Source organism: Nonomuraea candida (assembly GCF_000725485.1).
Classification (GTDB): Bacteria; Actinomycetota; Actinomycetes; order Streptosporangiales; family Streptosporangiaceae; genus Nonomuraea; species Nonomuraea candida.
The window spans coordinates 111981-167706 of record NZ_KL647033.1 but is presented as its reverse complement, the minus strand read 5'-3'; the positions used below and the strand labels follow the sequence as shown (position 1 = coordinate 167706).

The window sequence follows — 55726 nt, the reverse complement described above, 5'->3', positions numbered from 1 at the left end:
CGCCCGGGAGGCCGCGTACGACGCCTTCCAGGACGTACGACGCCTTCCAGGAACGGAGAGACCACACCGCGCCCGCGCACGAGCCGGCCACCGTGGAAGGACCTCCCAGGAGGCGACCATGCCGCGCCCGCGAGGAGCCGGCCGCCGGGGCAGCCTTCAGAGGCGGAGAGGCGACGCCGCATCCTGCGGGCGGGGCGGCCTCCGGGATGGATCTTGCCTGGGTGAGCGGTCCGCTCCGCCTCGGCCGGCGCGGGTGGAGGATTAATGGGCGACCTGCGTGTTTCTGCAGTGATCGAACAGCCGTTCGGCTACCATGGACGAAGCCGCGCCACGTCTTCCCCGACTGCGGCAGAAATTGTCGGTGGCAGGCCGTAGCTTTCACTCGACTGATCGGACCACGACTCTCCAGGGGGAGTTCCCATGGCTATCAACGACCGCGAGAAGGCCCTCGAGACCGCACTCGCTCAGATCGAGCGACAGTTCGGCAAGGGCTCCGTCATGAGGCTGGGCGACGAGGCCCGCGCTCCCATCGAGGTGGTCCCCACGGGGTCGATCTCCCTTGACGTCGCCCTCGGCATCGGCGGCCTGCCGCGCGGGCGCATCGTGGAGATCTACGGCCCGGAGTCCTCGGGTAAGACCACGGTGGCCCTGCACGCGGTGGCCAACGCGCAGCGGGCCGGCGGCATCGCCGCGTTCGTCGACGCCGAGCACGCGCTCGACCCCGAATACGCCAAGAAGCTCGGGGTCGACACCGACGCCCTGCTGGTCTCCCAGCCCGACACGGGTGAGCAGGCGCTCGAGATCGCCGACATGCTGATCAGGTCGGGCGCCGTCGACATCATCGTCATCGACTCGGTCGCGGCCCTGGTGCCCAAGGCCGAGATCGAGGGCGAGATGGGCGACAGCCACGTCGGTCTCCAGGCCCGCCTCATGTCCCAGGCTCTGCGCAAGATCGCCGGCGCCCTCAACAGCACCGGCACCACCGCCATCTTCATCAACCAGCTCCGCGAGAAGATCGGCGTCATGTTCGGCAGCCCCGAGACCACGACCGGTGGTAAGGCGCTGAAGTTCTACGCCTCGGTCCGGATGGACATCCGCCGCATCGAGACCCTCAAGGACGGCACGGAGGCGGTCGGCAACCGCACCAGGGTCAAGGTCGTCAAGAACAAGATGGCCCCGCCCTTCCGCGTCGCCGACTTCGACATCCTCTACGGGGTGGGCATCTCCCGCGAGGGCGGCCTCATCGACATGGGCGTGGAGCACGGCTTCGTCCGCAAGTCCGGCGCCTGGTACACGTACGAAGGCGACCAGCTCGGCCAGGGCAAGGAGAACGCCCGCAACTTCCTGAAGAACCACCCCGACATGGCCAACGAGATCGAGAAGAAGATCAAGGACAAGCTGGGTGTGGGCCCGCGCCTCGACGCCCCCGCCGAGCCCGCCGCCGCCCCGGCCCCGGCCGCCGCAGCCGCTCCCTCGGGCCGTGGCTCGAAGTCGACCCCGAAGCCGGGTGACGTCTGATCGCTGACCGGATGAGCGACACCGACCGGCCGCAAGCGCCCCACCCCTCCGATCGGGGCGCCTGGCCCGACCCTCCTTCACGGCGCGGGCGCGACCTGGCCCGCTCGTCCACGGACGGCTGGCCGTCGGTGGACGAGTGGCGCGAGCAACGCACCCGCCTGCGCGCCACCGCCCCCTCCTCCGCCGAGTCCCCAGACCCTGCGGCGGACCGTACGGACAGCACGTTCTCGCCTCCATCCGAACAGCCCATCACCGCTCCACCCGGTCCCACCGGCCAGGACGCCACGGACGACGGGGCCACTCCCGACGACCGGACCACTCCGGCACGCCAGGACGGCACCGGCGACCCCCGCGACACCGCCGGCCCTGACGGCACCGGCGGCTCTCAAGACGCTGTCGGCTTTCAGGACGATGTCGGCTCTCACGGCGCGGTCAGCCGCGACGAGGTGGCCGGTCGTCGTGACGACGCAGAAGGCCCGTACGGCACAAGTGCTCGTGCGGAGTCCGCGTCCGAGGGGCGGCCTGGTGACGAGTGGCACTCTCAGCCGCTCGCGGGCAGCAGCTGGTTCGCGCCCGAGCCGAGCGACGGCGAGAAACGCCGCTCGGGCAAGGGACGCCGTTCCGGTGGGTTCGGCAAGCGGGCCGGCCGACCTGGTGGGAGGTCCGGCCGCTCCGGCAACGGGTCCGGCCGCTCCGGCAACGGGTCCGGGATCGCTGACAACGGCTTCGGCCGCGCTGGCAACGGGTTCGGACAACCCGGCGGCGAGTTCGACGAGTTCGGCGAGGGGCCTACCCCGTTCGGTGACGACGGGCCGCCTACTCCGTTCGGTGACCACGGGCCCGCCCCGTTCGGCGAACGTGACGAGGAGTCCCGGCCGTTCGGCGAGAAGACCGCTCCCGCCGGCGAGGCCGAGCAGTCCGGCGGAGAGGGCGAGCGGTTCGGCAGGAGAGCAGGGCGTTTCCCCGGAACACCCGAGCACGACGGCAACGGATTCGACCTGCCCAGCGACGAGCCCGAGCAGGGTGGCAGCCGGGCCGGCCGGTTCGGGCGAGGAGCCGGACAAGCTGACGACGGCGGGGCCGGGTTCTTCGGTGGTGAGGCTGGGCGACCTGGGGGAGGAGCCGGACAAGGGGCCGGTGGCGCCGGGCTTTTCGACGATGGGGCTGAGCGGCGTGAGGGCAGGGCCGGGAGGTCCGGGCGAGGAGGCCGGAAGAAGGGCAGAAAGCAGGGCTGGTTGCCTGACGGGCCGGATGCCGAGACGCCGGCCGGCTCAGGGCGCGAGGCCGATCCGGAGTCGGTGGCTCGGGCCATCTGCCTGCGCCTGCTCACGATGGCGCCCAAGACGCGCGCCCAGCTCGCCGAGGCCCTGCGCAAGCGGGATGTGCCGGAAGAGGCCGCCGAGGCGGTGCTCAGCCGGTTCTCCGAGCTCGGACTGATCAACGACGAGGCGTTCGCGGCGGCGTGGGTGGACTCCCGGCACCATGGGAGAGGGCTGTCCAAGCGTGCGCTGGCGGCCGAGTTGCGCCATCGGGGCGTGGACAGCGACACGGTCAACGAGGCCGTGGAACGGCTGGACCCCGACCAGGAGGCGGAGACGGCCCGGCGGCTGGTGGAACGCAAGCTCGCCACTACCCGCTCCCTCGACCCGCAGACCCGCACCCGTCGGCTGGCCGGCATGCTCGCCCGCAAGGGATACCCCTCCGGCCTGGCCTTCCGCGTCATCCGCGAGGCCCTCGAACAGGAGGGCATCGAGCTGGAGGAAGACTTCTCGTAACCCGGATCGGTGCCGGGCAGCTTCCCGGCGGTGCCTCAAGGGGTTTGTCTGAGGAGAATTGAGGCGGTCCTGCACGGAGCCGTCTGAGGGGATTCGTCCAGAGCCCTCTCGAAGACTCGACGAGCGCCTTCTGGTGTTCGTCCAGAGCCTTCTGGGTTGGTCCAGAGCCCGCTGAGGGCCTGTCCAGCGCGCCGAGAAGTTCGTCCAGTCCCTTGAGGGGGTCCGTCCGGCGCGACGAGGAGTCCGTCCGGCCCCTTGAGGAGTCCGTCCGGCCCCTTGAGGAGTCCGTCCGGCACCCCTGAGGGGGCCGTCCGGCCTCTTGAGGTCCTCTCTCAGGGGCGCGGAGACCTGTTGAGGCCTCCTTTTGCGGGTCCGGGAAGTTGAGCCTTCTCCTGCGGTTTCGGCAGCCGCCGAGCGGGCTTCCTCACACGTCGGGGAACGCCGTGCCGGCCTTGCTCGCGGGTCAGGGGGCTGTACGCCCCTTCGCGCGGATCCAGCACTCGCCGCAGGAGTCTGTACCGACCCCTGTGCCTGATCCAGGAACCCTTGAGCCCCTGGCTGGAGGCACGTGGGTCGCGCCAAGGGGTGGACGGGGCCGGGGAGGGCAATTCCGGCAGTAATGGGGGGTATCTAGCCGAAAGTGGAGAAGCGGGCCCGTAAGACACGCTTGATGACGCGTTTGCTTGCTCGTGACCTGTTCGACGCATAACCTCGACGGCAGTGAGGAGTTACTCCGCGCAGCGCGGATTGCCATACCGGTGAACGACGGACGAACGAGCTTGAGCGGTCGAGGCGGGCGAGGTGTCGGCTTTCACAGTCGACGCCCGGTCAGCCTTGGCTTGACATCGATCCTGCCGATGACGCCGATCGGGCGATTCGTGGCGCGTCTGTGACCCCTCCTGTTTTGTGGCCGCGTTATGAGTTCTTGACGACGCGAGGAGGGCGGGGCGCACATGGGGCCGCTGGTCGTGGTGCTGATGGTGGCGGTGCTCGTGCTCGCGTTCGGGATGATAGTCGCGCTCCTCGTCGTCATAAGGCGCACCTCCGGCGGCACGCCACGGGCGGGCAAGCCGAGCCCCGAGCAGGTGCAGGCCGTGCACGAGGAGCTGGAGCAGGCGCGCGAGGAGGCGCGGGAGATCCGCCACAAGGCGGAGAGTGACGCCGAGGAGATCCTGCGCAGGTCCGAGGCGGCGGCCGAGAGCGCCGCGCAGATGCGGCGGGAGGTCGAGGAGGAGAGCCGGATACTCAAGTCCGAGCTCAAGGAGCTGCGCTCCGACCTTGAACGCCGGGAGGCCAGGCTGGCCGAGCGGGAGCAGCGGCTGGACGAGGAGGCCAGGCGGCAGGCCGAGCGGGACAGGAAGCTGGCCGAGACCGAGGTCGAGCTGGCCGACCGCCGCGAGGAGCTGCTGCAGGTCGAGGAGGAGCGGCGGATCATCCTGGAGCGGGTCGCCGGGCTCACCGGCGAGCAGGCCAAGGCCGAGCTGGTCAAGGAGATCGAGAACCAGGCCAAGCGCGAGGCCGCGCTGATCGTCAGGGAGATCGAGGGGGAGGCCCGCAAGGAGGGCGAGAAGCGGGCCACGAAGATCGTGACGCTGGCCGTGCAGCGGCTGGCGGCCGAGCAGACGGCCGAGTCGGTGGTCAGCGTGCTGCACCTGCCCGGCGACGAGATGAAGGGCCGCATCATCGGGCGCGAGGGGCGCAACATCCGCGCGTTCGAGTCCACGACCGGCGTCAACCTCATCATCGACGACACGCCGGAGGCGGTGCTGTTGTCGTGTTTCGACCCGGTCAGGCGGGAGACGGCGCGGCTGACGCTGGAGAAGCTGGTGCTCGACGGCCGCATCCACCCGCAGCGCATCGAGGAGGCGCACGACCGCAGCCGCCAGGAGGTCCAGGACCTGTGCGCGCGGGCCGGCGAGGACGCCCTCGTCGAGCTGGGCATCACCGACATGCACCCCGAGCTGACACTGCTGCTGGGGCAGTTGCGCTACCGCACCTCCTACGGCCAGAACGTGCTCAAGCACCTCATCGAATCCGCCCACATCGCCGGCATCATGGCCGCCGAGCTGAAGATGAACCAGACGCTGATGAAGCGCTGCGCCCTGCTCCACGACATCGGCAAGGCCCTCACGCACGAGGTGGAGGGCAGCCACGCGCTGATCGGGGCGGAGATCGCCCGCCGCTACGGCGAGGAGGAGGACGTGGTGCACGCCATCGAGGCGCACCACAACGAGGTCGAGGTCCGCACCGTCGAGGCGGTGCTGACGCAGGCCGCCGACGCGATCAGCGGCAGCCGTCCCGGCGCCCGGCGCGAGTCGCTGGAGGCGTACGTCAAGCGGCTGGAGCGGCTGGAGGAGATCGCGCAGTCCTACGACGGCGTGGAGAAGGTGTTCGCCATGCAGGCCGGGCGCGAGATCCGGGTCATGGTCAAGCCGGACGCGATCGACGACATCCAGGCCCAGGTGATCGCCAGAGACGTGGCCAAGCAGGTCGAGGAGGAGCTCACCTACCCGGGGCAGATCCGCATCACGGTGGTCAGGGAGTCGCGGGCGACCGAGTTCGCCCGCTGACCCTCCCTCCCTCGCCGGCACTGGCTCCTTCGCCGGCACCGGCTCTCCCTGGCGCGCGCCCAGGCCCCAGCCGGGGGCCTGGTCTCGACGCCGGGGAGGCTAGCCGAAGATCTGCTGGTAGAAGGCCAGCTCCGCGGCCAGGGCGGCGGTGCGGGTCTCGGTGCGGCGGAAGCCGTGGGACTCGCCCTCGAAGGAGAGGTACGTGCACGGCACCCCGCGCTCCAGCAGCGCGTCGGCGAACGCCGAGGACTGCTCCGGCGGCACCACCGGATCGTCGAGCCCCTGGAGGAGCAGCATCGGGCAGGTCACCCCGTCCACGAGGGCGAGGGGCTCCCTGGCGGCGTACACCTGCGGATCCTCCGGCCCCACCAGCCACTCCACGTAGCGTGACTCGAAGTCGTGAGTGTGCGCGGCCAGCGGGCCGAGCGCGCTGACCCCGTAGTAGGACACCCCTCCGGCGAACACGTCGGAGCGGCAGCAGGCGGCCATCACCGTCCAGCCGCCCGCGCTGCCGCCGCGCACCGCGATCCTGGCCGGGTCGGCCAGGCCCTGGGCGGCCAGCCATTCGGCGGCGGCGACGGTGTCCTCGACGTCCACCACGCCCCACTGGCCCTTGAGCCGGTCGCGGTAGGCGCGGCCGTAACCGGTCGAGCCGCCGTAGTTGAGGTCGAGCACGCCGACGCCGCGCGAGGTCAGGAACGCCTTCTCCAGGTCGAGCGCGGTGTCGGCGTGGGCGGTCGGCCCCCCGTGCACGAAGATCACGTAAGGGGGAGTGCCCTCGGTGGCCGGGGCGTGGGGCGGGTAGAGGAAGGCGTGCACCTCTCCCATCCGCACGGGGCGGGGGACGGGCAGGTAGGCCGGGTCGGGCAGGCGGGTGAGGTCGCGCATGAGCGGGCGGTGCGCGCCGGTCGCGGTGTCCACGGTCAGCACCGAGCGGGGGGTCGTGGCGGCGTACCCGACGCCGATGACGGACGTGCCGTCGGCGGCCAGCGCCGCGTCCCAGCCGGTGCAGGGCGTGTCGAGGTCGGTCAGCCCGCCCGAGGCGGGGTCGAGCACGGCCAGCCGCAGGTCGCCGCGCCCGTGCAGGACCGCGAGGCGTCCGTCGGCGAGCACGGTGTACGGCATCCCGCCCAGCCGCCACGGCGGCGCCGCGAACTCCTCCTCGGCCGGGCACAGCGCCCGCGCCCCGTCGCCGCGCAGGCCGATCTCGTAGAGGTTCCACCAGCCGGAGGCGTCGGAGACCAGGTAGAGCCGGGCGTCGTCCTTCCAGGACGGGGCCAGCACGGACTCGGTGGGGCCGCCGCGCACGGTCCACGAGCCGGCGGCGGGATCGGCGAGGCTGGTGACGCGCAGCTCGGTGCCGTCCCAGGGCATGCGGGGGTGGTTCCAGCAGACGTAGGCCAGGTGCCGCCCGTCGGGGGAGATCGCGGGGGAGGCGTAGAAGTCGCAGCCGGTGACCCATACGCGGGGCTCGCCGCCGTCCAGCGGGATCGAGACGACGGCCCTGGTGACCTTGCCGTCGTCGGCGTGGTGCTCGCGTACGCACCACACCTGGCCGTCGTGGACCAGCAGATCCGCGTAGCGGCAGCCCTCGTCGGTGAGGGGTTTCGGTTCGCCGTTATCGGCCAGGAGGTAGAGCCGCTGGTCGCTCAGGTTGGCGAAGACGACCTCTCCCGAGGGGGTGACGGCGTAGGGTCTGCCGCCGTACTCGTGCACCCGGGTGCGCGCGGACCACGGGGCGGGCAGCAGGTCACGGCGGGTGCCGTCGGCGGCGCCGGACACGATGGTGGTGCGCCCGCCCTCGTCGGGGCGGTCCTCGGTCCACCACACCCGGCCGCCCGCGGCCGTGGGCCAGGCGGGGCGCACACCGGAGCCGGCGACGTCTCTGGTCGAAATGGGGGAGGGCCAGAAAGGCATACCCGCATCCTGCCGGAAGATTGGCCGCGGTGCGGTCCTGTCCCCGCAGTTGAGGCCGGTTCCGCGCGGCTCGGCGGCCGCCGGGCGGCGGGGCGGGGAGGCGCGGGCCCCGCCGGGGGAGGTCCGGGGAGGTGGGGGCTTCGCTGGGGAAGGGGCCGGGAGGTGCGGGTTTCACTGGAAGGGGGAGGTGCGGGTTCGCTGGGGAAGGGGCCGAGAGGTCTGGGTCTCACTGGGAAGGGGGAGGTGCGGGTTCGCCGGGGAAGGGCCGAGAGGCGTGGGTGGGCGGGATGTTCCGGTTCAGGAACAGCCCTCGGGCGGGGGGAGGGTGGCGGGGAGGTGGAGGTCGGTCCTGCCGAACCACTTGTGCAGCAGCCGCGTGGCCGTGCCGTCCCGCCACATCGCGGCGATCGCCCGGTTGACGGCCTCGCAGGTCTGGATGTCGCCCTTCTTGAGCCCGACGCCCCAGCTCTCGGCCGTGATCGGGTCATTGAGCAGCCGGTACGCCCCCGGATCCTGCTCGGCGAACCCGGCCAGCCCCAGGTTCTCGGTGCTGACCGCGTCGAGCAGGCCGTTCTTGAGCTTGCGCACGCAGTCGGAGTAGTTCGCGGCGGGCACCAGCCGGGCCGGCAGGTCCAGCCTGCCGTCGGGCGGCGGGTCCACGATGCGGCGGTAGGAGTTCGAGCCCTCGGCCAGGCAGATCCGCTTGCCCCGCAGGTCGTTCACCGTGCGGATGCTGTCGTCGCCGGCGCGGACCATGGTGTCCTGGCTGACGATCACGTACGGGCCGGCGAAGGTCACCTTGGGCTTGCGGGCCTCCGTGATGGAGTAGGAGGCGACGATCAGGTCCACGGTGCCGTTCTGGAGCAGCGCCTCGCGGGTGGACGACGGCGACTCCCGCCAGGTGATCTTGACCGGGGCGCCGCCGGAGAGGTGGCGGACGATGTAGCGGGCCACGTCGACGTCGAAGCCCTCGGGCTCGGCGCCCATCCTCAGGCCCAGGCCCGGCTGGTCCCACTTGGTGCCGACGACAACCGTGCCGGTGCCCTTGACCTTGTCCGCGACGGTGGCGTACGAGCCGCCGCCGGCGCACGCCGCCAGGCCGACCGCCACGGCCGCCCCCGCGAACCCCCAGCCACGCATGGTCACACGACCATGCGTAACCCGAGCGGGCGCGGTTCAGGGCCGCAACTGTGGAAACATGGCCCATTCTTGGGCAATCAGGGGGACATCGCGTTCTTGGCATCAGGGGGACATCGCGGGCGGCGGGCGTGACACCAGGGGCGCCCGCCGCCCGCGCCGTCACTCCAGCGGACGGTCGGGCGCCAGGCCACCGCCCTCGGTGCCCTGCCCCGCCGCGATGCCGACCTCGGCCGAGCCGGGCGCCACGACCGGGGCCGCCGCCGTCTTGCGGCTGCGCCTGCTGCGCTGCTCCAGCCGCGTGGCCAGGTAGCTCAGCGCCAGGTTGAGCGCCACGTAGATGATGCCGATGACGATGGCCGCCGGGATCAGCGAGCCGAAGAAGCGGGCCGGCAGGATCTTGAAACCGGTGTTCAGCAGGTCGACGTAGGCGATGATGTAGCCGAGCGCGGTGTCCTTGAGCAGCACCACGAGTTGGCTGACGATGGCGGGCATCATCGCGGTGACGCCCTGCGGCAGCAGCACCATCCGCATGACCTGGTTCTTGCGCATGCCCACCGCGTACGCGGCTTCGGACTGCCCCTTCGGCACCGCGTTGACGCCGGCCCTGACGACCTCGGCCAGCACCGACCCGTTGTAGAGGGTCAGGCCGAGCACGACCGCCATGAACGCGTAGTCGCCGCCGCCCAGCACCGTGGGCGCCAGGTAGAAGATGAAGAAGATCAGCAGCAGCAGCGGGATGGCCCGGAACACCTCGACCACCACGCCGGCCGGCACCCGGATCCAGGCGTGGTCGGAGAGCCGGGCCAGGCCGAAGATCGCGCCGAAGGCCAGGGCGAGCACCGCCGCCACGGCCGCGGCCCGCAGCGTGCCGATGAGGCCCGGGATGATGTAGAACTCCCAGGTCTCCCACATCAGGAACGGCTGCCAGATCCGGCCCTCGAACTGGCCCTTGGCGTCGAAGCCCCGGTAGACGCCGTACAGGACGGCGCCGACCGCCACGATGCTGATCACCGTGAGCAGGTGGTTGCGCACCCGCCCGCGCGGGCCGGGGGCGTCGAACAGGACGGAGGTGCTCATCGCGCCACCGCCAGCCGCCGCTGCAGCCAGCCGGCGAAGAAGCCGACGGGCATGGTCAGCACCATGAACGCGACGACCACGCCGAGGAAGATCGGGATCGACGCGCCCGTCGTGTCGAACGTGATCTTCATGACCGCCGCCGCGTCGGCCAGGAATCCGCCCGCCGTCGCGACCGTGGTGTTCTTGATCATCGCGATCATCACGCTGCCCAGCGGCGCGATGACCGCACGGAACGCCTGAGGCAGGATGATCATGGTCAGCGACTGCGTGAACGTCAGCCCGATCGCCCTGGCCGCCTCGGCCTGGCCCATCGGGACCGTGTTCACGCCGGCGCGCAGCGCCTCGCACACGAAGGCCGCGGTGTACGCCGACAGGCCCATCGCGACCACCCAGAACGAGTTGGTCAGCGGCGTCTCGGAGAACACCAGGCCGAGCTGGTCGCTCAGACCCAGCGCCGAGAACGCCAGCACCAGCGTGAGCGGGGTGTTGCGCACCACGTTGACGTAGAAGGTGCCGGCCGCGCGCAGGACCGGCGTGGGTGAGACGCGCATCGCCACCAGGATCGTGCCCAGGATCAGGGAGGCGACGGCCGCCACGACCGACAGCTTGACGTTCTCCAGGAAGCCCAGGCCGAGGTCGGGCGCGTACTTGATTAGTTCGTCCATCGTGCTCCACCGCAGGGGTGAGCGGCGGCCGGCGCACCGGCCGCCGTCACCGACGTGATCAGGCGCAGCCCTCGGCCGGCGGCGCCGTCGTGGACAGGTTGAGACCCTGGATGCCGCCGAACCACTTGTCCAGCAGCTGCTTCATGGTCCCGTTGTCCCACAGCTTCTTCACCGCGGTGTTGACGGCCTCGCAGGTCTTGGTGTCGCCCTTCTTCAGGCCGATGCCGTACTTCTCGTCCGTGAAGCCCTGGCCCAGCACCTTGAAGTTGCCGCCGGCCTGCTTGGCGAAGCCCGCCAGGATCAGGTCGTCGGTGGTGACGGCGTCGAGGTTGCTGCCCGTCAGCTTCTGCACGCACTCGGAGTAGTTGCCGGCGTCGACGGTGGTCGCGTCGATGTCGAGCTCACCGTCCGGCGGCGGGTCGGTGATGCGCTTGTAGGAGTTGGAGCCCGCGGCCTTGCAGATCTTCTTGCCCTTGAGGTCCTGCGGGGTGTTGATCGAGGTGTCGTCCTTGCGGACCATGACGTCCTGGTGCGCGATCACGTACGGGCCGCCGAAGGTGACCTTGCTCTTGCGCTCCTCGGTGATCGAGTAGGTCGCGAAGACGATGTCGACCGTGCCGTTCTGCAGGAACGGCTCGCGGTTGGACGAGGCCGACTCCTTCCATTCGATCTTCACGTCCTTGCCGCCGGCCACCTCCTTCAGCACGGCCTTGGCCACGTCGACGTCGAAGCCCTCGGGCTCGTTGCCCATCTTCAGGCCCAGGCTCGGCTGGTCCCACTTGGTGCCGACCACGATCGTGCCGCCGCCCGCGACCTTGTCCGCGACGGTGGCGTACGAGCCGCCGCCGCTCCCGCCGTTGCCGCTCTCACCGCCACAGGCGGCCAGGCCCGCGACCATGGCCGCTATCGAGAGCACCGCTCCCATTCGACGCATGTGCATGTTGTACCTGCCTCAATACTCTTAAGTGCGTGAGGATCTTCTCAGTGAGTGAGGATCTTCGAAAGGAAGTCGCGCGCACGATCCGTCTGCGCGTTGGTGAAGAACTCGTCGGGGGTGTTCTCCTCGACGATCTGCCCGTCCGCCATGAACACGACCCGGTTGGCGGCCCGGCGGGCGAACCCCATCTCATGCGTGACGACCACCATCGTCATGCCGTCACGTGCCAGCCCGATCATGACATCGAGCACCTCCTGCACCATCTCGGGGTCCAGTGCGGAGGTCGGCTCGTCGAACAGGATCAGCTTCGGGTCCATGGCCAGCGCCCTGGCGATCGCGACGCGCTGCTGCTGACCGCCGGAGAGCTGGGCCGGATACTTGTTCGCCTGCGCCGCGATGCCCACCCGTTCCAGCAACTCCATCGCCCGTTTGTCGGCCTGGGCGCGCGGGACCCCGCGCACCTTCATGGGGCCGAGGGTGACGTTCTCCCGGATGGTCTTGTGGGCGAACAAGTTGAACGACTGGAAGACCATGCCGACTTCGGACCGCAGCCTGGCCAGCGCCTTGCCCTCCTCGGGCAGCACCTGGCCGTCAAATATGATCTTCCCCTCGTTGATCGTCTCCAACCGGTTGATCGTGCGGCACAACGTCGACTTCCCGCCGCCCGAAGGGCCGATGACGACCAGAACCTCGCCACGAGAGACGGTCAAGTTGATGTTCTTCAGGACATGCAGCGCCCCGAAGTGCTTGTTGACGTTCTCCAACTGGACCAGTGGAGGGGCGTCGCCGTTCTCCGTCATGGAGTAAAACGTAGAGGGCGTTAGAGCGCTGTGCACTAACCGAGCGGTACCGATCCGATCACATCATGCCATCAAGCTGGCCTTTTAGATCTATCCGGGCCGTGGCAAGCCGCGCAACGACTACCCTTGAACGTGCCATGACTGTGACCCAGGAGGGCGCCCGCACATACGAAGTGCGCACATACGGGTGCCAGATGAACGTCCACGACTCCGAGCGGCTGTCAGGCCTGCTGGAGGACGCCGGTTACGTGCCCGCCCCCGACGGCGAGACGGCCGACGTGGTCGTGTTCAACACGTGCGCCGTGCGGGAGAACGCCGACAACCGCCTCTACGGCAACCTCGGCCACCTGCGGCCGGCCAAGACGCGCAACCCACGCATGCAGATCGCCGTCGGCGGCTGCCTGGCGCAGAAGGACCAGGGCGACATCGTCCGCAAGGCGCCGTGGGTCGACGTCGTGTTCGGCACGCACAACATCGGCTCGCTGCCGGTGCTGCTGGAGCGCGCCCGCGTCGAGGGCGAGGCGCAGGTCGAGCTGAAGGAGTCGCTGGAGGTCTTCCCCTCGACGCTGCCCACCAAGCGCGAGTCCCCCTACGCCGCCTGGGTGTCCATCTCGGTCGGCTGCAACAACACCTGCACGTTCTGCATCGTGCCGTCGCTGCGCGGCAAGGAGAAGGACCGCCGCCCCGGCGACATCCTCAACGAGGTGCGCACGCTGGTCGGCCAGGGCGTGCTGGAGGTCACGCTGCTGGGCCAGAACGTCAACACCTACGGCGTGGAGTTCGGCGACCGGCTGGCCTTCGGCAAGCTGCTGCGCGCCTGCGGCGAGGTCGAGGGCCTGGAGCGGGTCCGGTTCACCTCGCCCCACCCGGCCGCCTTCACCGACGACGTCATCGCGGCCATGGCCGAGACGCCCAACGTCATGCACCAGCTCCACATGCCGCTGCAGTCGGGCTCCGACCGGGTGCTGCGCGCGATGCGCCGCTCCTACCGGGCCGAGCGCTACCTCGGCATCATCGAACGGGTGCGCGCGGCCATGCCCGACGCCGCCATCTCGACCGACATCATCGTCGGCTTCCCCGGCGAGACGGAGGAGGACTTCCAGGCCACCCTCGACGTCGTCCGCCAGAGCCGCTTCGCCAACGCCTTCACCTTCCAGTACTCCATCCGCCCCGGCACCCCGGCGGCCACCATGGAGGACCAGGTGCCCAAGGAGGTCGTGCAGGAGCGCTACGAGCGGCTGGTGGCCCTTCAGGAGGAGATCTCCTGGGAGGAGAACAAGAAGCAGGTCGGGCGGACGCTCGAGGTGCTGGTGGCCGAGGGCGAGGGCCGCAAGGACGAGGCGACCCGGCGGCTGTCCGGGCGCGCTCCCGACAACCGCCTGGTGCACTTCGCGGTGGGCGACGCCGAGACGCCCCGGCCGGGCGACATGGTGACGGTCGAGGTGACCTACGCCGCGCCGCACCACCTCGTCGCCGACGGGGCCGTGCTGGGGCTGCGGCGCACCCGGGCGGGCGACGCCTGGGAGGCCCGCCAGGGCGGTTCCCGGAGCGCTCCCGGGGTGCTGCTGGGCATGCCCACGATCGGCCGCCCCGCCCCGCTGCCGGCGGCCACCGGAGGGTGCTCGGCGCACTGAGGCGCAGGTTGTGGTGAAAGGGCGGCCCCGGATGTTCCGGGGCCGCCCTTTTCGCGTGCTCAGCGGTGCGCGGGGCTCACTGGTGCGGCGGGGCTCACTGGTGCGGCGGGGGCTCAGCGGGTCAGGCGGTTGAGTACGGCGTCGCAGGGGCCGCGGCGGAAGTCGTGGAACGTGGCGCAGGGGTTGGCCGGGCCGCGGGGGACGGCGGGGACGGCGTTCCTGTCCCGGCCGGGGGCGGGAAGCTGCGGCACGGGGCGTTCCGGGACCGGGTGGCCCGGGACCGGGTCCGCGGGGATCGGGCGGTCCTGGAGCGGCGGCTGAGGGGGCGGCTGGGGCGCCGGTTGAGGGCCCGGGCGGGCCGGGCGGGCGTGCGGCGGGACCAGGGGGCGTTCCCGGCCCGAGTCCAGGCCCCCGTTCCGGCCCCCGTCACGGCTCCCCGCGCGGCTCGCGTCGCCGTTCCCTCCGCCGTTCCCGCTGCGGCCCCCGCCGTGGCCTCCGCCGCCGGTCCCGTCGCGGTCCTTGCCGTGGCCTCCGGGGAAGCGGCCGGGCGGGGACGCGGCCGGGCCCGGGAGGAACGGGCCCGCGGTGACGGCGGGGACGGCGGAGAGCGACGCCCAGGGCGGCACGGTCTCGACCCAGGGCGGCGAGATCTCGATCCAGGGCGGCGACAGAGGCCCGAGCGCGGCGTCCATGGGCTGGGACGCCGGAAATTGGAGCGATCCAGCCGAAGGCGCCGGCGCGGCCATCGCCGAATGCGGCACGTTCGACGCCGGAAGCGGTGTCTCCGAGAAATTCGATCTTGGGGTAAGCGGAGTTATCTGATCGAATTTCGGTTGACTTTGCGGTGACGGTTCCGGGCCGTTGGCGAATGCCAGGAATATTCCCGCGCCCGCCGTGACGAGCACCACGACCACGCCCGCGAGAGGCGCGAAGGGCAGCCCGTTACCTGGGAAAATGGATCTAAGGGGGGACAAGTCGTGATTCCTTTGTGATGGGTGTGCGAGCATTCCTCCTTTGCGGCTAGTGTGGTCCATCACCCGCGGAAGCCGGCGAGCTTTCCCCGATACGACCGCAGGGAGCTGCACCACCATGCAAGATCCGAACGAGCCGGATCGTCAGGAGATCCTGGACGGGCCGGGAGACGCCCGCCGGGCGGCGCGAAAGGGCGCCCCGAGAAACAGGCGCTCGAAGAAGAACCAGAAGACGCTCCTCATCGCCGGTTCGGCGCTCGTCGCCGTGCTCGCGGCCGGCGGCGCCGGTTACATGCTGGCGAGCGACTCCGGCGCGGCGGCCCCGCAGAGCGGCGGCGCGCCCGCCGCCACGCAGAGCGCCGGGGAGACCGAGGACCTCGGTGGCGACGACGCCACCATGGGCGACGTGACCACCGACGCGCCCGACGGCGACCTGTCCACCGACGCCCCCGACGACGGCAGCATGGGCGACGTCGCCGACCCCGGCATGGGCGGCGGCGACCCCGCCGACACCGGCTCGACGGGCTCCGACTCCTCCCGCCCCGCCACCCAGACCGGCAACGGGACGGGCAACGGGACGGGTGACGGGAACGACAAGAAGCCGGTCACGACCTCCCCCACCAGGGCTCCGCAGTCCTCGGGCGACGACACCCCCGCCGACGACCCGGCGGACGGCCCGGCCGGCGCGGTCAGCGGCCAGTGCGCCACGTCCGGCTGCTGACCGGCACCCCGCGCCACCGGAAGGCGCGCCACCGGAAGGCGATCCGCCGATCACCGGCCCAGCGCCGGGCGACGGCGGGAAGTGGCTTGTGGATCGCAGGGCCGACTGGACCTATGGACGGGCCACTTCGCTCTCTAGAGTCGCGGCATGACGATCGATGACGCGGCCCGGCTGCGGGCGCTGCACGTTCCCGGAGCCCCGCTGGTCCTGCCCAACGCCTGGGACGCCGCCTCCGCCCGCGCCGTGCGGGCGGCCGGGTTCCCCGCCGTCGCCACCAGCAGCGCGGCCGTGGCCCGTGCGCTCGGCTACGACGACGGGCACCAGACCCCGGCCGGCGAGATGATGGCGGCCGTCGCCCGCATCGCCAGGGTCCTGGACGTGCCCCTCACCGCCGACGTCGAGCGCGGCTACGGCCTCAAGCCCGCCGAGCTGGCCGAGCGCCTCGCCGAGGCGGGGGCCGCGGGCTGCAACCTGGAGGACTCGGTGCCGGAGCGCGGCGAGCTGGTCGATCCGGGCGAGCAGGCCGAGTTCCTGGCCGAGGTGCGGGCCGCGGCGGGCGACGCCCTCGTGATCAACGCCAGGATCGACGTCTACCTGTTCGGGGGGTCCTCCGGGGAGGAGGCCGTGGCGCGCGGGCGGCGCTACCTGGAGGCGGGGGCCGACTGCGTCTACCCCATCGGGCTGGGCGACGAGGACGGCATCCGGGCGTTCGTCGCCGAGGTGGGCGGGCCGGTCAACATCTACTGCGGGCCGGGGGCGCCCGGTCCCGCGCGGCTGGCGGAGCTGGGCGTGGCCAGGATCAGCTTCGGCAGCAGCCTGCACGAGGCGTCCCAAACCCACACCCGCGGCCTGCTGGCGGCCGTCCGGGAGGGCCGCAACCCGTTCTGACCGCCCGCGGAGGCACGGCGCGAGCCGGCTCCGTGCGCAGGCGTCGTACGCTTGCGCTCGTGCTTGTCGCCGCGGCCGTCTGCCCGCCAACCCCGCTGGTCGTGCTCGGGATGCCCGACCTCCGCTCCGCCTGCCTCACCGCGATCGCCGCGTTGCGCGGGGCGCGTCCCGACGTGCTGATCACGGTGGGCGGCGCCGAGGTCACGCGTGCGTACGACGGCGCCGCGGCGGGCAGCCTGCGGCCCTGGGGCGTGGACCGCACGGCGGGAAGCGGCGAGCCGGTGCTTCCGCTCTCCCTGACCGTGGCCCGCCTGCTCCTCGGGGAGGAGCCTCCGGGAGGCGCGCAGGCCGTGGCGTTCGACGCGGCCGCGGAGGAGTGCCGGGCGCTGGGGGAGAAGCTGGCCACGAGCGCCGGACGGGTGGCGCTGCTGGTCATGGCCGACGGCTCGGCCTGTCTCAGCCCCGGGGCGCCGGGCAGGCACGACGCGGCGGCGGGGCCGTTCAACGAGCGGATCGGCCGGGCGCTGGCGGACGGCGACCCGTCCGCCCTCGCGGCGCTCGACCCCGCCGAGGCCGACCGGCTGTGGGTGAGCGGCCGCGCCGCCCTCCAGGTGCTCGCGGGCGCGGCAGCCACACCGAGCGCAACGGGCGCCAACGGCGCACCGAGCGAAGCGGGAGGGAGCACCGAGCGAAGCGGGAGCACCGAGCGAAGCGGGAGCACCGAGCGAAGCGGGAGCACCGAGCGAAGCGGGAGCACCGAGCGAAGCGGGCACACCGAGCGAAGCGGGCACACCGAGCGAAGCGGGCACACCGAGCGAAGCGGGCACACCGAGCGAAGCGGGCACACCGAGCGCGGCCGGGGCCGGGGCCGGGGCCGGGGCCGGGGTGTACGACGGGCGGTTGCTGGCGGCTGCCGCGCCCTACGGCGTGGGCTACTTCGCCGGGCTGTGGCTGGCTTGACGCTTCGGCACCGGGATCGTCATCAGGTCGCGGGCCGTCACCACCTCGCCGGAAAAGCTGCGTCGCACCTCCTCGACGAAGGCCGGCTCGTCGGCGAAGCCGTACCGTTCGGAGAAGTGCGTGAGCACCAGCCGGCGCACGCCCGCGTCGGCCGCGACCACCCCCGCCTCGTACGCCGTCAGATGCCCGTATTCCTTGGCCAGGGCGCTCTCCGGCGACAGGAAGGTGGACTCGATCACCAGCAGGTCGGCCCCGGAGGCCAGCTCGAAGACGGCGTCGCAGAGCCGGGTGTCCATGATGAAGGCCACGCTCTGCCCGGGCCGGGGGACGCTGCACTCGTCGAGCGTGACGCCGCGCACGGACCCGGTGCGCTGCAGCTCGCCGATCTCGGGGCCGCGGATGCCGTGGGCGGCCAGCTTCTCCGGCAGCATGCGCCGGCCGGCCGGCTCCTGGACGCGGTAGCCGTAGGACTCGACGGGGTGGGACAGGCGGCGCGCGGTGAGCGGGCCGACGCCGGCCAGCTCGCCGGAGACGGGCCGCTCGTCGATGACCGTGGTGTCGGCGAAGGCGGCGGCGTGGCGGAGCCTGCGCCAGTAGGTGAGGCCGGAGCCGGGGAAGACCGCGCGCACCGGGTGCCTGACCCGGTCGCGGGCGATGCGCTGCACGACCCCGGGCACGCCGAGGCAGTGGTCGCCGTGGAAGTGGGTCAGGCAGAGCCAGTGCACGTCGTTGGCGCTCAGCCCGGCGTACGCCATCTGCCGCTGCGTGCCCTCGCCCGGGTCGAACAGGAACCCCTGACCGTCCCAGCGCAGGAAGTAGCCGTTGTGGTTACGGTGTCGGGTGGGCACCGCGCTGGAGGTGCCCAGCACCACGAGCTCACGTGAGGACATGATGACCACGGTTTCCTTCGCCGAGGTGCCCACGCCGGTGGGCACGTTCGTGCTGGCCATGACCGAGGCCGGGCTCGTCGCGTCCGGCTGGGGGTCGCAGGCGGGGCTGGCCGGGCGTCTCGACCTGGCTGAGGTTCATGATGCGGATCGTACGGCCTTCGCCGTCGCCGAGCTGAACGCGTATTTCGCGGGGGAGCTGAAGACGTTCGAGACGCCGATCGACTGGCGGCTCATGTCCGGCTCGCGGCTGCGGGTGCTCCAGGCGCTGCACGGCGTCCCGTACGGCACCGCCGTCACCTACGGCGAGCTGGCCGAGCTGAGCGGCTCCGGCGTGCCCGCGCGCGGCATCGGCTCGATCATGGGCTCCAACCCGATCCCGATCATCGTGCCGTGCCACCGGGTCATCGCGGCGGGCAGGGGGCTGGGCGGGTTCAGCGGCGGCGAGGGCGTGGAGACCAAGCGGTGGTTGCTCACCCATGAGGGATATTTGCCGCCGACGCTCCTCGATCTCTAGCAGACTTGTGCCTGTGCGCAAGCAGCCAGACCAGCCAGTGATCGCCGTCGTGGGCCCCACGGCCGCCGGGAAGTCCGACCTCGCCGTGGACCTCGCCCTCCGTCTCGGGGGCGAGTGCGTCAACGCCGACTCCATGCAGCTCTACCGCGGCATGGACATCGGCACGGCCAAGCTCACGATGGAGGAGCGGCGCGGGGTGCCGCACCACCTGCTGGACATCTGGGACGTGACGGTGACGGCCAGCGTGGCCGAGTACCAGAAGCTGGCCAGGGAGGTCATCGACTCCGTCGCGGTGCCGGTGCTGGTCGGCGGCAGCGGCCTGTACGTCCGGGCGGCCATCGACGAGCTGGAGTTCCCCGGCACCGAGCCGCGGATCAGGGCCCGGCTGGAGGCCGAGCTGGCCGAGACCGGCCCGGCCCCCCTCTACGAGCGCCTGCGCGAGCGCGACCCGGCCGCCGCGGCGGCCATCCTGCCGAGCAACGGCCGCCGCATCGTGCGCGCCCTGGAGGTGATCGAGCTGTCGGGGCGGCCGTTCTCGGCCACGATGCCCTCCTACGACGCCGTCTACCCGAGCGTGCAGATCGGGCTGGAGGTGCCCAGGCCGGAGCTGGACGCCCGGATCGAGCTGCGGGTCGAGCGCATGTGGCGGGCGGGCCTGGTGGACGAGGTGCGCGCGCTGCTCGGCCAGGGCCTGGCCGAGGGGCGCACGGCGAGCCGGGCGCTCGGTTACGCGCAGGTGCTGCGCTTCCTGGAAGGGGAGTGGAGCGAGGAGCGGGCGATGGCCGAGACGGTCAGGCTGACCAGGCGTTTCGCCCGCAGGCAGGAGTCGTGGTTCCGCCGCGATCCGCGGGTGCGGTGGATTCCGTACGACGCTCCCGATCTGCTTGAGCGATCCCTCGCGCACGTCACCGGACACCCGTGCGAATAAACTCCGAGGATGCGCTTTCTCAAGGGGCACGGCACCGAGAACGATTTCGTCATCCTGCCTGATCCGGAGGGCGAGGTCGACGTGTCGGCCGCGCTCGTCGCCAAGATCTGTGACAGGAGGGCCGGCATCGGCGCCGACGGCGTGCTCCGGGTGGCGCGCACGAAGCAGAGCCACGAGGTGGCCGAGCTGGCCTCGGCGGCCGAATGGTTCATGGACTACCGCAACTCCGACGGCAGCGTGGCCGAGATGTGCGGCAACGGCGTGCGCGTGTTCGCCCGTTACCTGCTCGACGCGGGGCTGGAGCACTCCTCGGAGTTCAGCATCGCCACCAGGGGCGGCCTGCGCGCCGTCCGCGTCGAGCCCAACGGTGACATCACGGTCGACATGGGCAAGCCCGTGATCGGCGGCGAGAGCGTGGCGAGCCTGGGCGGGCAGGAATACACCGGCGTCCACGTCGACATGGGCAACCCCCACCTGGCCTGCCCGATCGGCGACCCCGTCGCCCAGCTCGACCTCGCGCACCAGCCGGGCTTCGACACCGGCGTCTTCCCCGCGGGCGTCAACATCGAGCTGTTCAACCCGGTCGGCACCAGCCGCGCCGTCATGCGCGTCTTCGAGCGCGGCTCGGGCGAGACCCGCTCCTGCGGCACCGGCGCGGTGGCCACGGCCGTCGCCGCCGCGAGCCTGTCGGGCGACGTCACCGGCACGTGGACGATCGAGGTGCTGGGCGGCACGCTGACGGTCATCCTCGACGAGGACACCAGCTACCTGTCCGGTCCGGCGGTCATCGTGGCCAGCGGCGAGCTGATGCTTGCAGAATGAAGTTCTGATGGGGGATGCTGGGTCTACTTCGCGAACTGAGAGGTGGACATGGCAGACCCGCGCACCACGGCAGTTCAGGTCAAGACCCCGATCGGGCAGCTCGGGGGCGGATTCATGGTCTCCAGGGAGGCCAAGGCCCTGTGCGAGGAGCACGGCCTCGGCCCCCGCGCCCTCTACTTCAGGGGCCGCTGCGGCGTGCTCGGCGAGTGCGACGCCGACGTGGTGACCGCCGCCGCCGTCTTCTTCCCGCAGGCACACGTCGAGGAGTCCTGGAACGCCGGCCGCAAGCTGCCGGTGGAGCGGGCCGTCGAGCTCTACACCGAGGCGTGCAGGGCGTGGGGCAGGCGCAAGCTCGGCGGCCACGACGGCTGCGCCAGGATCGCCGAGCTGCTGCTGCCGGTCGTCCGGCGCGCCTCGCCGGTGGGGGCACCGCTGTTCGCCGGCTGGCGGGCCGTGCCGCTGCCCGACGACGCGCCCGCCAGGGCCGTGCAGCTCATGCACGTCGTACGCGAGCTGCGCGGCGGCCTGCACGCCAACGCCGTGGTCGCGGCCGGCCTGCACCCGCTGGAGGCCACGCTGGCCGCGCAGCACTCCGGCACCCCGCTGGGGATCTCGCAGGGCGAGGCGGTCGCCCGGTTCTTCACCTGGCCGGAGCCGTACGAGCAGCCGGGCCCCGAGGTCGTGGCGCGCCGCGCGGCCGTCGAGGAGACCACCGACGACCTCATGGCGGAGGTGTTTTCGGTCCTGACGGACAGCGAATCGGACGAGCTGATCGAGCTTCTGCGTTTTGGGCACGCTCGTTGACCTGGCAGACTGGCTGCCCATGGACGTGGACATCTGGGCCTGGGTCGGCGAAACCCAGCAGCAGCTTTCCGAGGCGGGCAACGTTGGCCTCGCCATGGCGCTGGGAGACCTTCCCGCACAGGCCTATGAGGGCCGTTATCCCCAGCTCGACGTCATGGCTCCGGCCATCGCGCAGCAGGCCGAGTCCCTTGAGCTGCCCTGGCTCGAGTTCTACGCCCGCTACTGGCACCTGATCGGCCGCATCGGCGACCGGGCGCAGGGCGCGGTCGCCCTCGACGACGCGCACCAGCTGCTCGCGTTCGCTCAGCGCGAAGACGTGCGCGAGTGCCCCGCCACCCCGGCGGCCGTCGAGGCGCTGGCCATCGCCTGGGGCAACACCGACGGTCCCGGCCACGCCGCTGAGCGCCTGGAGACGCTCGGCGCCTACATCGAGGGTCTGAGCCCGGAGAAGCCCGCCTTCTCGGGGCTCGCGACCCAATACGTCGCCGCCCTCATCGACGCCGGCAAGGCGGGCGAGGCCGTGTCCTACGCCGAGTCCGCCGTCGAGCGGCTGAAGACGGCCGGGCGCGAGGCGAGCTGGGAGCTGGGCGCCGAGAGCGCCCGCGCGCTGCTGGCCGCCGGCCGCGCCGAAGACGCGCTCACCGCCCTCCAGGCCGCCTCCGGCTTCCAGGCCGACGACCCGGTGGCCAAGGAGCACCGCGACGGCGTGCGCCGCGCGCTGATCCTGGCCACGCTGGGCCGCATCGCCGAGTCCGTGGACGCGCTGCCCGACCTCGACGTGGTGGGCGAGCACCCGCGCGTGTGGGTCGAGTGGTCGCGCGCCGTCGCCAAGCTGGCCGGCTCCTCGCAGATCACCAACACCTGGCAGCTCGGCCGCGTCCTGCGCCAGTGGATCGACTACTTCGGCATGATGGGCGCCTACCGCGCCCGGGTCGAGCTCGCGCTGATCGCCGGCGACCTGGCGCTCGGGCGGCAGGGCGTGTGGCAGGCCAGGCTGCTGGCCGACCTGGCCGAGTCCGGCACCGCCGAGCTGCGCGAGACCGGCGACCTGGGCGAGCGCATCGCCGCCCTGCGCGCCGCCGCCGACGCCACCTCCGAGCCCGAGGCCCCCGGCTCCCTGGAGGAGCGCGTCGGCCAGTTCGACGCCGCCGACGGCTTCAACGCCGACCCCGAGAAGTGGGTCGGCTGGCTGGCCCCGCTGTCCGGCCAGGACGTCGAGGCCACCCGCCGCCACACCACCACGCTGGGCTTCCTCGGCTACCCCGCCACCGGCGCCGACATCTACTGGAAGCTGCTGGTCGACAGCGGCGACATCGCGAGCGCCGAGGCCGACGACGTGGCCTACCTGACCACGCTGCTCATCGAGGCCCGGCAGGACGAGCGGCTGGAGCAGATGGCCGCGATGCTGCCGCACGCCGCGCAATACCTCACGCTGGCCCGGCTCCACAGCGCCCGCGAGCGCTGGCAGGAGACCGTCGAGGCGGCCGAGCACGCCGTGCACGCCGGGGCCGGGATCGACGCCCGCCGCCTGCTGTCCGGCGCCGCCCAGCAGCTCGACCAGAACGCCAGGGCCGCCGAAGTGCTGCTGGAGGTGCTCGACGAGCTGGGCGACGAGGACGTCTGGCGCATGATCGTCATGGCGACCTCGGCCGAGGACTGGGAGACCGTGCGCAAGGGCGCGGCGAAGATCGGCATGCCGATCAAGTCCAAGGAGGGCCCGATCGAGGAGGAGATGGGCCTCATCAGGCTCATCCTGCCCGCCCCCGACGGCGGCCAGCGCCAGGTGCTGTCCATCCGCACCGGCCCCGCCACCGCCAGGCTGGCCCTGCCGCAGCCGCGCGGCATGGACTACAACGCCGGCGACCTGGTCGTGTTCGACCCGCAGCTGCTGGAGCCCGTCCCCGAGGACCCGCAGGAGCAGCAGAACTTCGTGCCCCCGTTCGCGGCGGTGCGCATCCTGCGGCCCGGCGGCTACACCAGCTACTTCTTCGACGGCGCCGCGCCGAGCGAGGAGGACTGGGCGGAGTTCACCGAGGTCATGGCCGAGCGCGGCTGGCCGATGTGGGTCTACAGCGACGAGAACTACACCGTCACCCACCCGACCAGCGGCGAGTCGCTGCCGGGCGTGTTCGGTTGGGTCGCGGTGCCGCCCAACGTGTCGCCCTCCGAGGTCGACGCCCTGCTCGACGACGCCACCGAGCGGTGGGTGCACCCGCTGGCCTGGCTCGACCTGGCCCGCGAGATCGACGTCGAGGTCGAGCGGCACGAGCGCATCGTCAAGGAATACGGCCTCTGAGCCGAGGCGAGGAACACGGTCTCTGAGCCGGGGCGAGGAGCACGGCCTCTCGCGCCGGGGCGAGGAGCACGGCCTCTGAGGTCGCCGGTCTTCCGGCAGAAGGGCGGGCAGGCGTGCTGGAGCGGTTCCGGCTGGACGGCAAGGTCGCGATCGTCACCGGCGCCTCGGCCGGGCTGGGCGTGGCCTTCGCCCGCGGCCTGGCCGAGGCGGGCGCCGACGTGGTGATCTGCGCCCGGCGCAAGGAGCGGCTGGAGGAGACGCGGCGGCTGGTCGAGGAGACCGGCCGCCGGTGCCTGGCCCTGCCCGCCGACGTGTCCCGCCCGGAAGACTGCGACGCGGTCGTGGCCGCCGCCGTCGAGACCATGGGCGGCGTCGACGTGCTGATCAACAACGCGGGCGTCGGCACCGCCGTGCCCGCGCTGCGCGAGACGCCCGAGGAGTTCCGCCAGGTCGTCGAGATCAACCTGCACGGCACCTACTGGATGGCGCAGGCGTGCGCGCGGGTGATGCGGCCCGGCTCCTCGATCGTCAACGTCGGCAGCGTGCTCGGCGAGACCACCGCCGGGCTGCCCCAGGCGGCCTACAGCGCCTCCAAGGCGGGCGTCGTCGGGCTGACCCGCGACCTGGCCCAGCAGTGGAGCGGCCGGCGCGGCATCCGGGTCAACTGCCTGGAGCCCGGCTTCTTCGCCTCCGAGATGACCGAGCAGTACAAACCGGGCTACCTGCAGCAGATGACCGAGCTGCGGGTGGTGATGAAGCGGGCGGGCGACCCGGCCGAGCTGGTGGCGGCGGCGGTGTTCCTGGCCAGTGACGCGGCCTCCTACGTCACCGGGGTCACCCTGCCGGTGGACGGCGGCCTCCTCATCACCTGAGCAGGTCGTCGTGCGCCGACAGATAGCCGGCGTGGAAGCGGGTCCTGGCGCCCAGGCGCTCGCAGAGCACCTGCACGCGGCGCTGCACGGTGCGGGGGCTCAGACCGAGCTGCCGGGCGATGGCGTCGTCCTTCATGCCGGCCGCCAGCAGCGCCAGCACCTCCTCGTCCGGGCCCTCCCGGTCCTGCTCCAGGCCCTCCGGCGTCAGGCGCAGCGGCACGGCCGCCCGCCACAGCGTCTCGAAGAGGCCGACCAGGGCGTCCAGCAGCGCCGACGGGTGCACGACCAGGGCGCTCTCCACGGCCCGGTCCTCGTCGGAGACCAGCGGCAGGATGGCGGTGCGGGCGTCGGCGACGGCGAGTTTCACCGGCACCTGGCCGAGCCTGGCTTGCTCGCCCTCGGCGATGGCGCGGCGGGTGTGGGCCAGCATGCCGGGCTGCTCGAAGGCCAGCGGGCTGTAGATGCCGCGGGTGACCGGCGCGCCCCGGCGGGCCGCGCGGCGGCGGTTCTCCTGGTCGTCGCTGATGTCCACCGCGTACGGCGGATGCACCAGCACCAGCATCTCCGTGGTGGCGTTGCGTTCGAGCTGGAGATAGCGCCTGGCCACGGCGTCGCGGCCGGTCACCACCTCCAGCACCTCCTCCGGATGCGGCCCGGTGCGCTCGGCCACCTCGGTGGCCAGGAGCGCGGCGGCGGCGCGGCTGTGGGTGAGCTCCTCCTGGCGGCGCGCGACGAGGATGTCGATGGCGATGTTCGGGGGCGTGGCGACCACGCGCAGCGGCCGGCCGGCCACCCGGGAGATCAGGCCGAGGTCCTCCAGCCTGGGCAGCATGCGCCGGATGGCAGCGGCGGACGAGCCGGTCTCGGCGGCGAGCTCGCTCAGCGTCGCGGGCCCGTGCCGCAGCAGGGCCCGGTAGGCGGTCTCCTCGGCGACGGTGACGCCGAGTCCTTCGAGTAAGCGCCGCTGCGCCATGTCGCCCTTTCCCGCCTCGCCCGTCGCCGCGCCGTCCGTCCCACGCGGTGATCCGAGGTCAGCGTACTGGTACGTTGTCGCGAATGATCTCCCCTTCTGTGCGTTCGTACCAGTCCCGGGATCTGGACGCCGTCTACGACATCTGTGTGCGCACCGCCGAGGGCGGAAGCGACGCCCGCGGCCTGTACGCCGACGACCGGCTCATGGGCGACCTGTTCGCCGCCCCGTACGTGATCATGGAGCCCGAGCACGCCCACGTGGTGGACGACGGCGAGGGCAACGCCGTCGGCTACATCGTGGGCACGGCCGACACCGAGCGGTTCGTGCGCCGCTACCGCGAGGAGTGGATCCCGCGGGCGGGGCTGCCCCTGCCGGCCGACCCGCCCGTCACCCGCGACGACGCGATGCTGGCCCTGCACTACCGGCCCGAGCGGATGATCCTGCCCGAGCTGGCGAAATACCCGGCCCACCTGCACATCGACCTGCTGCCGGAGTGGCAGGGCAAGGGGCGGGGGCGCAGGCTCATGGCCGCGTTCCTCGGCGGGCTGCGCGCGGCCGGGGTGCCGGCCGTGCATCTCAGCATGCTGACCAGCAACGTGGCGGCGCGGGCCTTCTACGACCGGCTCGGGTTCGAGGAGCTGGCCGTGCCGGACGCGGGTGTGGTCACCTATCTGGTGCGGGACACCTCGCCGCCGGCGTAGCTCTTGTTCCGGCGGGTCCTGGACTTTATGGTCGTTGCGTAGTCCGGTGTGCGTTGCGCATTAAGGAACAACCGGAGGCGCCATGAGCCGACCTCGTACGGTGATCGTGGGAGCGGGGATCGTGGGCTGTGCCCTCGCCGACGAGCTCACCGAGCGGGGGTGGACGGACGTCACGGTCGTCGACCAGGGCCCGCTCTTCGCCACCGGCGGGTCCAGCTCGCACGCCCCCGGCCTCGTCTTCCAGACCAACCCGTCCAAGACGATGACCGAGTTCGCCGCCTACACCGTGCGGAAGTACGCCGCGCTGGGCGGCGCGTGCTTCAGCCAGGTGGGCGGGCTGGAGGTGGCCACCACCGAGGAGCGCTGGGCCGACCTGCACCGCAAGCACGGCTGGGCCGAGTCGTGGGGCGTGGAGTCCCGCCTGCTCGACCCGGCGGGCTGCGCCGCGCTGTGGCCGCTGCTGGCCCGCGACAAGGTGCTCGGCGGCTTCCACGTGCCGGGCGACGGGCTGGCGGCGGCCGTGGCCTGCGGCCGGGCGCAGGCCGAGCGGGCCACCGGGCGCGGCGCCAGGTTCCTGGGCGGGCACACCGTGGTCGGCGTCGAGCAGCGGGGCGGGCGCGTCACCGGGGTGACGGTCGTGGCCTCGGGGGAGCACCGGACGATCCCCGCCGAGGTGGTGGTGTGCGCGGCGGGCTTCTGGGGGCCGTCGATCGGCGCGCTGGCCGGACTGACGGTGCCGCTGCTGCCGCTGGCCCACCAGTACGCCAGGTCCGGCCCGCTGGCCGGGCTCACGCCGGGCCCGATCCTGCGCCACCAGGACCGCGACCTGTACTTCCGGCAGCACGGCGACCGCATCGGCATCGGCTCCTACGCCCACCGCCCCATGCCGGTCGCCCAGGACGAGATCGGCCCCAGGGCCACCACGATGCCGTCGGTGCAGGCGTTCACCGAGGAGGACTTCGAGCCCGCCTGGCGTGACGCGGCCGAGCTGCTGCCCGCCCTGGCCGGCTCCAAGTACGAGGACGGCATCAACGGCGTCTTCTCCTTCACCCCCGACGGCTTCCCGCTGATCGGCGAGGCCCCGCACCTCGACGGGTTCTGGCTGGCCGAGGCCGTGTGGGTGACGCACTCGGCCGGGGTGGCGCGGGCGCTGGCGCAGGTGCTGGTGACCGGGCGCTCCGAGACCGACCTGCACGAGTGCGAGCTGAGCCGGTTCGAGCAGGCGCAGCTCTCGCCCGCGTTCGTCGAGGAGCGGGGCAGGCGCAACTTCGTGGAGGTCTACGACGTCATCCATCCGCTGCAGCCGATGGAGTCGCCGCGCCCGCTGCGCACCAGCCCGTTCTATCCGCGCCAGCGGGAGCTGGAGGCGTTCTTCCTGGAGGGGGCCGGGTGGGAGCGGCCGCACTGGTTCGAGTCGAACGCGCCGCTGCTGGAGGAGCTGCTGCGGGAGGAGCCGGACGGCGCCTTCCTGGGCACGCAGGGGCGGGACGCCTGGGCGAGCCGTTACTGGTCGCCGATCGCCGCCGCGGAGTCGTATGCCACCCGGCACCGCGCGGCGCTCTACGACATGACGCCGCTCAAGCGCATCGAGGTCAGCGGGCCGGGGGCGGCGGCGTTCCTGCAGCGGATGACCACGAACAACGTGGACAAGAAGCCGGGCTCGGTCACGTACACGCTGCTGCTGGACGCCAGGGGCGGCATCCGGTCCGACCTGACCGTGGCACGGCTGGGCGAGGACACCTTCCAGGTCGGCGCGAACGGCAATCTCGACCTCGCCTGGCTGGCCGGGCACGCGCCGGGCGGGGTGCGGGTGCGCGACCTGACGCCGGGCACCTGCTGCGTCGGCGTGTGGGGGCCGTGGGCCAGGGAGGTGGTGCAGGACCTCACGGACCTGGACCTGTCGCACCAGGGCTTTCCCTACTTCACCTGCAAGACCGGATATGTCGGCCACGTTCCGGTGCTCGCCCTGCGCGTCTCCTACGTGGGGGAGCTGGGCTGGGAGCTGTACACCAGCGCCGACCTGGGGCTGAAGCTCTGGGACACGCTCTGGTCCGGCGGGCGGGTGGTCGCCGGCGGCCGGGCCGCGTTCAACAGCCTGCGGCTGGAGAAGGGCTACCGGCTCTGGGGCGTCGACATGACGACCGAGCACAACCCGTACGAGGCGGGGCTCGGCTTCGCCGTCAGGGACGGCAAGGACTTCATCGGCCGCGACGCGCTGCGCGAGGACGTCACCCGCAAGCTCGTGCCGCTGATCGGCGCCGAGGTGGTCATGGGCAAGGAGCCGGTCAGGCACGACGGCCGCACCGTCGGTTACGTCACCAGCGCCGCCTACGGCCACACCGTCCGCCGCGCCATCGCCTACGCCTGGCTGCCGATCGAGCTGACCGAGCCCGGCACGCGGGTGGAGATCTCCTACTTCGGCCGCCGCGTCCCCGCGGAGGTCGCCGCCGAGCCGCTGTACGACCCCGGGATGGAGAAGATCAGGCGTTGACCCACCACCCCGACTTCCTCTGGCGCGACCCCGACCCGAGGCCCGCCTACGACGTGGTCATCGTCGGAGGCGGCGGGCACGGCCTGGCCACCGCCTACTACCTGGCCAGGAACCACGGCATCACGAACGTGGCCGTCCTGGAGCGGGGCTGGCTGGCCGGCGGCAACATGGCCCGCAACACCACGATCATCCGCTCCAACTACCTCTGGGACGAGAGCGCCGCGATCTACGAGCACTCGCTGAAACTGTGGGAGGGGCTGAGCGCGGAGCTGGACTACGACCTGAGCTTCAGCCGGCGCGGGGTGCTCAACCTGGCGCACCACCTGGGCGACGTGCGCGAGGGGCGGCGCCGGGTCAACGCCAACCTGCTCAACGGCGTGGACGCCGAATGGCTCGACGCCGACGAGGTCAGGAAGTTCTGCCCGATCGTCAACGTCTCCGAGCGGGCCCGCCACCCGGTTCTGGGGGCCACCTTGCAGCGGCGCGGGGGCATCGCCAAGCACGACCACGTGGCGTGGGCGCTGGCGCGTGGCGCGGACGCGTACGGGGTGGACCTGATCCAGGGGTGCGAGGTCACGGGCTTCGAGCTCCGGAAGAACCGGGTCGTGGCCGTGCGGACCTCGCGGGGCCGGATCGCCGCCGGGAAGGTCGCGCTGGCCGCGGCCGGGCACACCTCCGTGCTGGCCGCCCAGGCGGGCCTGCGGCTGCCGCTCCAGTCGCACCCGCTGCAGGCGCTGGTGTCGGAGCTGCTGGAGCCGGTGCTGAACTGCGTGGTCATGTCGAACGCCGTGCACGTCTACGTCAGCCAGGCCCACAAGGGGGAGCTGGTCATGGGGGCGAGCATCGACGCGTACAACTCCTACGGCCAGCGCGGCGGCGTGCACGTGATCGAGGCGCAGATGGCGGCGGCGCTGGAGCTGTTCCCGATCTTCAGCCGGGTCCGCGTGCTGCGCACCTGGGCGGGCGTCGTCGACGTCTCCCCGGACGCCTCGCCCATCATCGGCCGCACCCCGGTCGAGAACCTGTACCTCAACGCGGGCTGGGGCACCGGCGGCTTCAAGGCCACCCCCGGCGCCGGCTGGGTGTACGCCCACACCCTCGCCCACGAGCGCCCCCATCCGCTGGCGGAGCCGTTCGGGCTGGAGCGGTTCAGCACGGGCGCGCTCATCGACGAGCACGGCGCGGCGGCGGTGGCGCACTGATGATGTCCCTCGACTGCCCGCACTGCGGCCCGCGCGACGAGAACGAGTTCCACTACGGCGGCCAGGCCGGCGTCGCCTACCCGGCGCACGAGACCACCGACGAGGAGTGGGCCGCCTACGTCTTCCTCCGCGACAACCCCAAGGGCTGGTTCCGCGAGCGCTGGTTCCACGTCCACGGCTGCCGGACCTGGTTCACCGTCGAGCGGCACACCGTCACCCACGAGATCCGGAAGGCGCCATGAGGTTCACGTTCGACGGCCGCCCGATGCGGGGCGAGCCGGGTGACACGCTGGCCGCCGCGCTGCTGCGCAACGGCGTGCGGGTGGTGGGCCGCAGCGTGGCGCTGGGTCGGCCGCGCGGGATCTTCACGGCCGGCCCCGAGGAGCCGAACGCCCTGGTCAGGGTGGGCGCCGACCCGATGCTCGCGGCCACCACGGTGGAGCTGCACGACGGGCTGGAGGCGTGGAGCCTGCGCGGCAAGGGTCGCGTGAACCTCGACGCCGTGGCTCTCGGCGCCGTGGACCTCGACCCCGCGAACCTCGACCCCGCGAACCTCGACCCCGCGAACCTCGACCCCGTGGACGAGCGCCGGTGTGACAAGGGCTACCTGCACTGCGACGTGCTCGTGGTCGGCGGCGGGCCGGCCGGGCTGGCCGCCACCGTGGCCGCCGGGCGGTCGGGCGCGCGGGTGATCCTCGTGGACGAGCAGCCCCGCCTCGGCGGCGACCTGCTGAACTCGCGGGTGCGCCTGGACGGCGCGCCCGGGCCGGACTGGGCGGCCGGGCTCGACCTGCCCGCCCGGGTGCTCACCACGACCACCGCCGTCGGCTGCTACGACCACGGCTACGTGGTGGCGGTGGAGCGGCGGGCGCGCGGCGAGCGGTTGTGGCACATCAGGGCGCGCCGGGTGGTGCTGGCGACGGGGGCGCACGAACGCTCGCTCGCCTTCCCCGGCAACGACCGGCCCGGGGTGATGCTGGCCTCGGCGGCCCGCGCCTACGCCAACCGGTACGGCGTCGCGCCCTGGCGGCGGGCCGTGGTGTTCGCCTGCGCGGACTCCGGCTACGAGGCGGCGCGCGACCTGGAGGCGGCCGGCGTGGCGGTCGTCGCGATCGCCGACCCCCGGGACGGGCAGGTGGTGACCGGCACGACCGGCGACGCCGACGGCGTGCTCGACGGCGTCCTCATCGCGGAGCGTCCCGGGAAGGAGCGTCCCGGAGAGGCCCGCGCCGGGGTGCGGCGGGTCGAGGCCGAGCTGCTGGCGGTGGCGGGCGGCTGGAACCCGGCGGTGCACCTGTTCGGCCAGGCGCGGGGGCGGCTCAGGTTCGACGAGGAGCTGCAGGCGTTCGTGCCGGACGGCCCGGCCCCGGGGGTGCGCTGCGCCGGGGCGTGCAGGGGCGTGTACGGCACCCGGGAGGCCATCGCGGACGGCTACGCCGCCGGGACCGAGGCGGCCGGAGGCAGCGCGCACGGGCTGCGGGTGCCGTCCTGCGAAGACCGCCGGCAACGCCCCCATCGCCCGCCGGCCGCGTTGTGGCTGGTCGAGGGCGACTCGGACGAGCCCGCCTTCGCCGACCTGCACCGCGACGTGACCGTGGCCGACCTGGCCAGGGCCACCGGCACCGGGATGCGCTCGGTCGAGCACGTCAAGCGCTACACCACCGCCGGCACCGGCGCCGATCAGGGCAAGACCTCGAGCGCGGTGGTGGTCGGCGTCATGTCCGCCCTCCTCGGCACGGCTCCGGGCCAGGTGGGGACGACGACGTTCCGGCCCCCGTACGTGCCGGTCTCGTTCGCTGCCTTCGCCGGCCGCGACCGCGGCGAGCTGTCCGACCCCGTCAGGACCACCGCCATGCACGACGCCCACGTCGCCAGGGGAGCGGTGTTCGAGAACGTCGGCCAGTGGAAACGCCCCCGGTACTTCCCGCTGGACGGCGAGTCGATGGCGCAGGCAGTGTGGCGCGAGTGCGTGGCCGCCCGCACCGCCGTGGCCGCCATGGACGCCTCCACGCTGGGCAAGATCGACATCCGGGGCGCGGACGCCGGGGCGTTCCTCGACCGGATCTACACGAACGTGTACTCCACGCTGCCCGTCGGCGCCTGCCGTTACGGGGTGATGTGCGGGGCCGACGGGATGGTGTTCGACGACGGCACCACGACCAGGCTCGCCGCGGACCGCTTCCTCATGACGACGACCACGGGCAACGCCGCCGCCGTGCTCGACCGGCTGGAGGAGTGGCACCAGACGGAGTGGCCGGAGCTGGACGTGTCGTTCACCTCGGTCACCGACCACTGGGCGACCGTCGTGGTGGCCGGGCCGCACGCCCGGCGGGTGATCGCGGCCGTCGCGCCGGAGGCGCTCGGCCTGGCGTTCATGCGGTACACCGACGCCGCCGTGCTGGGCGTGCCCGGCAGGGTGTTCCGGATCAGCTTCTCCGGCGAGCTGGCCTACGAGGTGAACGTGCCGTGGCCGTACGGCAGGGCGTTGTGGGAGGCGGTGCTGGAGCTGGGCGCGGTGCCGTACGGGACCGAGACCATGCACGTGCTGCGGGCCGAGAAGGGGTTCGCGATCGTCGGCCAGGAGACCGACGGCACCGTCACCCCGCAGGACCTCGGCATGGCGTGGATCGTCTCCCGGCGCAAGCCGGACTTCGTCGGCAAGCGCTCGCACGCCCGCCCCGACACCGCCCGCGACGACCGCAAACGCCTGGTGGGCCTGCTGCCCGACGACCCGGAGACCCTGGTGGACGAGGGCGCCCAGCTCGTCGGCTCGCCGGGCGGGCCGATGCTCGGGCACGTGACCTCCAGCTACCGCAGCGCCGCGCTCGGCCGCACGTTCGCCCTGGCCCTGGCCGCCCGGGTGGTCCCCGGCGACCGGCTGACGGCCGTGTCGGGAGGGACGGCGAGCCCGGTCACCGTCGTGGCGCCCGTCTTCTACGACCCGGGCAACGAGCGGCGCGAGGGCGAGCCGCTGACGGACGCCCCGCCCCCTCCGCGCGTGGCCGTGCCGCGCCGGGAGAGCCCGGCCGCGCCGTTCGCCGCCCGCTTCGCGGCGGCGGGCACGGACGCCGTACGCCTGCGCGAGCTGCCCTTCGAGCCCATGTGGGAGGTGCGCGGCGCGGACCCGGGCGGGGAGGGCACGGTCCTGCGGCTGGGCCCGTCGTGGTGGCTCGTCTGCGGCAACGTCTCCCCGCGGGCGCACTGGGTGGACGTGTCGGGCCAGCGCACGATCCTCGAACTGTCCGGCCCCGCCGCCGAGGACGTCCTGGTCACCGGCTGCCCCGTCGATCTGCACCCCTCGGCCTTCCCCGGCCACGCGCAGACCCTGCTCGGGAGGACGTCGGTGGTCCTGGAGCGCCGCGCCCCCGGCGTCCACCGCATCTACGTCAGGTCGTCGTTCACCCGATATCTGGCGGAGTGGCTGCTGGACGCCATGGAGGCGTTATAAGCCCCTTTAAGGGCATTACCTAGACTTTAACGAAATATCGCGAAAAGTCTGGGGAGCGGGCGTGCGGGTGCGGGTGTTCATGGCCGGTCTGGCCACGGTGGCGGCGCTGGCCGGGTGCGGCGGGCTCGACACGGCACGATCGTCCGGCGACGGCGGCGGCAAGGCTCCGAAACCCGACGCCTCTTCGGTCTCCGAGGCCCGCGAGAAGCTGGACCGGCTCGCCGTCAAGGGCCGCGCCCCCAAGACCGGCTTCGACCGCGACAAGTTCGGCCCGGCCTGGTCCGACGTGGACCGCAACGGCTGCGACACCCGCAACGACATCCTCAAGCGCGACCTGGAGGACGAGACGTTCAAGGCCGGCACCCGCGACTGCATCGTCCTGACCGGCACCCTCCACGACCCGTACGGCGGCAAGACCATCAAGTTCCGGCGCGGCCAGGACACCAGCACCGCCGTGCAGATCGACCACCTGGTGCCGCTGTCGGACGCCTGGCAGAAGGGCGCCCAGCGGTGGTCGGCGGCCAAGCGCAAGGAGTTCGCCAACGACCCGCTGAACCTCCTGGCCGTGGACGGCCCGCTGAACGGCCAGAAGAGCGACTCCGACGCCGCCACCTGGCTCCCGCCCCGCACGTCCTACCGCTGCGCCTACATCGTCCGGCAGATCGACGTGAAGGCCAAGTACGACGTCTGGGTGACCTCGGCGGAGAAGGCCGCCATGGAGGGCATTCTGAAGAAGTGCTGACGCCCGGGCCGTCACGCTCGCGGCCGATGTGGCGTCGCGGGCGGGCTCCACGTCCGGCGCCGCGCCACGTAAGATCATGAAGCATGCGTGTGACGAGACGTGGCCACCTCATCATCGGGTTGATCCTGCTCGCCGCCGCGGCCCCGCCGCCCGCGCACGCCGCGCCGCGCGCCAAGGCCCCCGTCGTGGTGCTGAGCTGGAACATCAGGGGCGAGAACGCCGACATGAAGGCCATCGCCAAGGTCATCCGCGACAGCGGCGCCAACGTCGTCACCCTCCAGGAGATCCACCGCAGGCCGGGCGCCGACCAGGTGCGGCAGCTCGCCGACGAGCTGGGCTGGGACCTGACGGCCAACGCCCACTTCGGCGCGGGCGACGACGCCGGGCCCTGTGACGCGCCGCAACCGGGGAAGGCGGGCAACGCGATCCTGTCGTCGTACCGGATCGTCGAGCGGGTGACGATCCCGCTCTCCGGCTTCGCCACCTGCCCCGTCAACCGTTCCATGGCCGGGGTCAGGCTCGACCTCGGCGGGGGCTCGCAGGTGCGGGTGTTCACCACGCACCTGTCGCCGGGCCTGTCGCGCACGTCCGTCAAGCGGCGCGAGGCGCAGGCCGCCAGGGTGCGCGACTACTTCGGCTACCGCTCGCCGCTGATCCTCACCGGCGACTTCAACGCCCTGCCGTCGGACCCGCTGTCGAAGCGGTTCAGGAACGTGGGCTGGCTGGACACCGGCTCCAAGCACGCCAACAAGCCCACGCACGGCAACGCCCGCATCGACTACGTCTACACCCGGGGGATGACGACGACCAGCGGCTCCGTGCTGAACACCACGCTGTCCGACCACCGCCCGATCGTCATGCGCATGGTCCGCTGACGCCCGACGCCTGGACGGCCGTCCTCAGGGCGGCCCGCCGATCCGAGGGCGGCCCGGCGGCCTGCGGTGGCCCGCCGGCAGCTCCGGCGACATGCCGATGCCGGCCCGCGTGCGGCGCGGACCGGCATCATCTTCGGCATTACTTCGTAAAGGCGGGATCAGTCGTCGTCCCCGTCATCACCGTCGTCGTCCTGGTCGTCGTCGTCCTGGTCGGCCTGCTGCTTGGTGACCTTGCCGGAGGCGGCGTCCACGTCCACCTCGTGCCGCTCCGAGCCCTTGGTCAGCTCGATCTCCCAGGTGTCGGCCTGCTTGCCGCGGCTGTCGAAGTCGAGCTCGCTGACCCAGGAGCCGGGGACCTCCTTCAGCGCGATGCCGATGGCCTGCTCCGCGGTGACCTTGGGGGCGACGGCGGGGGCCGCGGTCTCGGCGGCCTCGGAGGCGTAGGCGGCGGTGGCGTAGACCGCGCCGCCGGTGGCGGCGAGGGAGACGATTCCTGCGACGAGGAGCTTCTTTGTGATCTGCATGTCTCCAGGTAACCGCGATCCCCGGTAACCGGGCGCTAAAGGACGGTTAAGCCCACGAGAAGGCCGGTCAGGGGGCGCTGGGTCCCCACGAGAAGGCCGGTCAGGGGCGCCGAGGTCCCGCGAGAAGGGCGTCAGGGGGCGCCGAACCGCAGTTCGACCCGGGCGCCGCCGGCCGCGGAGCGGGAGACGGCCAGGCCGCCGCCGGAGGACTCGGCGGTGCGCCGGGCGATGTCCAGCCCGAGCCCCGTCGATCCGCCGCCGCTGGTGCCCCGTTCCAGCAGCTCGGGCTCGAACCCGGGCCCGGCGTCCTCCACGGCCAGCAGGGCGCCCTCGGGAGCGGGGTGGAGCCGTACCGCCATGGCGGCCCCCTCGGGGGTGTGCGCGAAGACGTTGCCGAGCAGCGCGTCCACGCAGGCCGCCAGCTCCCCGGCGCCCACCGCGACCGTCAGGGGCCCGTCCGGCAGGGAGACGGTCACCTCGCGGCCCTGGTCCTCGGCCAGCACCGACCAGAACCGCACCCGTTCGCGCACCACGGCCGCCGCGTCGCAGGAGTCGCGCTCGGCGGTGCGCCGCCGCGCCTCGGTGATGACCGCGCTCACCGCGCGCTCCAGGGCGTCCACCCGGGCCTGGACGCGGGCGGCCTCCTCCGGGTCCCGCAGCGACTCGGCGTCCAGCCGCAGGCCCGTCAGGGGGGTGCGCAGGCGGTGCGACAGGTCGGCGACCGACTCCCGTTCGGCCGCCAGCAGCTCGTCGATCCGGCCCGCCAGGTGGTTGAGCGCCAGCGCCACGGAGCGCACCTCGGGCGGCCCGCCGGGCTCGGCCCTCGCGGTCAGATCGCCGCCGGCGAGCCGGTGCGAGACCCGGGCGAGCCCGTCCACCGGCCGGGTGACGGCCTGCGCCAGCCGGTCGGCCAGCACGATGCCCAGGGCGACCAGCGCGATGCCGAGCAGCGCCAGCGCCGCCCAGGTGGCCGGCACGCCGCGCATCAGCTCGGAGTCGGGCACGAACACCCTGATGACGGCCGTGCCCTCGGGCGACTGGGCCGAGACGAGCACCTCCCTGCCGCCGTGGGCCTCGGCGGTGACGCTGCGCCCGGTCGCGGCCAGCCGTACGGCGTCGGAGCGGGGGGCCTGGGCGCCGGCCGTGCGGCCGCCGGGCAGGAACACCGTCACGGGCCGCGACACCTGCGCCAGGGTCAGCTCCAGGTCGGGGGTGCCCACCGCGACCGCGACGAACTCGGCGGTGGACGTGGCACGGCTCATGGCGCCGTTCTCGGCCACGGCCCGGATCAGCAGCGCCATCGGCACCAGCAGCGCGATCAGCACCAGCGAGGTCGTGGCCGCGACCAGCAGCGCCAGCCAGCGCCTCATGACACCCCGTCCGCCGGCCGGGCCTGCGACCCTGACGGCGCCTCTGCCGGCGCCCCTGACGGCAGGCCTGGCGGGGACTCCGGCGGCGGTTCGACGAGCTTGACGCCGACGCCGCGCACGGTGTGCAGGTAGCGCGGCTCGGCGGCCGTCTCGCCCAGCTTCCTGCGCAGCCACGACAGGTGCACGTCCACGGTCTTGTCGGCGCCGCCGTACGGGAGCTGCCACACCTCGGTCAGTAGCTCCCGCTTGGTGACGACCTCGCCCGGCCGCGCCGCGAGATAGTGCAGCACGTCGAACTCGCGCGGCGTCAGGTCCAGCGGCTCGCCGCCGAGCGTGGCGGTGCGCGCCCGCGGGTCCACCTTGAGCGTCCCGACCTTCAGCGCCTCCTCGGGCGCCGCCCCGCCGGCCCGCCGCAGCACGGCCCGTACGCGCGCGTCGAGCTGCGCCGCGCTGTACGGCTTGACCACGTAGTCGTCGGCCCCCGCGTCCAGCACCGGCACCATCTCGGCGTCGCCGTCGCGGGCGGTGGCCACGATGACCGGCACCTGGCTGACCGCCCGCAGCATGCGCAGCAGCTCCACCCCGTCGAGGTCGGGCAGGCCCAGGTCGAGCACGATCAGGTCGGGCCGGTCCTGCACGGCCAGCCGCAGCCCGTCCATCGCCGTGGGGGAGGAGGAGACGGCGTGGCCGAACTCGCGCAGGCCGCGGCTGAGCGCCGTACGGATCGCCACGTCGTCCTCGATGAGCAGGATGTCCGCCATATACATGAACGTAAACGCTGGACGGGGATGCGCTGGGCAGCCTTAGCGTCGCCTTAACCTGGGCTTAGCCGGACATGGGGGAACGTGGGAGCCATGAAGAAGCTGGTCGCGGCCTGGGTCGCCACCGCGGTCGCCGCGACGGGCGCCGCCGTGGCGGTGCTCCTCCTGCTCGGCAACGGCCTCACCGGCACCGACAGCCACGTGCTCGGCCCGTCGGAAGTCCGCGCCGCCCTGGCCACCGCCACCACCCGCGCCGCGGCCCCGTCGCGCGCCCCTTCGCCGGCGCCGGCGGGCCAGGACAGGCTGATCCGCAGCGCGGGCGGCACGGTGATCGCCTCCTGCGAGGGCGACCTGGTCACCCTGCGCTCGTGGAGCCCGGCCCAGGACTGGTCGGTGGACGAGGTCGAGTCGGGCCCGGCCAGGGAGGCCAAGGTCGAGTTCGAACCGGACGACGGCGACGAACTGGAACTCACCATCCTCTGCCGCGCCGGTGTGCCCGTGACGCAGTGAGCGTGGTCATGCCTTGCCGTGGGTGGGGACGATGTCGAGTTCGCTCATGCGAGCGGCGCCCCATTTGCCCAGGGCGCCGAGAGCGGCGTAGAGGGCGGCGCCTTCGCCGGTCAGCTCGTACTCGACCCGGGGCGGCGTCTCGTCGAACACCGTTCGCCGTACGATGCCGTCCGCCTCGAGCTCGCGCAGCTGCTGGGCGAGCACCTTCTCGCTGATGCCGGGCAGGCTGCGGCGCAGCTCCCCGAAGCGGTGGAGCCGCTCGTCGAGAGCCCAGAGGATCAGCGCCTTCCACTTCCCCCCGACGACGTCCATCGCGGCGTCGAGGGCGCAGATGTAGGGCGGGTTGCGCATTCACCCCATGATAGCCACGCCGCCCCGCCCGGCTCAGCCGGCGACGGCCCTCCGCATGCGCCACAGCGAGGCGCGCAGGTGCCCGGCCAGCTCCGCCGGCACCCCCGCCTCGTCCGAGGTGAGGAGCATGGTCTCCAGGCCGGTCGCCTGCATGGCCGGGTTGTACTCCTCGGGCACGGACTCGCTCACGTCCGCACCTTCGACCATGGGCGCGAGCATCTGCTCCATCCAGGGCCGGAGCACCTCGCGTTTGAACGCTTCCACGTCGCCGCCTGACGCGTGCACCAGGGCCACGGCGTGGTCGACGCCGGCGCTCATGCCGTACATGCCGCTCAACGCCGCCATGTCGTACAGCGCCGCCAGCCCGTGATCCTCCCCCGCCCACTGCGGGCGGCCGAGCGGGGCGAGCACGGGCGCGAGCCGGTCGAACAGGTCACGCGGGCCGCTGTAGAGGATGAAGGCGCCCTCCGACCCCACCGTCGGCGGCACGGCCATGATCCCGCCGGCCAGGAACCGCACCCCGAACTCCCGCATCCACCCGGCGAACTCGCGCGCCTGCCGAGCGGAACCGCTGGTGAGGTTGACCAGTGTCGTGCCCGCCAGCTTCCCGGTGACCGGGCCGAGCGCTTCGCGCACGCTGACGTCGTTCAGCAGGCACACGATCGTCACCTCGGACACCCCGATCGCCTCCGCCACGCTCGCCGCCTCCCGCGCGCCCTGCGCGACCAGGGCGCCGGCCCTGCCGGGCGTACGGTTCCAGACCGTCACCTCATGACCGGCGGCGATCAGCGCGCCCGCCAGCGCCCGCCCCATGGCTCCCAGCCCCAAAACACTGATGCGTTCATGTCGTGTGTTCATGGAGAACACTGTTCATCCGGGGCGTCACGCCCGGCAAGAACGCACTTTGAAGTGCGTGATTACCTGGAGGTAAGCCTCGAACGTCAGCGGTTGGGCGTTGATGGAGGCTCCTCGGCCGCGCACGGTCCGGGTCCGGTGGGAGCCCCACCGGCCGCACACGCCCGTGACCCGCGTCATCGAGACCTCCTGCTGCGGCACCCTCGAATGGTGCTCCGAGGGCGGGCGCTACCTGGTCCTGCGGAGGGGTGAGCGGGGTCAGGAGGAGGCGGGGCGCGGGCGTTACCCAGAGGCGCGCGCCGTGTGGGCCGCGCTCGTCGCGCGGCACGAATGCGCCGACGACGACGAGCTCAGGAGGTTTCGGCGGTGAGTGCGGACTTCGTCAGCTCGGCCTGGCGGCGGATCTGGCCCAGGATGACGGGGTTGACGCCCTTGGCCTCGAACGTGGCCACCATCCGGTCCATCACCGCGTGCGCCCGGTCCAGGTCGCCCTGCCGGGCCTCGGCCCGGGCCAGGCGGCGCATCACCAGGTTGAGCGTGATGTTGTCGATGGTGCCCTCGCGGGCGACCTGTCCCAGGTGCTCGATGCCCTGCTTCGGGTCCGGCGGCCGGACGCGCAGGCGGTTGTCGGGGGTCAGCTCCTTGAAGCCGCGCTCGGCGTTGAGCCCTTTGACCAGCCGGGCGTACACGGCCAGCGGGTGCCCGCCGTGGCGGCTGATGACCTCGTCGAGGGCGTCGTTGCCGGGCTGCAGGCCGGGGGAGTCGGAGCCGAGCAGGGAGAACAGCTTGCCCTGGTCCTCGCCCAGCATCAGCTCGGCCACCAGGTGGTCCTCGCGGCTGACGGGCAGGCGGACGTGGACGGGGCAGAGGGGGGAGACGATGCGGGAGCCGTCGGCGGCGATGTACTGGGCGCGGACCTGGTACTCGCCGGGCTGCTGGAAGTAGTGGCCGTCGCGCCCGTGCCCGATGTACGCGCTGCGGTACATCGCCGGGTTGCCCGCGTCGAGCCGGATCCGCGGCGACCGGTCCACGCAGTGGCGCATCATCGGCCGGTACAGCACGGTCCTGCCGCCCGGCTGGGTGATCGAGACCTGGGTGAACTCCGTGTCGGGGTGCAGGTGGCCGTGGGTGGTGCGCGGCTCGCCGGCGCAGGAGAGCCGCAGCTCGACCACGACGGGCTCGCCGAACTCGAACGACTCCTTGGCGCGTACGTCGAGCCGCAGCCCCGAGTGGTCCTCGACCGGCGGCTCGAAGGGGTCGATCTCGGCCGCGCCGGTGCCGAACGCGTTGGCCCCCATGCAGACGTCGCGGTAGAAGCCGTGGCGCAGGTGCAGCAGCTCGGCGTCGGTGAACTGGAAGGGGAACGCGGACCAGTAGCCCTCCTCGCCGCCGGGCCGGTAGTGCTGCACGTAGTTCATCCACGACAGGTCGCCGAAGCCGCCGTCGGGGCCGAGGGGCTGGGGCGGGGTGGCGAGGTTCTTCTGCCAGGAGTGCAGCAGGTTGAAGGCGTGCCCGAGCTCGTGCACGTACGTGCGCAGCTGGGCCCGCTGCGCCTGCGGCGTCTCACCCTTGATCGCCTCGTGGAAGACCGCAGCCCCCTGCCGCTGGTGCGCGTCGTTGTAGTCGAACATGATGCCCCGGTAGCCGCCCACGTGCTTGCCGGCCACCAGCAGCCACAGGCGCCAGGCCACGGAGTCGCCGAACCGGCTGAAGTGGCGGGTCATCGCGTGGTGCAGCTCGGCGTCGTCCCAGGCCAGGTCCGTGCCGGAGTCCTGCACCGGGATCACGCCCGGCTCGGTGGTCTTCAGCTCGACGCCCGCCTCGGCGTACGCGGCGACCACGCTCAGCTCCCTGGCGGGCGAGCCGGCCGGCCCCGGCAGCGACCCCGTCGCGTACGACACGAACGGCACCGCCCCGGCCACCGCGTCCACCTCCAGCAGCGCGCTGCGGAAGTACGGCGACTCGAACGACACCTGGTAGGTGCGCCCGGCGACGGTGGCGGTCCCGGCCCCGCCGGCGATCTCCACCGCCACGTCCCGGTCGGGGACGTCGAAGGTGAAGGCGCCCGTGCCCTGGATCCGCCCGTCGCGCACGCGGGCGGCCCTGACGACGAACGAGCCGACGTAGGAGGTGGTCGCGCCGGCCACGCCGAACAGGTCGCCGCTGAGCGCCCCCGTCGGCCGCGGCCCGTCCACGTCGACCCGCAGCGCCAGCCGGGAGTCGCCGTCCTGTCCCTGGTACGTCCCGCTGATCATGGCAGCTCCTTAGGGGGATGTACCTGGGAAGGCTTCTCCCGCCCGGAGCTCCTGTCAACGACTCCCGCGAACTTGGAGCGAGGCCAGCAGCTCCTCGGACGCCTTGGTGATCGCCTCGACGGCCCGGTCGAACGCCTCGGCGTTGTGCGCCGCCGGCGCGCGGAACCCGGAGATCTTCCGGACGTACTGGAGGGCCGCGGCGCGCACGTCCTCCTCGGTCACGTCCTCGGTGTAGGGCGGGCGGAGGGTCTTGATGCTTCTACACATGCCCTAACCGTAATAGCCGATCCGCCGGCTTATCTCCCGCGCGCCCGCGACCAGCGCCGCGCCCACCTCGGGCAGCCGCTCGGGCGTCAGCCGGTACGACGGCCCGGACGCGCTGACCGCGGCCACCACGGACCCGTCGGCGCCCCTGACCGGCGCCGCGACCGCGTTGAGCCCCATCTCCAGCTCCTCCACCGTGGCGGCCCAGCCGCGCTCCCTGATCTCCGCCAGCCCGAGCCCCTCCGGCGTGGTGATCGTGTGCGGCGTGTAGCGCTCCAGGTCGGCGGCCGGTTTCAGGGCGCCGAAGGCCAGCAGCACCTTGCCGCTGGAGGTGGCGTGGGACGGGGTGCGCTGCCCGACCCAGTTGTGGCCGCTGATCGCGGCGGGCCCGCGCACCTGGCTGATGTTGACCGTGTCGCCGCCGCGCGGCACCGCGATGTTGACGGTCTCGCCGATCTCCTCGGCCAGGCGCAGGCACACCGGGCGGCTCTGCCCGGACAGGTCGAGCTGGGCGGTGGCCGCGCCGGCCAGCCGTACGACGCCGAACCCGAGCCGGTAGCGCCCCCGCTCGCCGCTCTGCTCCACCAGCCCGCCCTGCTCCAGCGCGGCCAGCAGCCGGAACGCGGTGGACTTGTGCACCTCCAGCTCCGCCGCCAGGTCGGTCACCCGGGCAGCGCCGTCACGGGCCAGGATCTCCAGGATCGCGATGGCACGATCGACCGACTGAACCGTCGTGCTGTTGCCCATGGCGCAACACAATAGCGCTCAGCCGAGCCCCGGCTCCCTGCCGAAATCGGCCGGCCCCCGGCTCCCTGCCGAATCAGCCTGGCCCCAGCTCCCTGCCGAAGTCGAGCGCGATCCTGCGCATGCGCTCGGCGAGGTCGTCGCGGTCGAGCGCGTCGATCCGCTCGGCCGGGCCCGACACCGACATCGCGGCCACCACCCGGTCGCCGTCGTGCACGGGCACGGCCAGGCAGTGCACGCCCAGCTCCTCCTCGCCCAGGTCCATGGCGTAGCCGCGGCTCCGGACCGCGCCCAGCTCGGTCAGCATGGCGGGCAGGTCGGTGATGGTGTTGGGGGTGCGGCGCGGCATGCCGGTGCGCTCGAAGACGGCGACCGCCTCCGAGGCGGGCCGCCCGGCCAGCATCACCTTGCCCACCGCCGTGCTGTGCGGCAGCACCCGCCGGCCGACCTCGGCGAACATGCGCAGCCTGCGCGGCGAGGGCGCCTGCGCGACGTAGACCACGAAGTCGCCTTCGAGCACGGCGAGGTTCGCGGTCTCGCCGGACAGCTCGACCATCCGGCTCAGGTACGGCTGCGCCCACACCCCGACCATGCCCTCGGCGATGCCGCCCAGCCGCACCAGGCCGCCGCCGAGGGCGTAGCGCCGGTCCGACTCCTGGCGTACGTAGCCCCGGGAGAGCAGGGTCTGCAGCAGCCGGTGGATGGTGCCGTACGGCAGGCCGGTCCTGGCGGCGATCTCCGACAGCCCTGCCTCGCCGCCGTGCTCGGCCAGCGCCTCCAGCACGTCGAGCGCCCGCTCGACCGACTGCACGCTCACAGGGACACCCCGCGCAGCGACGCGTCCAGCACCTCGGCCGTGTGCGCCACCCTGATGCGGCCGCCGGCGCGCCGCATGGCGGCGGCGATCTGCATCGTGCAGCCGGGGTTGGCCGACACCAGCAGCTCCGCGCCGGTCGTGGCGACCGCCCGGGCCTTCCGGTCGCCCAGGTCGCGGGCGGCCTCGGGCCGCAGCAGGTTGTACGTGCCCGCAGACCCGCAGCAGATCGCCGACTCGGGGATCTCGCGCAGCTCCAGCTCCGGGATGCCGCGCAGCAGCTCGCGCGGCTGGGAGCGGACGCCCTGGGCGTGGGCCAGGTGGCAGGCGTCGTGGTAGGCGACGGTGAGCGGCAGCGGGTGCCGCCGGGCGACGGGGCCCAGCTCGGCGAGGTGCTCCGACAGGTCACGCACCCGGAAGCGGGGCTCGCGCCCGAGCAGCTCGCCGTACTCCTTCATCGTGGAGCCGCAGCCGGCCGCGTTGACCACGACCGTGTCGACGCCCGCCCGCTCGAACGCGCGCACCGTCCGGCGCGCCAGCCGCCCGGCCTGCTCCTCGCGCCCGGCGTGCACGCTGAGCGCGCCGCAGCAGCCCTGACCCGGCGGGATCACCACGTCGCAGCCCTCCAGCGCGAGCACCCGCGCCGTGGCCGCGTTGACCTGCGGGAAGAACTCGCCCTGCACGCACCCGGTGAGCATCCCGACCACGGCCCGGCGCGGGCCCCTGGCCCTGACCAGGCGCGGCAGCCGCTGCCGGTGCGTCACGCGCGGCGCCAGCGCGGCCATGGCGCCCAGGCTCGGGTTCGCCCGCGCCAGGAACGGCGCCATCCGCTCGGCCAGCCCCATCGCCGGGCGCAGCAGCCGCAGCCGGCGCGGGTAGGGGAACAGGCCGAACACCAGGCCGCGCACGGCCCGCTCCTGCGGCTCGCGCACGTGCTCGCGCTCCACCACGACCCGGGTCCGCTCGATCAGCCGGTCGTACTGCACCCCGGACGGGCAGGCCGTCACGCAGGCCATGCAGCCCAGGCAGGCGTCGAAGTGCCCGGCCATCTCGGGCGTGACGGGAGTGCCCTCGACGTGCTGCTTCATCAGGTGGATGCGCCCGCGCGGCGAGTCCATCTCCTCGCCCCACAGCGCGTACGTCGGGCAGGCCGGCAGGCAGAACCCGCAGTGCACGCAGTCGTTGATCAGCTCGGGGTCCATCTCAGATGCCTCCCACGTACCGGCCGGGGGACATCCTGCGCCCGGGATCGAAGCGTTCCTTGACCCGCCGCATCAGCGGCAGCGCGCTCACCGGCCCCCACCGGTCGAGGTCGTCGTAGGGGGCGGCGAGCACGTGTGCCCGCGCCGGCCCGCGCAGCGCGGCCAGGGCGGCGGCCAGCTCGTCGCGCGTGATGTCCCGCCACGCCTCCAGCAGCAGCCGCCCGGAGACGGGCGAGCCGCGCAGCGCCAGCCCGGCGCCGGCCGCCGCGTCGAGCACGTCGGCCGTGCGCGAGGGCGGGAAGCGCACCTCGACCAGCACGTCGTCACGCGTGATCGCCCCCCACCAGGACGGCTGCTCGGCCGTCACCGTGCCCCGGCCGACCAGCTCGCGCAGCGTCCCGGCCCTGGCCCCGGCCGCCGCCCCCTCCACCAGCGCGGCCAGCGTGACCGGGCCGCCGGGGGCCGGCCGGTCCACCTCGACCGCGCTCGGCTCGGCCTGGGAGGCGGCCAGGGCCGCGCAGGCGGGCGCCACCTCGGCGGCGTCGAGCGCGGCGACCACCCAGCGCCGCCCGGCCGGCAGCGGATGCAGGCGGAACGTGGCCTCGGCGATGACGCCGAGGGTGCCGTAGGAGCCGGTGAACAGCTTGCCCAGGTCGTAACCCGCGACGTTCTTGACCACCTTGCCGCCGGAGCGCGCGATCGTGCCGTCCGGCAGCACCACGGTGATCCCGATGAGCAGGTCGCGCGCGGTGCCGTGGCGGAAGGCGCGCGGGCCGGGCGGCGCGGTGGCCAGCGTGCCGCCGACCGTGGCGTCGGCGGCGAACGGCGCGTCGAGCACGAGCTCCTGCCCCTTGCCCGCGAGCGCCTCGGCCAGCGCGGCCACGGTCACCCCGGCCTGGACGCGCACCACGAGGTCGCCCGCGGCGTGCTCCAGGGTCTCGTTCATGCAGCACAGGTCGAGCAGCACGTCGCACCGCTCGGGCGGCGGGCCCCAGTGCAGCTTGGTGCCGCCGCCCGCGGGCACCACCGCCAGGTCCCGCGCGGCGCACTCGCGCAGCACGGCCGCGATCTCCTCGACCGTCTCCGGCAGCGCCACCCAGCGGGGCCGCACCCCGTTGACCGCGTCTTCCGGGCCCGCGTCCCTGACCGTCACCCCCGTGCTCAAAACTGCTCCGCCTTCCCCGACTCGACCAGCGGATGCACGCCCTTGCGCACGCCCGGCACCTCGCCGCACAGGCGCGGGGTGGGGAACACCTTGCCCGGGTTGGCCAGCCCCCGGGGGTCGAACGCGCACCGGACGAGCTGCATGGTGTCCAGGTCGTCCGCGCTGAACATCTTCGGCATGTAGCGGGCTTTGTCCACCCCGACCCCGTGCTCGCCGGTGATCGAGCCGCCGTGCTCGATGCACAGGTCCAGGATCGCGCCCGAGACGACCTCGGCCCGCTCGCCCGCCCCCGCCTCCGCGTCGTCGAACAGCACCAGCGGATGCAGGTTGCCGTCGCCGGCGTGGAAGACGTTGGCCACCCTGATGCCGTGTCGTGCCGACAGGCGGTCGATGGCGGCCAGCACGGCCGGCAGCGACGTGCGCGGGACCACGCCGTCCTGCACGATGTAGGCCGGGCTGATGCGCCCGACGGCCGCGAACGCCGACTTGCGGCCCTTCCAGATCGCCGCCCGCTCCTCGGCGCCGGCCGCCACCCGCAGCTCGAACGCGCCGGCGCAGATCTCGCGCAACCGGGCGAACTGCAGCTCGACCTCCTCGGCCGGCCCGTCCAGCTCCACGATCAGCACCGCGCCCGCGCCCGTGGGGTAGGAGCAGGCCACCGCCGCCTCGGCGGCCTCGATGGCCAGCGCGTCCATCATCTCGATCGCGGCCGGCACGATGCCCGCGCCGATGATCGCCGACACCGCCGCGCCGCCCTGCTCGATGCTCCCGAACGCGGCCAGCACCGTGGTGACGGCCTGCGGCGCGCGGCTCAGCCGCACGGTGACCTTGGTGGCGATGCCCAGCGTGCCCTCCGAGCCGATGAACGCCCCCAGCAGGTCGTAGCCGGGGTCCATGCGGTCGAGGGTGACCAGGTCGCCGTCGGGGGTGACGATCTCGCAGGCTTCGACGTGGTTGACGGTGAAGCCGTACTTGAGGCAGTGGGCGCCGCCGGAGTTCTCCGCGACGTTGCCGCCGATCGAGCAGACCTGCTGGCTGGAGGGGTCGGGCGCGTAGTAGTGGCCGCGCTCGCGCACGGCCTCGGTGATGGCCAGGTTGGTCACCCCCGGCTCCACGACCGCCCGGCGGTTCGGCAGATCGATCTCCAGGATGGCGCGCATCCTGGAGGTGACGATGAGCACGCCGTCCTCGCGCGGCAGCGCCCCGCCCGACAGGCCGGTGCCCGAGCCCCTGGCCACGAAGGGCACGCCGTGCTCGTTGCACAGGCGCACCACCCGGGCGACCTGCTCGGCCGTGCCGGGCAGCACGACCACGCCGGGGGTCGCCCGGTGGTAGGTGAGGCCGTCGCACTCGTACGTGCGCAACCGCACCGGATCGGTGATGACCGAATCACCGGGCAGAAACGAGCGCAGAGCCGCGACCAGCGTGTCCATCATCAGATATTTACGGCATTCTCGCGTAGGCGGGAAGGGTCAGGAACTCGGCGAAGTCGTCGTCCAGCGCCACTTCCTTGAACAGCGCCGTCGCCTGCCCGAACAGCCGCTCGTCGTAGCCGGGCTCCTGCGCGATCTTCGCCAGCTCCTCCTCGATGATCCGCTCGACCAGCTCCCTGGTCACCCGCGCGCCGGTGTCGGCCAGCGTGATGTCGTTGTGGATCCACTGCCAGACCTGCGAGCGCGAGATCTCGGCCGTGGCGGCGTCCTCCATGAGGTTGTGGATGGCCACCGCGCCCAGCCCGCCCATCCAGGCGGCCAGGTAGCGCAGCGCCACGTCCACGTTGTTGCGCAGGCCCGCCTCGGTGATGTCGCCCGGCGTCTCGGAGACGGCCAGCAGCTCGGCGGCCGACACGCTGACGTCCTCGCGCAGCCGGTCGAGCTGGTGGGGCCGCGAGCCCAGCACCCCGTCGAACACCTCGCGGCAGATCGGCACCAGGTCCGGGTGCGCCACCCACGACCCGTCGAACCCGTCGCCCGACTCGCGCGTCTTGTCCGCCCGCACCTTCTCCAGCGCCACCGCGTTCACCTCGGGGTCCCGGCGCGAGGGGATGAACGCCGCCATGCCGCCGATGGCGTGCGCGCCGCGCTTGTGGCAGGTGCGCACGAGCAGCTCGGTGTAGGCCCGCATGAACGGGGCCGTCATCGTCACCGCGTTCCGCTCGGGCAGCAGGAACTCACGGCCCCGGGTGCGGAACTTCTTGATCACGCTGAACAGGTAGTCCCAGCGCCCGGCGTTGAGGCCGGCCGAGTGGTCGCGCAGCTCGTAGAGGATCTCCTCCATCTCGAACGCCGCCGGGTAGGTCTCGATGAGCACGGTCGCCCTGATCGTGCCGTGCGGGATGCCGAGCAGCTCCTGCGCCCTGGTGAACACCTCGTTCCAGAGCCTGGCCTCCAGGTGCGACTCGATCTTCGGCAGGTAGAAGTACGGGCCCTTGCCCTTGTCGATCTGCCGCTGGGCGCAGTGGAAGAAGTAGAGCCCGAAGTCGAACAGCGACCCGGAGACCGGCCGCCCGTCCACCGTGGCGTGCTTCTCGTCCAGGTGCCAGCCGCGCGGGCGCACCACGACCGTGGCCAGCTCGTCGTCGGGCCGCAGCGCGTAGGTCTTGCCGCCGGTCTCGAAGTCGATCGTGCGGTCGAGGGCGTCGCGCAGGTTGAGGTGGCCGGCCACGCAGTTCTCCCACAGCGGGGAGTTGGCGTCCTCGAAGTCGGCCAGCCACACCTTGGCGCCGGAGTTGAGCGCGTTGACGGTCATCTTCTTGTCGACCGGGCCGGTGATCTCGACGCGCCGGTCCTCCAGGCCCGGGGCCGGGGGAGCGACCTGCCAGTCACCCTCCCTGATCTCCTTCGTCTCGGGCAGGAAGTCGAGCATGCCGCCGGCCGACAGCTCCGCCTGGCGCGCCTGGCGGGCCTCCAGCAGCTCCAGCCGCCTGGCGCCGAACTCCCGCTGGAGAGCCGCCACGAATGCGAGCGCCTCCGGAGTGAGGATCTCGTCGAACCGGTCGAGCATCGGGCCGGTGATCTCCATGGGTCCTCTTCCTTTTCCGTATGATGGAAAATGAGTTCTGGATTGTGGAATTGAAGGTACTCCCCTGGTGTTCTGGGGTCAAAGGTTGGGGTTCCCCTCGGGGCGATCCCCGATGTGGCGGGTGGGGTGCGGGGGGCAGGATCGGTGACGTGAAGACGATTGCGATCGCGGGCGGCCTGCTGGCCTCCGCCCTCCTGCTGACCGGTTGCGGCGGCCTGGCGAGCATCGCCGGCCCGGCGAGCCAGGACACGGCCTCTTATCAGGTGACCGACAAGGTGACCAAGCTCCAGCTCAAGAGCGGGGCGGGCGAGGCCGTGATCACCGAGACCGGTGGCAGCTCCGTACGCGTCGTCGAGACCCTGCACTGGCGCGGCGGTGACAAGCCCCAGCCCGAGCACAAGGTCGAGGGCGAGGTGCTGTTCCTCAGCTACGACTGCCCGGACAACTGGGGGAGCTGCAGCGTCAACTACAAGATCGAGGTCCCCAAGGGGCTGGCGCTCGACCTGGACACCGGCTCGGGCAACCTCACGCTCAGGAGCCTCACGGGCGACGTGCAGGTGAGCGTGGGCTCGGGCGACGTGGACGCCGCCGGACTGGCGGGCCGGAAGCTGACCGCCACGGCGGGCTCGGGCAACATCGAGCTCGACTACACCGCCGCGCCCGCGGTCGCCACCCTGGAGACCGGCTCGGGGGACATCACGCTCAAGGTCCCCGACGGTCCCTACGCCGTGAAGACCGAGGTCGGCACCGGCGACGTCGTGGTCAAGGTCAAGAAGGACGACTCCGCCCCGAACAGGATCTCCCTCACCGCCGGTTCCGGCGACATCACCGTCTCGCCCGCTTGACAGAGTGTGAGGTCACCGGGATAACCGGGTGATTTGCCGTGGGTGTCGTGCCACCATCGTGGGAAGACACCGAGGTGTCCAGACGTTCCCTAATAGAGATGACACGTATGCACGATTACTCCGAGCTCGACGCGTTCGAGACCGGCGACATGGACCTCGAGGACCGTCAGGCGCTGCGGCGCGTGGCGGGCCTTTCCACCGAACTCCAGGATGTCTCCGAGGTCGAGTACCGGCAGCTGCGGCTCGAACGGGTCGTACTCGTCGGCGTCTGGACCTCCGGCACCGCGGAAGACGCCGAGAACTCCCTGCTCGAGCTCAAGCTCCTGGCCGAGACGGCCGGGTCGCAGGTGCTCGACGGGCTCATCCAGCGCAGGCAGAAGCCCGACCCGGCCACCTACATCGGCTCCGGCAAGGCCCTGGAGCTGCGCGACGTGGTCGAGGCGACCGGCGCCGACACCGTGATCTGCGACGGCGAGCTGACCCCCGGCCAGCTCCGCCAGCTCGAGGACACGGTCAAGGTCAAGGTCATCGACCGCACCGCGCTGATCCTCGACATCTTCGCCCAGCACGCCAAGAGCCGCGAGGGCAAGGCCCAGGTCGAGCTGGCGCAGCTGTCCTACCTGCTGCCCCGCCTGCGCGGCTGGGGCGGCAACCTGTCCCGGCAGGTCGGCGGTCGCGCCGCGGGCGGCGTCGGCATCGGCGGCCGCGGCCCCGGTGAGACCAAGATCGAGCTGGACCGGCGGCGCATCCGCGAGCGGATGTCGAAGCTGCGCCGCCAGATCAGCGGCATGTCCACCTCGCGCGACACCATGCGCGAGCGCCGCCAGCGGCGCGAGGTCCCGTCCGTGGCCATCGCCGGCTACACCAACGCGGGCAAGTCCTCGCTGCTCAACCGCATCACCGGTGCGGGCGTGCTGGTGGAGGACGCGCTCTTCGCCACCCTCGACCCGACCGTGCGCAAGGCGCGCCTGCCCGAGGGCAGGCTGTTCACGATCGCCGACACCGTCGGCTTCGTCCGCCACCTGCCGCACCAGCTCGTCGAGGCGTTCCGCTCCACGCTGGAGGAGGTCGGCGACGCCGACCTGATCCTGCACGTGGTGGACGGCTCGCACGCCGACCCCGAGGGGCAGATCGCGGCCGTGCGCGAGGTGCTGGCCGACATCGACGGCGCCGCCGACATCCCCGAGATCATCGTGATCAACAAGGCCGACGCGGCCGATCAGGAAGTGATCGACCGGCTGATCCGGCGCGAGCGCGACAGCATCGTGGTCTCGGCGCGCACCGGCAAGGGCATTCCCGAGCTGATGACGCTCATCGAGGAGCGGCTGCCGCGGCTCGACCACGAGGTCCACCTGCTGGTGCCCTACGACCGGGGCGACCTGGTCTCGCGGGCCCACAAGGAGGGCGAGGTGCTCTCGGTGGAGCACGTGGAGGACGGCACGATCCTGCACGCCCGGGTGCTGCCCAACCTGTCGCAGGAGCTGCTGCGGGTGGGCAAGCCCGTCGAGCGGGTCTTCTGAGGTCCCTGGCTCCCTGATCCCGGCGGGCGCGTGCGCCCGCCGGGACCTTCACTCACCAGCATGGCTGGGCGGTACTCGCCGCAAAGAGCACAGTTCTGGCCAAAAGCGGCAGTGGTCCCTGAACCCGGGGATTGCTAGGATTGGCCAGACCTAACGTTGGTCTGGTTTTGGGTTCGGGTTCTGGGTTTCAGATGATGACCGCAGGTATCGAAGTCGTCAGCGGGGGCCGTGGGGACGGGACAGGGCTGCGTGACGGTTGGTATGAGTGGTCTTTCTTCCGAATAACCCTGTACATCAGCCCGACATGTGAAATAACGTAACTGAACTGAAATCGCCGGATCATGACTCTGGCGATACGGTCACCGCACAAGTGCTTGCGGATAGAGCAGGAGACCCCCCATGTCGTCCGGACCCGGAGCGGACTCAGTGGGCGCGGCACAGACGGCCGTGCGCTGGGCGTTGCGCTCGCACAGGGGGTCATGCTGGGTGGTGATGCGATGACCGTCCGGCTTCTGACCAACATCGGCCGCCTCTGGACCGGCAACGAGGTCCTGAGCAACGCCGCCATCCTGGTGCACAACGACCGCATCGCGTGGGTGGGCCGCGCGCCCGACCTGCCGCAGAGCGTGCCCGGCGTCGTCGACGACATCGTCGACGTCGACCACGTCGAGAACCTGGGCGGCGCACTCGTCACGCCCGGGCTCATCGACGCCCACACCCACCCGGTCTACGCCGGCAACCGCTACGCCGAGCTGGCCATCCGCACCGGTGGCTCCACCTCCGCCTCGATCACCGCGGCGGGCGGCGGCGTGGGCTCCACCGTCACCGTGACCCGCGGCACCGACCCCTGGACCCTGTGCAACGGCGTGCGCGAGCGGCTGCGCGGCTGGCTGCTCAGCGGCACCACCACCGTCGAGGCCAAGACCGGCTACCACCTCACCCGCGACGGCGAGCTCGCCGACGTGCGGCTCCTGCGCGAGCTGGAGAAGGAGCCGATGATGCCGCGGGTGCACGTCACGTTCCTGGCCGCCCACGTGGTGCCGCCGGAATACTTCGGCAGGCAGCGCGAATACGTCGAGGCCGTGGGCGCCTGGTGCGCCGACGCCGCGGCGGCGGGCGCCGACAGCGTCGACGTCTACTGCGACGAGGGCTACTTCACCACCGAGGAGTCCCGCTGGGTCCTCGCCTCCGGCCGTAACGTCGGCCTGCTGCCGCGCATCCACGCCGGCCAGTACAGCCGGCGCGGCGCCGTCCAGCTCGCCGCCGAGCTCGGCTGCGCCTCCGCCGACGGCCTGCACCACATGTCCGACGAGGACATCGCGATCATGTCCCGCTACGGCGTGCCCGCCGTCGTCTGCCCGGCCACGGCCCTCCAGCGCGGCCACCTCCCGCCGGTCCGCCAGATGATCAAGCACGGCGTGCAGATCGCGCTCGGCAGCGACCACAACCCCGGCTACTGCGGCATCACCTCGATGTCCCTGGTCATCGCCATGGCCGTGTCGGCGTTCGGCATGAGCGTCAACGACGCGCTGCGCGCGGCCACGCTGGGCGGCGCCACCGTGCTCGGCGCTCCCGACCGCGGGGTGCTGGCGCCCGGGCGGCTGGCCGACATCGTGCAGTGGGACGCCGACCACGAGGGCGCCTTCGCCTGGTCCTTCGGCCTCAAGCCGCGGCGCGTGTGGCGGGGTGGGATTCCCGTTCAGTAGCTAATCTCGGGATATGCCGCCCTTGGTTGCTGTTGTCACGGATTCGAGTGCTTGTCTGGGGCCGGTGCCGGGTGTGGCCGTGGTTCCCGTACGAGTGAGCGTGCGGGGGGCGGCACGCCTTGACGCGCACCGGCCCGCTGCCATCGGCTCGGCCTCCGGGGTGTCCCTCGACTCCTTCTCGCCTGGAGGGCGTTCGACCGGGCGGGCTGCTCCTGAGGACCTTTCGCGTGAGGGCGGCGTGTTCGAGGGCCGGGTGATGGACGCCGGCGCGTCCGTGGACGGCGTGTTCGGGGACGGCGTGTTCGAGGACGGCGCGTCCGTGGACGGAGTGTTCGAGGACCTTTCGCCCGGGGCGCTGGCGTCCGCGACGACCTCCCGGCCTTCACCCGCCCGGTTCGCCGCCTGCTACGCGGAGCTGGCCGCCGCCGGCGCCACGGGCATCGTCTCCATCCACGTCTCGGGCGAGCTGTCGGGCACGATCGAGTCAGCCCGCGCCGCGGCGCGCGGCGCGCCCGTGCCGGTGGAGGTGATCGACAGCCGCTCGATCGCGATGGGCCTGGGCTATCCGGTCCTCGCCGCCGCCGGCGCCGCCTCGGCGGGAGGCTCGTCGGAAGAGGTGGCGGCGGCGGCCGTACGCCGCGTGCGGGCCACCCGGACGTTCTTCTACGTGGACACCCTCGACTACCTGCGCCGCAGCGGGCGCATCGGCACGGCGGCCTCACTCGTCGGCTCCGCCCTCATGATCAAGCCGCTGCTGCACCTCGTGGACGGGCGCATCTGCCTGCTGGAGAAGGTCCGCACGGCCACCCGCGCCATCGCCCGCCTGGAGGACCTGGCGGTGCGGGCGGCGGGGGAGGGGCCGGTGGAGGTGGCGGTGCAGCACCTCAGAGCGGGGGAACGGGCCGAGGCGCTGGCGGAGCGCCTGGCCGGGCGGCTGCCCGGGCCGGCGCGGGTGCGCGTGGTGGAGGTGGGGGCGGTGATCGGCGTACACGTCGGGCCGGGCATGCTCGGCCTGACCCTCACCTCGCCCGCCCTCCGGTAACCCCTGCCGGTCCTGAGCGGCGTCACGGGCGCACTCGGGCGGTCCTGAGCGGTGTCACGGGCGCACTCGGGCGGTCCTGAGCGGTGTCACGGGCGCACTCCGGCGGGGAACCCGGTCCAGCGCAGGCCGGGCGGGAGGTGGCTCATGTCGTTGAACATCAGGACCGTGGGGGGCAGGCGCTCGCGGTACTGGATGACGGTCAGGGCGGTGTTGCCGCTGTTGAGGCCGAGCCACCGGGAGGGCGGCGCGTCCAGCGCGTGCCGCAGCAGCCACGCGATCGGGTAGGCGTGCGTCACCAGGACCTCGTGCGTGTCGGCCGAGGCCGGCGTCGTGGCGAAGCGGGCGACCAGGGCCTCGGCGAGCCGGTGCCCCGAGGCCGCCTCCTCGGGGTCGTAGCCGTCGAAGAAGCCGATCCAGGACGGGGGCGTCTCCGCGGGGGTGGGGACGTAGGGGACGTGGTCGATGAGCTCGGGGGCCTCGGCCACGGGAGCGTTCGGCAGGTGCCGGGCGAGTTCGTACGCGCTGGCCGCGGCACGGGGCAGCGGCGAGTGCCACACCGCGTCGACCGGCACGCCGGCCAGCCGTTCGCCCAGCAGGCCCGCCTGCCGCCGCCCGGCGTCGGTGAGCCGGCCGAGCGCGTCGGCCTCGCCGTGGCGGGCCAGGTAGAGGTGTCGTGTCGCCATGATGCCCGGCCGGTCACGCGGTCGCGGCCGTGACGGTTCCGGCGGTGCCGTCGATGGTGATGAGGGCGCCGTCGTGGAGCCTGCCGGTCGCGTCCGGGACGCCGAGCACGGCGGGGATGGCCTGCTCGCGGGCCACGATCGCGGCGTGCGAGAGCGCGCCGCCGACCTCGGTGACGACGCCGCCGGCGATGCGCAGCAGCGGGGTCCAGGCCGGGTCGGTGAAGCGGCAGACGAGGATGTCGCCGGGTCGTACGCGTGCGAAGTCGCCCGGGCCGCGGACGATCCGCGTGACGCCGGTCACGGTGCCGTGGCTGCCCGGGGTGCCGGCGAGTACGCCGGGAGTGGCGGCGAGCACGCCGGGAGCGGCGGCGAGCGCGTCCGGGGTCGTGGCGGGCGATGCCGCGGGAGGGAGCGCGGCGGTGACCGGCCGTGCCTGGAGGATCCAGGTACGGCCATCGGCGATCGCCCACTCGATGTCCTGCGCTCCGCCGAGCCTGGCGGCGATCTCCTCGCCCAGCCCGGCCAGCCCGGTGACGGCCGCGCCGTCCAGCGTGGGCCGGTTCCGGTCGCCGGCGGGCACCTCCCGTACGGCGAGCCGGGTGCCGTGCCGGTCCAGGCGGGTGGGTTTGTCGGCGATGGTGCTCGTGACCGATCCGTCCCCGGCCACCCGGTAGGCGTCGGGGGTGACCGTGCCCCCCACGACGCTGGGGCCGAGCCCCCAGGACGCCTCGATCGTGGTCGGCTCGTACGGGTTCGCGGGAGTGAACATGACCCCCGACACCTCGGCATCCACCAGACGCTGCACGAGAACGGCCATCGCCGGACCGCTGTACGACCCGTCGCCAAGGCCGGCCGTCGTGGCACCGTCGTGGGGCCGCTCCTGGAGGCCGATGGCGCGTTCTGAGAACAGCGAGGCCCAGCAGGCGCGCACGGCGTCGGCGACCGCGCCGGCCCCGTGCACGG

General features: G+C 72.6%; 50 protein-coding genes (1 of these 50 running past the window's edge). 26 read left to right on the top strand and 24 right to left on the bottom strand.

Annotation, left to right across the window (positions count from 1 at the left end; translation table 11 throughout):
- Positions 1-420 precede the first annotated feature (420 nt).
- The 3 genes from recA (at position 421) to rny (ending at position 5863) form a co-directional block, all read left to right on the top strand.
- Positions 421-1518 carry a recombinase RecA gene (recA, locus tag IO39_RS48745; protein ID WP_043640714.1) on the top strand — a complete coding sequence of 366 codons (1098 nt, stop codon included), beginning with the start codon at positions 421-423 and terminating at the stop codon, positions 1516-1518.
- Between the two features lie 11 nt (positions 1519-1529).
- Positions 1530-3293, top strand: coding sequence for a RecX family transcriptional regulator (locus tag IO39_RS53930; protein WP_084774778.1), 1764 nt, complete (start codon positions 1530-1532; stop codon positions 3291-3293).
- Positions 3294-4246: 953 nt separating this feature from the next.
- Positions 4247-5863 carry a ribonuclease Y gene (rny, locus tag IO39_RS48735; RefSeq protein WP_043640711.1) on the top strand — a complete coding sequence of 539 codons (1617 nt, stop codon included), beginning with the start codon at positions 4247-4249 and terminating at the stop codon, positions 5861-5863.
- A gap of 99 nt (positions 5864-5962) precedes the next feature.
- Here rny and IO39_RS48730 read toward each other — a convergent pair whose 3' ends face one another.
- The 6 genes from IO39_RS48730 to IO39_RS48705 all read right to left on the bottom strand — a co-directional run bounded on the left by IO39_RS48730 (position 5963) and on the right by IO39_RS48705 (position 12399).
- Positions 5963-7780 carry a S9 family peptidase gene (locus IO39_RS48730; RefSeq protein WP_043640708.1) on the bottom strand — a complete coding sequence of 606 codons (1818 nt, stop codon included), beginning with the start codon at positions 7778-7780 and terminating at the stop codon, positions 5963-5965.
- A gap of 297 nt (positions 7781-8077) precedes the next feature.
- Positions 8078-8920, bottom strand: coding sequence for a glutamate ABC transporter substrate-binding protein (locus IO39_RS48725; RefSeq protein WP_043641016.1), 843 nt, complete (start codon positions 8918-8920; stop codon positions 8078-8080).
- A gap of 159 nt (positions 8921-9079) precedes the next feature.
- Positions 9080-9997 (bottom strand): amino acid ABC transporter permease, encoded by a 918-nt coding sequence (locus IO39_RS48720; protein WP_043640706.1) that lies wholly within the window; start codon positions 9995-9997, stop codon positions 9080-9082.
- Positions 9994-10662, bottom strand: coding sequence for an amino acid ABC transporter permease (locus IO39_RS48715; RefSeq protein WP_043640703.1), 669 nt, complete (start codon positions 10660-10662; stop codon positions 9994-9996). Before IO39_RS48715 ends, IO39_RS48720 begins: the two co-directional genes overlap by 4 nt.
- Positions 10663-10720: 58 nt before the next feature.
- On the bottom strand, positions 10721-11602 hold the full coding sequence (locus tag IO39_RS48710) for a glutamate ABC transporter substrate-binding protein (RefSeq protein WP_043640699.1): 882 nt from the start codon (positions 11600-11602) through the stop codon (positions 10721-10723).
- Positions 11603-11643: 41 nt separating this feature from the next.
- On the bottom strand, positions 11644-12399 hold the full coding sequence (locus IO39_RS48705) for an amino acid ABC transporter ATP-binding protein (protein ID WP_052424338.1): 756 nt from the start codon (positions 12397-12399) through the stop codon (positions 11644-11646).
- Positions 12400-12536: 137 nt separating this feature from the next.
- On the opposite strand from IO39_RS48705, the gene miaB reads away from it, so the two are divergent.
- On the top strand, positions 12537-14033 hold the full coding sequence (gene miaB / locus IO39_RS48700) for a tRNA (N6-isopentenyl adenosine(37)-C2)-methylthiotransferase MiaB (RefSeq protein WP_245642699.1): 1497 nt from the start codon (positions 12537-12539) through the stop codon (positions 14031-14033).
- Positions 14034-14146: 113 nt separating this feature from the next.
- Here the strand turns inward: miaB and IO39_RS59355 are convergent, their stop codons facing one another.
- Positions 14147-14284: a hypothetical protein gene (locus tag IO39_RS59355; RefSeq protein WP_157549923.1), complete on the bottom strand. Its 138-nt coding sequence runs from the start codon at positions 14282-14284 to the stop codon at positions 14147-14149.
- 334 nt (positions 14285-14618) lie between these two features.
- Between IO39_RS59355 and IO39_RS55760 the strand changes: the two genes are divergently transcribed.
- The 3 genes from IO39_RS55760 (at position 14619) to IO39_RS48685 (ending at position 16613) form a co-directional block, all read left to right on the top strand.
- Positions 14619-14855: a hypothetical protein gene (locus IO39_RS55760; RefSeq protein ID WP_157549922.1), complete on the top strand. Its 237-nt coding sequence runs from the start codon at positions 14619-14621 to the stop codon at positions 14853-14855.
- Between the two features lie 267 nt (positions 14856-15122).
- On the top strand, positions 15123-15725 hold the full coding sequence (locus IO39_RS48690; protein ID WP_043640687.1) for a hypothetical protein: 603 nt from the start codon (positions 15123-15125) through the stop codon (positions 15723-15725).
- A 147-nt stretch (positions 15726-15872) separates the two neighbouring features.
- A complete protein-coding gene (locus IO39_RS48685; RefSeq protein ID WP_043640684.1) occupies positions 15873-16613 on the top strand; it encodes an isocitrate lyase/PEP mutase family protein in 741 nt (246 codons plus the stop codon).
- A 932-nt stretch (positions 16614-17545) separates the two neighbouring features.
- On the opposite strand, the gene IO39_RS48680 is transcribed toward IO39_RS48685, so the two are convergent.
- On the bottom strand, positions 17546-18463 hold the full coding sequence (locus IO39_RS48680) for a ribonuclease Z (protein WP_043640682.1): 918 nt from the start codon (positions 18461-18463) through the stop codon (positions 17546-17548).
- On the opposite strand from IO39_RS48680, the gene IO39_RS48675 reads away from it, so the two are divergent.
- The 6 genes from IO39_RS48675 (at position 18462) to IO39_RS48650 (ending at position 24699) form a co-directional block, all read left to right on the top strand.
- Entirely contained in the window at positions 18462-18977 is a 516-nt protein-coding gene (locus IO39_RS48675; protein WP_043640679.1) for a methylated-DNA--[protein]-cysteine S-methyltransferase, read from the top strand. The two genes, IO39_RS48680 and IO39_RS48675, sit on opposite strands and share 2 nt — an antisense overlap.
- Positions 18978-18990: 13 nt before the next feature.
- Complete coding sequence (gene miaA, locus IO39_RS48670; protein ID WP_439331514.1) at positions 18991-19905, top strand: tRNA (adenosine(37)-N6)-dimethylallyltransferase MiaA; 915 nt, start codon at positions 18991-18993, stop codon at positions 19903-19905.
- Between the two features lie 9 nt (positions 19906-19914).
- Positions 19915-20727: a diaminopimelate epimerase gene (dapF, locus tag IO39_RS48665; protein ID WP_043640676.1), complete on the top strand. Its 813-nt coding sequence runs from the start codon at positions 19915-19917 to the stop codon at positions 20725-20727.
- Between the two features lie 48 nt (positions 20728-20775).
- A complete protein-coding gene (locus tag IO39_RS48660; RefSeq protein ID WP_043640673.1) occupies positions 20776-21531 on the top strand; it encodes an SCO6745 family protein in 756 nt (251 codons plus the stop codon).
- Entirely contained in the window at positions 21515-23827 is a 2313-nt protein-coding gene (locus tag IO39_RS48655) for a hypothetical protein (RefSeq protein ID WP_084774772.1), read from the top strand. Before IO39_RS48660 ends, IO39_RS48655 begins: the two co-directional genes overlap by 17 nt.
- Before the next feature lie 113 nt (positions 23828-23940).
- Positions 23941-24699: an SDR family NAD(P)-dependent oxidoreductase gene (locus IO39_RS48650; protein WP_043640672.1), complete on the top strand. Its 759-nt coding sequence runs from the start codon at positions 23941-23943 to the stop codon at positions 24697-24699.
- On the opposite strand, the gene IO39_RS48645 is transcribed toward IO39_RS48650, so the two are convergent.
- Positions 24692-25672, bottom strand: a complete 981-nt coding sequence (locus tag IO39_RS48645; protein WP_043640670.1) for a helix-turn-helix domain-containing protein — start codon at positions 25670-25672, stop codon at positions 24692-24694. The genes IO39_RS48650 and IO39_RS48645 overlap by 8 nt on opposite strands.
- Before the next feature lie 83 nt (positions 25673-25755).
- On the opposite strand from IO39_RS48645, the gene IO39_RS48640 reads away from it, so the two are divergent.
- The 7 genes from IO39_RS48640 (at position 25756) to IO39_RS48610 (ending at position 35131) form a co-directional block, all read left to right on the top strand.
- Positions 25756-26373, top strand: coding sequence for a GNAT family N-acetyltransferase (locus IO39_RS48640; protein WP_043640668.1), 618 nt, complete (start codon positions 25756-25758; stop codon positions 26371-26373).
- 82 nt (positions 26374-26455) lie between these two features.
- Positions 26456-28864 carry a GcvT family protein gene (locus IO39_RS48635; protein ID WP_043640666.1) on the top strand — a complete coding sequence of 803 codons (2409 nt, stop codon included), beginning with the start codon at positions 26456-26458 and terminating at the stop codon, positions 28862-28864.
- The gene (locus tag IO39_RS48630) at positions 28861-30066 is read left to right on the top strand and encodes a sarcosine oxidase subunit beta family protein (protein WP_043640664.1); all 1206 of its coding nucleotides are present in this window, start codon (positions 28861-28863) and stop codon (positions 30064-30066) included. Before IO39_RS48635 ends, IO39_RS48630 begins: the two co-directional genes overlap by 4 nt.
- Positions 30066-30308 (top strand): sarcosine oxidase subunit delta, encoded by a 243-nt coding sequence (locus tag IO39_RS48625; protein WP_043640662.1) that lies wholly within the window; start codon positions 30066-30068, stop codon positions 30306-30308. The genes IO39_RS48630 and IO39_RS48625 overlap by 1 nt, the downstream gene beginning before the upstream one ends.
- Positions 30305-33514 carry a 2Fe-2S iron-sulfur cluster-binding protein gene (locus IO39_RS48620; RefSeq protein ID WP_043640660.1) on the top strand — a complete coding sequence of 1070 codons (3210 nt, stop codon included), beginning with the start codon at positions 30305-30307 and terminating at the stop codon, positions 33512-33514. The genes IO39_RS48625 and IO39_RS48620 overlap by 4 nt, the downstream gene beginning before the upstream one ends.
- Positions 33515-33575: 61 nt before the next feature.
- Positions 33576-34256 (top strand): HNH endonuclease family protein, encoded by a 681-nt coding sequence (locus tag IO39_RS48615; RefSeq protein ID WP_245642698.1) that lies wholly within the window; start codon positions 33576-33578, stop codon positions 34254-34256.
- Between the two features lie 83 nt (positions 34257-34339).
- Positions 34340-35131: an endonuclease/exonuclease/phosphatase family protein gene (locus IO39_RS48610; protein WP_084774771.1), complete on the top strand. Its 792-nt coding sequence runs from the start codon at positions 34340-34342 to the stop codon at positions 35129-35131.
- 158 nt (positions 35132-35289) lie between these two features.
- Here the strand turns inward: IO39_RS48610 and IO39_RS48605 are convergent, their stop codons facing one another.
- The 3 genes from IO39_RS48605 to IO39_RS48595 all read right to left on the bottom strand — a co-directional run bounded on the left by IO39_RS48605 (position 35290) and on the right by IO39_RS48595 (position 37786).
- A complete protein-coding gene (locus IO39_RS48605) occupies positions 35290-35655 on the bottom strand; it encodes a PepSY domain-containing protein (RefSeq protein ID WP_052424336.1) in 366 nt (121 codons plus the stop codon).
- 131 nt (positions 35656-35786) lie between these two features.
- On the bottom strand, positions 35787-37025 hold the full coding sequence (locus IO39_RS48600; RefSeq protein ID WP_043640656.1) for a sensor histidine kinase: 1239 nt from the start codon (positions 37023-37025) through the stop codon (positions 35787-35789).
- Positions 37022-37786 (bottom strand): response regulator transcription factor, encoded by a 765-nt coding sequence (locus IO39_RS48595; RefSeq protein ID WP_084774769.1) that lies wholly within the window; start codon positions 37784-37786, stop codon positions 37022-37024. Before IO39_RS48595 ends, IO39_RS48600 begins: the two co-directional genes overlap by 4 nt.
- Before the next feature lie 93 nt (positions 37787-37879).
- On the opposite strand from IO39_RS48595, the gene IO39_RS51770 reads away from it, so the two are divergent.
- On the top strand, positions 37880-38296 hold the full coding sequence (locus IO39_RS51770) for a hypothetical protein (RefSeq protein ID WP_052424335.1): 417 nt from the start codon (positions 37880-37882) through the stop codon (positions 38294-38296).
- 6 nt (positions 38297-38302) lie between these two features.
- Here the strand turns inward: IO39_RS51770 and IO39_RS48585 are convergent, their stop codons facing one another.
- On the bottom strand, positions 38303-38647 hold the full coding sequence (locus tag IO39_RS48585) for a winged helix-turn-helix transcriptional regulator (protein ID WP_043640654.1): 345 nt from the start codon (positions 38645-38647) through the stop codon (positions 38303-38305).
- A 33-nt stretch (positions 38648-38680) separates the two neighbouring features.
- Positions 38681-39505, bottom strand: coding sequence for an NAD(P)-dependent oxidoreductase (locus IO39_RS48580; protein ID WP_084774768.1), 825 nt, complete (start codon positions 39503-39505; stop codon positions 38681-38683).
- A gap of 100 nt (positions 39506-39605) precedes the next feature.
- On the opposite strand from IO39_RS48580, the gene IO39_RS48575 reads away from it, so the two are divergent.
- A complete protein-coding gene (locus IO39_RS48575; protein ID WP_043640653.1) occupies positions 39606-39872 on the top strand; it encodes a hypothetical protein in 267 nt (88 codons plus the stop codon).
- On the opposite strand, the gene IO39_RS48570 is transcribed toward IO39_RS48575, so the two are convergent.
- From IO39_RS48570 to aceB, 8 genes are all read right to left on the bottom strand, one after another.
- Positions 39853-41757 carry a hypothetical protein gene (locus IO39_RS48570; RefSeq protein ID WP_043640650.1) on the bottom strand — a complete coding sequence of 635 codons (1905 nt, stop codon included), beginning with the start codon at positions 41755-41757 and terminating at the stop codon, positions 39853-39855. The genes IO39_RS48575 and IO39_RS48570 overlap by 20 nt on opposite strands.
- Positions 41758-41811: 54 nt before the next feature.
- Positions 41812-42024 carry a DUF2277 domain-containing protein gene (locus tag IO39_RS48565; RefSeq protein ID WP_043640647.1) on the bottom strand — a complete coding sequence of 71 codons (213 nt, stop codon included), beginning with the start codon at positions 42022-42024 and terminating at the stop codon, positions 41812-41814.
- A gap of 3 nt (positions 42025-42027) precedes the next feature.
- The gene (locus IO39_RS48560; RefSeq protein ID WP_043640644.1) at positions 42028-42768 is read right to left on the bottom strand and encodes an IclR family transcriptional regulator; all 741 of its coding nucleotides are present in this window, start codon (positions 42766-42768) and stop codon (positions 42028-42030) included.
- A gap of 73 nt (positions 42769-42841) precedes the next feature.
- Positions 42842-43582: an IclR family transcriptional regulator gene (locus IO39_RS48555; protein WP_052424334.1), complete on the bottom strand. Its 741-nt coding sequence runs from the start codon at positions 43580-43582 to the stop codon at positions 42842-42844.
- Positions 43579-44781, bottom strand: a complete 1203-nt coding sequence (locus tag IO39_RS48550) for a (Fe-S)-binding protein (protein ID WP_043640637.1) — start codon at positions 44779-44781, stop codon at positions 43579-43581. The genes IO39_RS48555 and IO39_RS48550 overlap by 4 nt, the downstream gene beginning before the upstream one ends.
- Position 44782: 1 nt before the next feature.
- A complete protein-coding gene (locus IO39_RS48545) occupies positions 44783-45946 on the bottom strand; it encodes an FAD-binding oxidoreductase (RefSeq protein WP_043640634.1) in 1164 nt (387 codons plus the stop codon).
- Entirely contained in the window at positions 45943-47379 is a 1437-nt protein-coding gene (locus IO39_RS48540; protein ID WP_157549921.1) for an FAD-linked oxidase C-terminal domain-containing protein, read from the bottom strand. The genes IO39_RS48545 and IO39_RS48540 overlap by 4 nt, the downstream gene beginning before the upstream one ends.
- A gap of 10 nt (positions 47380-47389) precedes the next feature.
- Positions 47390-48967, bottom strand: a complete 1578-nt coding sequence (gene aceB, locus IO39_RS48535) for a malate synthase A (protein ID WP_043640628.1) — start codon at positions 48965-48967, stop codon at positions 47390-47392.
- A gap of 149 nt (positions 48968-49116) precedes the next feature.
- On the opposite strand from aceB, the gene IO39_RS48530 reads away from it, so the two are divergent.
- From IO39_RS48530 to IO39_RS48515, 4 genes are all read left to right on the top strand, one after another.
- A complete protein-coding gene (locus IO39_RS48530) occupies positions 49117-49812 on the top strand; it encodes a DUF4097 family beta strand repeat-containing protein (RefSeq protein ID WP_043640625.1) in 696 nt (231 codons plus the stop codon).
- Between the two features lie 107 nt (positions 49813-49919).
- The gene (gene hflX, locus IO39_RS48525) at positions 49920-51332 is read left to right on the top strand and encodes a GTPase HflX (protein ID WP_043640621.1); all 1413 of its coding nucleotides are present in this window, start codon (positions 49920-49922) and stop codon (positions 51330-51332) included.
- Between the two features lie 497 nt (positions 51333-51829).
- Positions 51830-53038 carry an imidazolonepropionase gene (hutI, locus tag IO39_RS48520; RefSeq protein ID WP_043640618.1) on the top strand — a complete coding sequence of 403 codons (1209 nt, stop codon included), beginning with the start codon at positions 51830-51832 and terminating at the stop codon, positions 53036-53038.
- Positions 53039-53276: 238 nt separating this feature from the next.
- On the top strand, positions 53277-54080 hold the full coding sequence (locus IO39_RS48515) for a DegV family protein (RefSeq protein WP_245642697.1): 804 nt from the start codon (positions 53277-53279) through the stop codon (positions 54078-54080).
- 86 nt (positions 54081-54166) lie between these two features.
- Here the strand turns inward: IO39_RS48515 and IO39_RS48510 are convergent, their stop codons facing one another.
- A complete protein-coding gene (locus tag IO39_RS48510; RefSeq protein WP_043640615.1) occupies positions 54167-54763 on the bottom strand; it encodes a histidine phosphatase family protein in 597 nt (198 codons plus the stop codon).
- A gap of 13 nt (positions 54764-54776) precedes the next feature.
- A protein-coding gene (locus tag IO39_RS48505) for a PEP/pyruvate-binding domain-containing protein (protein ID WP_043640612.1) crosses the window boundary here: on the bottom strand, positions 54777-55726 show its 3' portion. It continues 340 nt past the right edge of the window; 950 of the gene's 1290 nt are visible here — the last part of the coding sequence; the start codon falls outside the window, past its right edge; its stop codon occupies positions 54777-54779.

What these genes read in the sequence shown, in the direction of transcription:
- IO39_RS48635 (WP_043640666.1), top strand. Translation starts at nt 26,456, where the DNA reads ATGAGCCGACCTCGTACGGTGATCGTGGGAGCGGGGATCGTGGGCTGT.
- IO39_RS48600 (WP_043640656.1), bottom strand. Translation starts at nt 37,025, where the DNA reads ATGAGGCGCTGGCTGGCGCTGCTGGTCGCGGCCACGACCTCGCTGGTG.
- IO39_RS48550 (WP_043640637.1), bottom strand. Translation starts at nt 44,781, where the DNA reads ATGGACCCCGAGCTGATCAACGACTGCGTGCACTGCGGGTTCTGCCTG.
- IO39_RS53930 (WP_084774778.1), top strand. Translation starts at nt 1,530, where the DNA reads ATGAGCGACACCGACCGGCCGCAAGCGCCCCACCCCTCCGATCGGGGC.
- aceB (WP_043640628.1), bottom strand. Translation starts at nt 48,967, where the DNA reads ATGGAGATCACCGGCCCGATGCTCGACCGGTTCGACGAGATCCTCACT.
- IO39_RS48510 (WP_043640615.1), bottom strand. Translation starts at nt 54,763, where the DNA reads ATGGCGACACGACACCTCTACCTGGCCCGCCACGGCGAGGCCGACGCG.
- rny (WP_043640711.1), top strand. Translation starts at nt 4,247, where the DNA reads ATGGGGCCGCTGGTCGTGGTGCTGATGGTGGCGGTGCTCGTGCTCGCG.
- IO39_RS48675 (WP_043640679.1), top strand. Translation starts at nt 18,462, where the DNA reads ATGATGACCACGGTTTCCTTCGCCGAGGTGCCCACGCCGGTGGGCACG.
- IO39_RS48585 (WP_043640654.1), bottom strand. Translation starts at nt 38,647, where the DNA reads ATGCGCAACCCGCCCTACATCTGCGCCCTCGACGCCGCGATGGACGTC.
- IO39_RS48605 (WP_052424336.1), bottom strand. Translation starts at nt 35,655, where the DNA reads ATGCAGATCACAAAGAAGCTCCTCGTCGCAGGAATCGTCTCCCTCGCC.
- IO39_RS48575 (WP_043640653.1), top strand. Translation starts at nt 39,606, where the DNA reads ATGGAGGCTCCTCGGCCGCGCACGGTCCGGGTCCGGTGGGAGCCCCAC.
- IO39_RS48610 (WP_084774771.1), top strand. Translation starts at nt 34,340, where the DNA reads ATGCGTGTGACGAGACGTGGCCACCTCATCATCGGGTTGATCCTGCTC.
- IO39_RS48540 (WP_157549921.1), bottom strand. Translation starts at nt 47,379, where the DNA reads ATGGACACGCTGGTCGCGGCTCTGCGCTCGTTTCTGCCCGGTGATTCG.
- IO39_RS48690 (WP_043640687.1), top strand. Translation starts at nt 15,123, where the DNA reads ATGCAAGATCCGAACGAGCCGGATCGTCAGGAGATCCTGGACGGGCCG.
- IO39_RS48625 (WP_043640662.1), top strand. Translation starts at nt 30,066, where the DNA reads ATGATGTCCCTCGACTGCCCGCACTGCGGCCCGCGCGACGAGAACGAG.
- miaB (WP_245642699.1), top strand. Translation starts at nt 12,537, where the DNA reads ATGACTGTGACCCAGGAGGGCGCCCGCACATACGAAGTGCGCACATAC.
- IO39_RS48680 (WP_043640682.1), bottom strand. Translation starts at nt 18,463, where the DNA reads ATGTCCTCACGTGAGCTCGTGGTGCTGGGCACCTCCAGCGCGGTGCCC.
- IO39_RS48720 (WP_043640706.1), bottom strand. Translation starts at nt 9,997, where the DNA reads ATGAGCACCTCCGTCCTGTTCGACGCCCCCGGCCCGCGCGGGCGGGTG.
- IO39_RS48595 (WP_084774769.1), bottom strand. Translation starts at nt 37,786, where the DNA reads ATGGCGGACATCCTGCTCATCGAGGACGACGTGGCGATCCGTACGGCG.
- IO39_RS48725 (WP_043641016.1), bottom strand. Translation starts at nt 8,920, where the DNA reads ATGCGTGGCTGGGGGTTCGCGGGGGCGGCCGTGGCGGTCGGCCTGGCG.
- IO39_RS48620 (WP_043640660.1), top strand. Translation starts at nt 30,305, where the DNA reads ATGAGGTTCACGTTCGACGGCCGCCCGATGCGGGGCGAGCCGGGTGAC.
- IO39_RS48640 (WP_043640668.1), top strand. Translation starts at nt 25,756, where the DNA reads ATGATCTCCCCTTCTGTGCGTTCGTACCAGTCCCGGGATCTGGACGCC.
- IO39_RS48565 (WP_043640647.1), bottom strand. Translation starts at nt 42,024, where the DNA reads ATGTGTAGAAGCATCAAGACCCTCCGCCCGCCCTACACCGAGGACGTG.
- dapF (WP_043640676.1), top strand. Translation starts at nt 19,915, where the DNA reads ATGCGCTTTCTCAAGGGGCACGGCACCGAGAACGATTTCGTCATCCTG.
- IO39_RS48560 (WP_043640644.1), bottom strand. Translation starts at nt 42,768, where the DNA reads ATGGGCAACAGCACGACGGTTCAGTCGGTCGATCGTGCCATCGCGATC.
- IO39_RS48580 (WP_084774768.1), bottom strand. Translation starts at nt 39,505, where the DNA reads ATGAACACACGACATGAACGCATCAGTGTTTTGGGGCTGGGAGCCATG.
- IO39_RS48710 (WP_043640699.1), bottom strand. Translation starts at nt 11,602, where the DNA reads ATGCACATGCGTCGAATGGGAGCGGTGCTCTCGATAGCGGCCATGGTC.
- IO39_RS51770 (WP_052424335.1), top strand. Translation starts at nt 37,880, where the DNA reads ATGAAGAAGCTGGTCGCGGCCTGGGTCGCCACCGCGGTCGCCGCGACG.
- IO39_RS48685 (WP_043640684.1), top strand. Translation starts at nt 15,873, where the DNA reads ATGACGATCGATGACGCGGCCCGGCTGCGGGCGCTGCACGTTCCCGGA.
- IO39_RS48730 (WP_043640708.1), bottom strand. Translation starts at nt 7,780, where the DNA reads ATGCCTTTCTGGCCCTCCCCCATTTCGACCAGAGACGTCGCCGGCTCC.
- hflX (WP_043640621.1), top strand. Translation starts at nt 49,920, where the DNA reads ATGCACGATTACTCCGAGCTCGACGCGTTCGAGACCGGCGACATGGAC.
- recA (WP_043640714.1), top strand. Translation starts at nt 421, where the DNA reads ATGGCTATCAACGACCGCGAGAAGGCCCTCGAGACCGCACTCGCTCAG.
- hutI (WP_043640618.1), top strand. Translation starts at nt 51,830, where the DNA reads ATGACCGTCCGGCTTCTGACCAACATCGGCCGCCTCTGGACCGGCAAC.
- IO39_RS48715 (WP_043640703.1), bottom strand. Translation starts at nt 10,662, where the DNA reads ATGGACGAACTAATCAAGTACGCGCCCGACCTCGGCCTGGGCTTCCTG.
- IO39_RS48660 (WP_043640673.1), top strand. Translation starts at nt 20,776, where the DNA reads ATGGCAGACCCGCGCACCACGGCAGTTCAGGTCAAGACCCCGATCGGG.
- IO39_RS48705 (WP_052424338.1), bottom strand. Translation starts at nt 12,399, where the DNA reads ATGACGGAGAACGGCGACGCCCCTCCACTGGTCCAGTTGGAGAACGTC.
- IO39_RS48570 (WP_043640650.1), bottom strand. Translation starts at nt 41,757, where the DNA reads ATGATCAGCGGGACGTACCAGGGACAGGACGGCGACTCCCGGCTGGCG.
- IO39_RS48645 (WP_043640670.1), bottom strand. Translation starts at nt 25,672, where the DNA reads ATGGCGCAGCGGCGCTTACTCGAAGGACTCGGCGTCACCGTCGCCGAG.